Annotated in this window: 60 protein-coding genes; 34 read left to right on the top strand and 26 right to left on the bottom strand. The window is 42.3% G+C overall.

The window, feature by feature from the left end; all coding sequences use genetic code 11:
• Positions 1-64 precede the first annotated feature (64 nt).
• Complete coding sequence (gene hxpB / locus ACEYJ7_RS08145; protein WP_373778572.1) at positions 65-718, top strand: hexitol phosphatase HxpB; 654 nt, start codon at positions 65-67, stop codon at positions 716-718.
• Positions 719-1,027: 309 nt separating this feature from the next.
• On the opposite strand, the gene ttdB is transcribed toward hxpB, so the two are convergent.
• Genes ttdB through ACEYJ7_RS08130 form a run of 3 tightly spaced genes read right to left on the bottom strand, consistent with a single transcriptional unit; the run spans position 1,028 to position 3,988 of the window.
• Positions 1,028-1,642 carry a L(+)-tartrate dehydratase subunit beta gene (gene ttdB, locus ACEYJ7_RS08140; RefSeq protein WP_373778571.1) on the bottom strand — a complete coding sequence of 205 codons (615 nt, stop codon included), beginning with the start codon at positions 1,640-1,642 and terminating at the stop codon, positions 1,028-1,030.
• The gene (ttdA, locus tag ACEYJ7_RS08135) at positions 1,639-2,541 is read right to left on the bottom strand and encodes a L(+)-tartrate dehydratase subunit alpha (RefSeq protein WP_373778570.1); all 903 of its coding nucleotides are present in this window, start codon (positions 2,539-2,541) and stop codon (positions 1,639-1,641) included. Before ttdA ends, ttdB begins: the two co-directional genes overlap by 4 nt.
• A gap of 43 nt (positions 2,542-2,584) precedes the next feature.
• Complete coding sequence (locus ACEYJ7_RS08130) at positions 2,585-3,988, bottom strand: anion permease (protein WP_373778569.1); 1,404 nt, start codon at positions 3,986-3,988, stop codon at positions 2,585-2,587.
• A 129-nt stretch (positions 3,989-4,117) separates the two neighbouring features.
• Here ACEYJ7_RS08130 and ACEYJ7_RS08125 point away from each other — a divergent pair, with 129 nt between their 5' ends.
• Positions 4,118-5,047, top strand: a complete 930-nt coding sequence (locus ACEYJ7_RS08125) for a LysR family transcriptional regulator (RefSeq protein ID WP_373778568.1) — start codon at positions 4,118-4,120, stop codon at positions 5,045-5,047.
• A 114-nt stretch (positions 5,048-5,161) separates the two neighbouring features.
• On the opposite strand, the gene araD is transcribed toward ACEYJ7_RS08125, so the two are convergent.
• The 4 genes from araD to ulaG all read right to left on the bottom strand — a co-directional run bounded on the left by araD (position 5,162) and on the right by ulaG (position 8,757).
• Positions 5,162-5,878, bottom strand: a complete 717-nt coding sequence (gene araD, locus ACEYJ7_RS08120) for an L-ribulose-5-phosphate 4-epimerase (RefSeq protein WP_005820881.1) — start codon at positions 5,876-5,878, stop codon at positions 5,162-5,164.
• A complete protein-coding gene (locus ACEYJ7_RS08115) occupies positions 5,875-6,735 on the bottom strand; it encodes an L-ribulose-5-phosphate 3-epimerase (RefSeq protein WP_373778567.1) in 861 nt (286 codons plus the stop codon). The genes araD and ACEYJ7_RS08115 overlap by 4 nt, the downstream gene beginning before the upstream one ends.
• Before the next feature lie 53 nt (positions 6,736-6,788).
• Positions 6,789-7,535 (bottom strand): HTH-type transcriptional regulator UlaR, encoded by a 747-nt coding sequence (gene ulaR, locus ACEYJ7_RS08110; protein ID WP_373778566.1) that lies wholly within the window; start codon positions 7,533-7,535, stop codon positions 6,789-6,791.
• A 130-nt stretch (positions 7,536-7,665) separates the two neighbouring features.
• A complete protein-coding gene (gene ulaG, locus ACEYJ7_RS08105) occupies positions 7,666-8,757 on the bottom strand; it encodes an L-ascorbate 6-phosphate lactonase (protein WP_373778565.1) in 1,092 nt (363 codons plus the stop codon).
• Positions 8,758-9,155: 398 nt separating this feature from the next.
• Here ulaG and ACEYJ7_RS08100 point away from each other — a divergent pair, with 398 nt between their 5' ends.
• The 3 genes from ACEYJ7_RS08100 (at position 9,156) to ACEYJ7_RS08090 (ending at position 12,306) form a co-directional block, all read left to right on the top strand.
• Complete coding sequence (locus ACEYJ7_RS08100) at positions 9,156-10,952, top strand: PTS ascorbate-specific subunit IIBC (RefSeq protein ID WP_373778564.1); 1,797 nt, start codon at positions 9,156-9,158, stop codon at positions 10,950-10,952.
• A gap of 85 nt (positions 10,953-11,037) precedes the next feature.
• Entirely contained in the window at positions 11,038-11,505 is a 468-nt protein-coding gene (locus tag ACEYJ7_RS08095; RefSeq protein WP_373778563.1) for a PTS sugar transporter subunit IIA, read from the top strand.
• Positions 11,506-11,625: 120 nt separating this feature from the next.
• The gene (locus ACEYJ7_RS08090) at positions 11,626-12,306 is read left to right on the top strand and encodes a 3-keto-L-gulonate-6-phosphate decarboxylase UlaD (protein ID WP_373778562.1); all 681 of its coding nucleotides are present in this window, start codon (positions 11,626-11,628) and stop codon (positions 12,304-12,306) included.
• 68 nt (positions 12,307-12,374) lie between these two features.
• Here the strand turns inward: ACEYJ7_RS08090 and ACEYJ7_RS08085 are convergent, their stop codons facing one another.
• Positions 12,375-13,163 (bottom strand): IclR family transcriptional regulator, encoded by a 789-nt coding sequence (locus ACEYJ7_RS08085; protein WP_373778561.1) that lies wholly within the window; start codon positions 13,161-13,163, stop codon positions 12,375-12,377.
• Positions 13,164-13,413: 250 nt separating this feature from the next.
• Here ACEYJ7_RS08085 and yiaK point away from each other — a divergent pair, with 250 nt between their 5' ends.
• From yiaK to ACEYJ7_RS08035, 10 genes are all read left to right on the top strand, one after another.
• Positions 13,414-14,412 (top strand): 3-dehydro-L-gulonate 2-dehydrogenase, encoded by a 999-nt coding sequence (yiaK, locus tag ACEYJ7_RS08080; protein ID WP_373778560.1) that lies wholly within the window; start codon positions 13,414-13,416, stop codon positions 14,410-14,412.
• A 51-nt stretch (positions 14,413-14,463) separates the two neighbouring features.
• Complete coding sequence (locus tag ACEYJ7_RS08075; RefSeq protein WP_373778559.1) at positions 14,464-14,940, top strand: YhcH/YjgK/YiaL family protein; 477 nt, start codon at positions 14,464-14,466, stop codon at positions 14,938-14,940.
• Complete coding sequence (locus ACEYJ7_RS08070; RefSeq protein WP_373778558.1) at positions 14,937-15,419, top strand: TRAP transporter small permease subunit; 483 nt, start codon at positions 14,937-14,939, stop codon at positions 15,417-15,419. Before ACEYJ7_RS08075 ends, ACEYJ7_RS08070 begins: the two co-directional genes overlap by 4 nt.
• Positions 15,416-16,696: a TRAP transporter large permease subunit gene (locus tag ACEYJ7_RS08065; RefSeq protein ID WP_373778557.1), complete on the top strand. Its 1,281-nt coding sequence runs from the start codon at positions 15,416-15,418 to the stop codon at positions 16,694-16,696. The genes ACEYJ7_RS08070 and ACEYJ7_RS08065 overlap by 4 nt, the downstream gene beginning before the upstream one ends.
• 14 nt (positions 16,697-16,710) lie before the next feature.
• Positions 16,711-17,697 carry a TRAP transporter substrate-binding protein gene (locus ACEYJ7_RS08060; protein WP_373778556.1) on the top strand — a complete coding sequence of 329 codons (987 nt, stop codon included), beginning with the start codon at positions 16,711-16,713 and terminating at the stop codon, positions 17,695-17,697.
• A gap of 136 nt (positions 17,698-17,833) precedes the next feature.
• Positions 17,834-19,342 (top strand): sugar ABC transporter ATP-binding protein, encoded by a 1,509-nt coding sequence (locus tag ACEYJ7_RS08055; protein WP_373778555.1) that lies wholly within the window; start codon positions 17,834-17,836, stop codon positions 19,340-19,342.
• Between the two features lie 44 nt (positions 19,343-19,386).
• Entirely contained in the window at positions 19,387-20,433 is a 1,047-nt protein-coding gene (locus ACEYJ7_RS08050) for an ABC transporter permease (RefSeq protein WP_373778554.1), read from the top strand.
• 21 nt (positions 20,434-20,454) lie between these two features.
• Entirely contained in the window at positions 20,455-21,561 is a 1,107-nt protein-coding gene (locus ACEYJ7_RS08045) for a substrate-binding domain-containing protein (RefSeq protein WP_373778553.1), read from the top strand.
• Between the two features lie 94 nt (positions 21,562-21,655).
• Entirely contained in the window at positions 21,656-22,543 is an 888-nt protein-coding gene (locus ACEYJ7_RS08040) for an SMP-30/gluconolactonase/LRE family protein (protein ID WP_373778589.1), read from the top strand.
• A 9-nt stretch (positions 22,544-22,552) separates the two neighbouring features.
• A complete protein-coding gene (locus ACEYJ7_RS08035; protein WP_373778552.1) occupies positions 22,553-24,013 on the top strand; it encodes an FGGY-family carbohydrate kinase in 1,461 nt (486 codons plus the stop codon).
• Between the two features lie 99 nt (positions 24,014-24,112).
• On the opposite strand, the gene napF is transcribed toward ACEYJ7_RS08035, so the two are convergent.
• The 5 genes from napF to ACEYJ7_RS08010 are packed head-to-tail and all read right to left on the bottom strand — an operon-like array spanning position 24,113 to position 29,158.
• Positions 24,113-24,631: a ferredoxin-type protein NapF gene (gene napF / locus ACEYJ7_RS08030; RefSeq protein ID WP_373778551.1), complete on the bottom strand. Its 519-nt coding sequence runs from the start codon at positions 24,629-24,631 to the stop codon at positions 24,113-24,115.
• 11 nt (positions 24,632-24,642) lie between these two features.
• Positions 24,643-25,242 (bottom strand): Tat proofreading chaperone DmsD, encoded by a 600-nt coding sequence (gene dmsD, locus ACEYJ7_RS08025; RefSeq protein WP_373778550.1) that lies wholly within the window; start codon positions 25,240-25,242, stop codon positions 24,643-24,645.
• Between the two features lie 23 nt (positions 25,243-25,265).
• Entirely contained in the window at positions 25,266-26,102 is an 837-nt protein-coding gene (locus ACEYJ7_RS08020) for a dimethyl sulfoxide reductase anchor subunit family protein (RefSeq protein ID WP_373778549.1), read from the bottom strand.
• Between the two features lies 1 nt (position 26,103).
• Positions 26,104-26,721 carry a DMSO/selenate family reductase complex B subunit gene (locus tag ACEYJ7_RS08015; protein ID WP_373778548.1) on the bottom strand — a complete coding sequence of 206 codons (618 nt, stop codon included), beginning with the start codon at positions 26,719-26,721 and terminating at the stop codon, positions 26,104-26,106.
• Between the two features lie 10 nt (positions 26,722-26,731).
• The gene (locus tag ACEYJ7_RS08010; protein WP_373778547.1) at positions 26,732-29,158 is read right to left on the bottom strand and encodes a DMSO/selenate family reductase complex A subunit; all 2,427 of its coding nucleotides are present in this window, start codon (positions 29,156-29,158) and stop codon (positions 26,732-26,734) included.
• A 240-nt stretch (positions 29,159-29,398) separates the two neighbouring features.
• On the opposite strand from ACEYJ7_RS08010, the gene ACEYJ7_RS08005 reads away from it, so the two are divergent.
• Entirely contained in the window at positions 29,399-29,950 is a 552-nt protein-coding gene (locus ACEYJ7_RS08005) for an RBBP9/YdeN family alpha/beta hydrolase (RefSeq protein ID WP_373778546.1), read from the top strand.
• A 50-nt stretch (positions 29,951-30,000) separates the two neighbouring features.
• On the opposite strand, the gene prmA is transcribed toward ACEYJ7_RS08005, so the two are convergent.
• Positions 30,001-30,882 (bottom strand): 50S ribosomal protein L11 methyltransferase, encoded by an 882-nt coding sequence (gene prmA / locus ACEYJ7_RS08000; protein ID WP_373778545.1) that lies wholly within the window; start codon positions 30,880-30,882, stop codon positions 30,001-30,003.
• Between the two features lie 145 nt (positions 30,883-31,027).
• Between prmA and ACEYJ7_RS07995 the strand changes: the two genes are divergently transcribed.
• On the top strand, positions 31,028-31,318 hold the full coding sequence (locus ACEYJ7_RS07995; protein WP_373778544.1) for a TonB-dependent receptor: 291 nt from the start codon (positions 31,028-31,030) through the stop codon (positions 31,316-31,318).
• 175 nt (positions 31,319-31,493) lie between these two features.
• Here the strand turns inward: ACEYJ7_RS07995 and tldD are convergent, their stop codons facing one another.
• A complete protein-coding gene (gene tldD, locus ACEYJ7_RS07990) occupies positions 31,494-32,939 on the bottom strand; it encodes a metalloprotease TldD (protein WP_373778543.1) in 1,446 nt (481 codons plus the stop codon).
• A gap of 141 nt (positions 32,940-33,080) precedes the next feature.
• On the opposite strand from tldD, the gene ACEYJ7_RS07985 reads away from it, so the two are divergent.
• A complete protein-coding gene (locus ACEYJ7_RS07985; RefSeq protein ID WP_373778542.1) occupies positions 33,081-33,899 on the top strand; it encodes an alpha/beta hydrolase in 819 nt (272 codons plus the stop codon).
• 104 nt (positions 33,900-34,003) lie between these two features.
• Here the strand turns inward: ACEYJ7_RS07985 and ACEYJ7_RS07980 are convergent, their stop codons facing one another.
• Both ACEYJ7_RS07980 and ACEYJ7_RS07975 read right to left on the bottom strand, forming a co-directional pair.
• The gene (locus tag ACEYJ7_RS07980) at positions 34,004-34,510 is read right to left on the bottom strand and encodes an N-acetyltransferase family protein (protein ID WP_373778541.1); all 507 of its coding nucleotides are present in this window, start codon (positions 34,508-34,510) and stop codon (positions 34,004-34,006) included.
• A 39-nt stretch (positions 34,511-34,549) separates the two neighbouring features.
• Positions 34,550-35,431, bottom strand: a complete 882-nt coding sequence (locus tag ACEYJ7_RS07975) for a LysR substrate-binding domain-containing protein (protein WP_373778540.1) — start codon at positions 35,429-35,431, stop codon at positions 34,550-34,552.
• A 286-nt stretch (positions 35,432-35,717) separates the two neighbouring features.
• On the opposite strand from ACEYJ7_RS07975, the gene ACEYJ7_RS07970 reads away from it, so the two are divergent.
• Positions 35,718-36,266: a hypothetical protein gene (locus ACEYJ7_RS07970; protein ID WP_373778539.1), complete on the top strand. Its 549-nt coding sequence runs from the start codon at positions 35,718-35,720 to the stop codon at positions 36,264-36,266.
• Between the two features lie 92 nt (positions 36,267-36,358).
• Here the strand turns inward: ACEYJ7_RS07970 and ACEYJ7_RS07965 are convergent, their stop codons facing one another.
• Positions 36,359-37,246, bottom strand: coding sequence for a LysR family transcriptional regulator (locus ACEYJ7_RS07965; RefSeq protein WP_373778538.1), 888 nt, complete (start codon positions 37,244-37,246; stop codon positions 36,359-36,361).
• 108 nt (positions 37,247-37,354) lie between these two features.
• On the opposite strand from ACEYJ7_RS07965, the gene ACEYJ7_RS07960 reads away from it, so the two are divergent.
• A complete protein-coding gene (locus ACEYJ7_RS07960; RefSeq protein ID WP_373778537.1) occupies positions 37,355-38,035 on the top strand; it encodes an NAD(P)-dependent oxidoreductase in 681 nt (226 codons plus the stop codon).
• 76 nt (positions 38,036-38,111) lie between these two features.
• Here the strand turns inward: ACEYJ7_RS07960 and ACEYJ7_RS07955 are convergent, their stop codons facing one another.
• Entirely contained in the window at positions 38,112-38,804 is a 693-nt protein-coding gene (locus tag ACEYJ7_RS07955; RefSeq protein ID WP_373778536.1) for a cation diffusion facilitator family transporter, read from the bottom strand.
• A 160-nt stretch (positions 38,805-38,964) separates the two neighbouring features.
• The gene (locus ACEYJ7_RS07950) at positions 38,965-39,582 is read right to left on the bottom strand and encodes an HAD family hydrolase (RefSeq protein ID WP_373778535.1); all 618 of its coding nucleotides are present in this window, start codon (positions 39,580-39,582) and stop codon (positions 38,965-38,967) included.
• Positions 39,583-39,858: 276 nt separating this feature from the next.
• On the opposite strand from ACEYJ7_RS07950, the gene ACEYJ7_RS07945 reads away from it, so the two are divergent.
• Genes ACEYJ7_RS07945 through ACEYJ7_RS07920 form a run of 6 tightly spaced genes read left to right on the top strand, consistent with a single transcriptional unit; the run spans position 39,859 to position 46,400 of the window.
• On the top strand, positions 39,859-41,283 hold the full coding sequence (locus ACEYJ7_RS07945) for a glycoside hydrolase family 32 protein (RefSeq protein WP_373778534.1): 1,425 nt from the start codon (positions 39,859-39,861) through the stop codon (positions 41,281-41,283).
• A 22-nt stretch (positions 41,284-41,305) separates the two neighbouring features.
• On the top strand, positions 41,306-42,250 hold the full coding sequence (locus ACEYJ7_RS07940; RefSeq protein ID WP_373778533.1) for a LacI family DNA-binding transcriptional regulator: 945 nt from the start codon (positions 41,306-41,308) through the stop codon (positions 42,248-42,250).
• A 9-nt stretch (positions 42,251-42,259) separates the two neighbouring features.
• Positions 42,260-43,525: a sugar ABC transporter substrate-binding protein gene (locus ACEYJ7_RS07935; RefSeq protein ID WP_373778532.1), complete on the top strand. Its 1,266-nt coding sequence runs from the start codon at positions 42,260-42,262 to the stop codon at positions 43,523-43,525.
• 45 nt (positions 43,526-43,570) lie between these two features.
• Complete coding sequence (locus ACEYJ7_RS07930; protein WP_373778531.1) at positions 43,571-44,446, top strand: carbohydrate ABC transporter permease; 876 nt, start codon at positions 43,571-43,573, stop codon at positions 44,444-44,446.
• 12 nt (positions 44,447-44,458) lie between these two features.
• The gene (locus ACEYJ7_RS07925) at positions 44,459-45,292 is read left to right on the top strand and encodes a carbohydrate ABC transporter permease (protein WP_373778530.1); all 834 of its coding nucleotides are present in this window, start codon (positions 44,459-44,461) and stop codon (positions 45,290-45,292) included.
• A 13-nt stretch (positions 45,293-45,305) separates the two neighbouring features.
• Positions 45,306-46,400 (top strand): ABC transporter ATP-binding protein, encoded by a 1,095-nt coding sequence (locus tag ACEYJ7_RS07920; protein ID WP_373778529.1) that lies wholly within the window; start codon positions 45,306-45,308, stop codon positions 46,398-46,400.
• 57 nt (positions 46,401-46,457) lie between these two features.
• Here ACEYJ7_RS07920 and rfaD read toward each other — a convergent pair whose 3' ends face one another.
• The 3 genes from rfaD to def all read right to left on the bottom strand — a co-directional run bounded on the left by rfaD (position 46,458) and on the right by def (position 48,741).
• A complete protein-coding gene (gene rfaD / locus ACEYJ7_RS07915; RefSeq protein WP_373778528.1) occupies positions 46,458-47,384 on the bottom strand; it encodes an ADP-glyceromanno-heptose 6-epimerase in 927 nt (308 codons plus the stop codon).
• Between the two features lie 85 nt (positions 47,385-47,469).
• Complete coding sequence (locus ACEYJ7_RS07910) at positions 47,470-48,132, bottom strand: glutathione S-transferase (protein ID WP_373778527.1); 663 nt, start codon at positions 48,130-48,132, stop codon at positions 47,470-47,472.
• Between the two features lie 96 nt (positions 48,133-48,228).
• Complete coding sequence (gene def / locus ACEYJ7_RS07905) at positions 48,229-48,741, bottom strand: peptide deformylase (protein ID WP_373778526.1); 513 nt, start codon at positions 48,739-48,741, stop codon at positions 48,229-48,231.
• Between the two features lie 96 nt (positions 48,742-48,837).
• Here def and dprA point away from each other — a divergent pair, with 96 nt between their 5' ends.
• Positions 48,838-49,968, top strand: a complete 1,131-nt coding sequence (gene dprA / locus ACEYJ7_RS07900; RefSeq protein ID WP_373778588.1) for a DNA-processing protein DprA — start codon at positions 48,838-48,840, stop codon at positions 49,966-49,968.
• On the opposite strand, the gene ACEYJ7_RS07895 is transcribed toward dprA, so the two are convergent.
• The 3 genes from ACEYJ7_RS07895 to ACEYJ7_RS07885 all read right to left on the bottom strand — a co-directional run bounded on the left by ACEYJ7_RS07895 (position 49,965) and on the right by ACEYJ7_RS07885 (position 52,661).
• Complete coding sequence (locus ACEYJ7_RS07895) at positions 49,965-50,396, bottom strand: PACE efflux transporter (protein ID WP_373778525.1); 432 nt, start codon at positions 50,394-50,396, stop codon at positions 49,965-49,967. The genes dprA and ACEYJ7_RS07895 overlap by 4 nt on opposite strands.
• 82 nt (positions 50,397-50,478) lie before the next feature.
• Positions 50,479-51,873 carry a class II fumarate hydratase gene (gene fumC / locus ACEYJ7_RS07890; protein WP_373778524.1) on the bottom strand — a complete coding sequence of 465 codons (1,395 nt, stop codon included), beginning with the start codon at positions 51,871-51,873 and terminating at the stop codon, positions 50,479-50,481.
• 146 nt (positions 51,874-52,019) lie between these two features.
• Entirely contained in the window at positions 52,020-52,661 is a 642-nt protein-coding gene (locus ACEYJ7_RS07885) for a TfoX/Sxy family DNA transformation protein (protein WP_373778523.1), read from the bottom strand.
• Positions 52,662-53,161: 500 nt separating this feature from the next.
• Here ACEYJ7_RS07885 and rpsJ point away from each other — a divergent pair, with 500 nt between their 5' ends.
• From rpsJ to rplV, 7 genes are all read left to right on the top strand, one after another.
• Entirely contained in the window at positions 53,162-53,473 is a 312-nt protein-coding gene (gene rpsJ, locus ACEYJ7_RS07880) for a 30S ribosomal protein S10 (RefSeq protein ID WP_001181005.1), read from the top strand.
• A 16-nt stretch (positions 53,474-53,489) separates the two neighbouring features.
• Positions 53,490-54,116 (top strand): 50S ribosomal protein L3, encoded by a 627-nt coding sequence (gene rplC / locus ACEYJ7_RS07875; RefSeq protein ID WP_010786462.1) that lies wholly within the window; start codon positions 53,490-53,492, stop codon positions 54,114-54,116.
• Between the two features lie 15 nt (positions 54,117-54,131).
• Complete coding sequence (gene rplD, locus ACEYJ7_RS07870) at positions 54,132-54,734, top strand: 50S ribosomal protein L4 (protein ID WP_373767389.1); 603 nt, start codon at positions 54,132-54,134, stop codon at positions 54,732-54,734.
• Positions 54,731-55,036, top strand: a complete 306-nt coding sequence (rplW, locus tag ACEYJ7_RS07865; protein ID WP_005599290.1) for a 50S ribosomal protein L23 — start codon at positions 54,731-54,733, stop codon at positions 55,034-55,036. The genes rplD and rplW overlap by 4 nt, the downstream gene beginning before the upstream one ends.
• A gap of 20 nt (positions 55,037-55,056) precedes the next feature.
• Complete coding sequence (rplB, locus tag ACEYJ7_RS07860) at positions 55,057-55,878, top strand: 50S ribosomal protein L2 (protein ID WP_373778522.1); 822 nt, start codon at positions 55,057-55,059, stop codon at positions 55,876-55,878.
• Between the two features lie 28 nt (positions 55,879-55,906).
• A complete protein-coding gene (rpsS, locus tag ACEYJ7_RS07855) occupies positions 55,907-56,182 on the top strand; it encodes a 30S ribosomal protein S19 (RefSeq protein ID WP_005539416.1) in 276 nt (91 codons plus the stop codon).
• Positions 56,183-56,192: 10 nt separating this feature from the next.
• A partial coding sequence (gene rplV / locus ACEYJ7_RS07850) for a 50S ribosomal protein L22 (RefSeq protein WP_373778521.1) occupies positions 56,193-56,458 on the top strand: 266 nt, incomplete at its 3' end.

The following is a 56,458-nucleotide window of genomic DNA, read 5'->3' as shown; positions in this document are numbered from 1 at the left end:
TTTTGTTTTGATGGGGAAGCTTGTATCATAAGCCTTAAAAACCACGGATAACAAAGGAGAAACGATGAAAAAAGCATTTATTTTCGATATGGACGGGTTGTTAATAAATTCGGAACCTTATTGGCGACAAGCGGGGGTGGAAGTATTAAATCGACATGGCGTTCCAGTAACCTTAGCGGACATGTTCCGCTTGACGGGAATGCCCTCTTCGGCGGTTGTGGCGTCGGCGTGCGAGTATTATCAGTGTAATCATATCAACCAAACTCAAGTGGTCGGCGAGTTACTTGAACGCGCGATAGGTCTGATTCTTGAACAAAAACCGTTAATGACGGGCGTAAAAGAAACCTTGGAGCTTCTTTCAACGAATCAGATCAAAATGGCGATCGCTTCCGCTTCCCCGCGTAAGATGTTGGAAGATATCGTAGAAAGTTGCAATATCGCCCACTACTTCTCTTATATTTCTTCCGCCGCTGAATTGGAATACAACAAACCTCATCCGCAAGTCTATTTGCACGCAATGCAAAAATTAGGTCTAAGCCCGAATGAGTGCGTTGGTTTGGAAGATTCCAAAGTAGGAATGGTGGCGGTGAAAGCCGCATCCATGGCGTGCATTGTGGTGCCGAGCCGCGAGCAGTGGCGCGAACCTTGTTGGGATTTGGCGGATGCAAAATTAAATAGTTTGCTGAATATTGATGAGGGTTTGTTGAAACGGATTTAACCCCTGATTCTTTATCTTTTGACAAGCGGCCGGTTTCAGCCTGAAATTTGCAAAAAATGAGCTGAAACTGGCCGCTTGTTCTATATTTGAAATTAAACCGCTCGATTGTACACAAAAAGGGCAGCGATCATAAACATAAAGTTTCACGGGCTCTTCCTTATTTCATTAGGGTCACTGTGTGCTAATGATATGAATTATGTGCAGGTGAAATCAGGGCTTACGCCGTATCACAAACAAAAAATCGGATTTTGGTGCCGCAGAGAATAAATGACCCCGTAAGTCATTTGCCTATGGGGTCAATATAATAGGTTATTTGATAAAATCGACATGCTTGCAGATTTCTTCAATCGCAGCGTCTTTTCGCTTATTAAACTCGATTTTATTTTCTTCAAAGATATTGCGACCGTGCGTATCAATCGAGACAATGAGCGGACCGAATTCTTTTACTTTACACACCCAAAGGGTTTCCGGCATACCAAGATCTTTCCATTGGGCATCAACGATTTCTTCCACACATTCCGCTGCAAGCACGGCACAACCGGCAGGGAAAACACAATGCAGCGCCTTATAATCGCGGCAGCCTTCCATAGTACCGTTTCCCATGCCGCCTTTGCCCACGACTAGTTTTACACCGGTTTGGCGGATAAATTCTTTTTCAAACTTTTCCATGCGCATACTGGTTGTCGGACCGACAGAGATCATTTCATATTTGTCGTCACCGAGTGCGCGAATAATCGGACCAGCGTGTAAAATTGCGCCGTCTTTAATATCCACCGGCAACGGACGTTTTTCATTGATCAAACGGCGGTGTGCCACATCGCGGCAAGTAACGATATAACCGTTTAGATAAATGATGTCACCAATATTAATATCTTCTAAATCTTCGGCTTTGATCGGCGTAGTCAGAATTTTTTTCTCGCTCATAGTGACGCTCCTGAATGTGAAGTAATGGTGTAATTAAGTTCTTTATCAAAAATAATATGGCCTTTACGATGTGACCAACAGCCGACATTGACGCTGACACCAATCACCGATGGGTGACGTGCAGTATTTTCGATATTGACTCCCATAACGGACATTTTGCCTTTTAGCCCTTGTGGACCAAGACCGATACTATTAATGCCATCTTCCAGAAGTTGTTCCATATAAGCGGCTTTTTCATTCGTATTGCGTTCACCTAACGGACGAAATAACGCTTTTTTCGATTGTACCGCTGCAGTTTCTACCGATGTCGCAATTCCTACACCGACTAATAACGGTGGGCAGGCATTTAAACCGTAGCTGGTCATGACATCTAATACGAACTTCGTGACACCTTCATAACCTTCACCGGGCATTAATACTTTGGCCTGTCCGGGCAATGAACAACCGCCGCCTGCCATATAGGTGTCCAGCTCTAGCTGATCGCTGTTCGGTACAATTTCCCAAAATACGGAAGGTGTGCCTTTACCTACGTTTTTACCCGTGTTGTATTCATCAAAGGTTTCCACGCTGTTGTGACGTAGCGGTGCTTCTTTGGTGGCTTGTACCACAGCGTCTTTCAACAAAGCTTCAAGTTCACCGATATAAGGGAAGTTGGCTCCGCATTTGACAAAAAACTGAATGACTCCCGTGTCCTGACAGCTTGGTCGATTAAGTTTTGCTGCTAAATCCTGATTACGAAACATGGCTCCGTAGATGATTTTCGGTAACTGTTCTTGTTCCTTTTCTCGCAGCTCTTTTAACTTAGCCATGACATCATCGGGTAATACTTTGCCGGTATAGCCGACGAATTTTGCGATCGTATCGGTTAAATAACGAACGCCTTCTTCTTTCGTCATCATAAATTACTCCTCGTTGAAATAAATATTGGAAAATGGTTTCAGATCACCAAAGACCTAAAAGTTTCCACCACATAGAACCTATTCCTATCCAAATAATGAAGTTAATCACTGAACAGAAAAATCCGATATTCCACCAATCTTGTTGTTTGATATAACCTGCGCCGTAGTAAATAGGCGCCGCACCGGTGGCATAATGAGTCAGTCCCGCCATTAAATTTGACAAGGCGGCTAAGCCGAAGGCAGCTAAAAAGACAGGTGCTCCGGCACTGATTACGACCGCCAGAAAGGCTGCGTACATAGCAGTCACATGAGCGGACAAACTGGCAAAAACATAGTGGCTGTACATATAAATCAGGAATAATACGGCGAGTGTTATGAACCAGTTTGGACTATTCATAACGTTACTTGCGGTAGTAGCGAACCAAGGAATAAAACCGACTTTATTTAAAGCACCGGCTAAACCGACGATTCCACCCATCCATATCATGCCGTCCCAAGCCCCTTTTTCTTCGATAATTTCATCCCAGACCAAAACCCCGCTAATCAGCATGACACTCACACCAAGCAAAGCCACCACGGTTGCATTAATATCCGTGTATTGAGAGGTAGACCATAATAGTAATGCGCCGACAAAAACTCCGGTAATCACCCATTCATCACGGCTCATTTTGCCCATGTTGGCTAATTCTTGTTTCGCTACTTTTTGCGCCTCACGGGTATCTTTAATTTCAGGCGGATAAAATTTGTAGATAAAGAAAGGGATAATCAGCATAGATAGCAGCCCCGGAACAATCGCGGCTAAGGCCCATGTTCCCCAGCTTATTGTGATATGAGCTACATCTTGTGCGAATGCAACAATTAATAAATTCGGTGCGCAAGCAGTAACAAACATGGCGGCGATAGGTGCATCAGCTTGAAAGGACGTGGCAAGGATATAGGAACCGATTTTGCGCGGAGATTGTTTCGGTTCCGAACCGAAGGCTGAGGCAAGGCTACGTACAATCGGATACATAATCCCTCCGCTACGGGCAGTATTGGAAGGTGTTGCTGGGCTGATAATAAAATCGCTGATAACTAAGGTATAACCCAGTTTTAGCGCACTGCTGCCGAACCATTCGATTAATTTAAATGAAATTCGTCGTCCCAATCCTGTTTTTATAAAACCTTTGGCAAACAAAAATGCTGATACAATCAGCCAAATAATTGCATTACTGAAGCCAGCTAGAGCTTCGCTTGGTTTAATGACGTTGCTTAATGAAGCAAATGTAATACTGATTAAGGCAATGGCGCCTAGCGGTAACGGTTGTAAAATAAAGCCGAGAATCGTTGCACTAAAAATAGCGAATAAATGCCAAGCCTGCTCGCTTAAGCCATGTGGAACCGGACTGAACCAAATTCCCAACATTACGGCAATTACAGCAATTCCACGTATGCGTTTACTGTTCATACCCCACACTCCAACTCAATAAGAAATTTCAGAAGAAAAGGCTTACTTTTCTTATGGACTATAGTAGTTATTTTATCTAGAATAAGTCCAATACGATTTTTTATATAATAGTTATAAGTAAATACCTATATGGAGTTTCGACAGTTCAAATATGTCTTGAAAGTGGCGGAAGAGAGAAATTTTTCCGTCGCAGCTAAGAAATTATTTATTTCTCAACCTTCTTTGAGCCAATTTATTCAAAAGGTAGAAGAGCAGGTCGGCGCCCCATTATTCGACCGCTCCGTCTCGCCTTTAAAACTGACTTATATCGGGCGGTTGTATGTTGAAAATGCAAAGGCAATTATGGATTTACAATATCAATTTGAACAACAAGTAGACGATGTCCTTAATACCAAACAAGGTAAAGTCATTGTGGGGAGTTCGCCTTTTCGTAGCGCTTATTTACTGGCAAGAATGTTGCCTGTTTTTTATCAGCAATATCCTAATATTGAAGTGAGTTTAAAGGAAGATAATACGCAGAATCTGGAGGATCTCGCATTGGCAGGAGAAACCGATATTTCTTTGTCTTTATTGCCGGTAAACGAACAACTATTCGACTATGAGTTCCTCTTTGAAGAAAAAATTCTGCTTGCGTTACCTCCGGATCATTTTGTTGCCAAGCAGCTACGGCTGAAAGCGGGAGATCACTCCTATACTCCGCAAATTTCTCTGGATATCTTAAAAGACACCCCATTTATTCAAATGAATAAAAATCACAAATTACATCAACTATTGAACAAATGCTGTGAACAGGCGGGTTTTAGCCCTAATGTGGTATTTCAGACAGGCAGTATGACTACCGCACAGGCTTTATCCGGAGCTGGAATAGGTGCAACGCTACTGCCTGAAACATTGGTGATGGCAGAACATTTCGAAAAAGAGCCTTGTTATTGCCAAATTGACAATCATCCTAGCCGAACCGTCGTTGTTGTTTATCGCAAGGGGCGTTATTTATCCAGAGCCGCTAAAGCCTTTATTGAAATGCTCAAACACGTTGCAAATAACGTTTCCGTTTCTTAATTTCTTTAAAACAGGTATTTTTTCACTTTCGGTCTAAGTATTGTCGTTATTGGTAGCTTACTGACCGCTTGTATCTATAAAAAACAGGGAGCTTTTGCTCCCTGTTCTGTTTTTTTACTGCCCGTAATACGCATTCTTACCGTGTTTGCGTAAGTAATGCTTATCGAGCAACTCTTGTTGCATTGATCCGATATTCGGGCGGATTTGATGGCTGACAAAATTCATATACGCCACTTCTTCTAATACCACAGAATTATGCACCGCATCGTGTCCGTCTTTCCCCCAAGTGAAAGGCCCGTGGGAGTGAACCAGTACACCCGGTACCATAGAAGGTTCAATGCCACGTTTACGGAATGTTTCAACAATCACTTTGCCGGTTTCGAGTTCATATTCGCCTGCAATTTCTTCAGGGGTCATGCGGCGTGTACAAGGCACGGAGCCGTAGAAGTAATCGCCTTGTGTGGTACCAAGCGCCAAAATATCTTCCCCTGCTTGCGCCCAAGCGGTTGCATGGCGAGAATGTGTATGCACAATCCCTCCAATTTCAGGGAATTGGCGATAAAGCTCTAAGTGAGTCGCGGTATCTGAAGAAGGTTTTTTGCTACCATACACACGATTGCCTTGTAGATCAACAATCACAATATCTTCAACGGTCATCGCATCATATTCCACGCCTGATGGCTTGATGGCGACTAACCCCGTTTCACGGTCGATTTCACTCACGTTACCCCAAGTAAAAGTGACTAATTTATACTTTGGTAAATCTAAGTTAGCCTTTAAAACACGTTCTCTTAATGCTTGTAATGCCGGCGTTAATTCGATTTGGTTCATAGTGCAAATCCCCCTTCTTTCATTTTTTGTTCAATCCAACGGCGAGCATTGATGATCTCAGCAATTGGCTCTTCCGCTTTTTCTGTCCACATTTCAATTAAAAACGCACCACGATAGTTCAATTCTGCAAGGGTTTTGAAGCAACTTACAAAATCCACACAACCATCGCCAAACGGTACATCACGGAATTGACCTTTGCAGGTTTCAGTGACTTTGTAGGTATCTTTTAAGTGAATAGCCGAGATTTTGTCGATACCGAGTTTAAGCTCTTCCGCAACATTGTCGTTCCACGCAGAGAGATTGCCTAAATCCGGGTAAACGGTAAACCACGGCGATTTGATGATCTCGTCCCATTTTTTCCAACGAGAAATCGAACTCATAAATTTGGTATCCATAATTTCAACCGCAATCGTCACTTGATTGCTTGCCGCTAATTCAACCGCCCACTCTAGCCCTTCTTGGAAACGTTGGATTGTGCCTTCGTCTTGCTCTTCGTAATAGACATCATAGCCGGCAAGTTGAATGGTGCGAATACCGAGATCGACCGCTAATTGAATTGCCTTTTCCATAATTTCGTAGGCTTTTTGGCGAGTAGCTTCATCACGGCTACCAAACGGGAAGCGGCGATGTCCTGATAAGCACATTGATGGAATCGTTACGCCGGTGTTGATAATCGCTTTGACCAGTTCGATACGCTCTTCTTTCGTCCAATCAAGACGTGCTAAACGCTCATCGGTTTCGTCCACAGAAATTTCGACAAAGTCAAAACCACAGCTTTTTACAATCGAAAGTCTGTCTTGCCAGCTGATATTTTTGGGCAAGGCTTTTTCATAGATACCTAATTTATGTTTTCTCACGGGTTGCTCCTATGTTAGTTAAATCCGCTTATCGGAAGGTAACCGGTACATTATCAGGCTAAGATAACGGTTAGCCCTTTTTGGCGTAGCTGTCGAATAATTTCAGGATCCGCTTCTTTACCGGTGATTAATATATCAATCTCTTTTAATTCGGTGAACAACATACCGACACGTTGCCCGAGCTTACTGCTATCGAGCAATGCGACATATTTCCCTGCTTTTGCCGACATCTGTTTCTCTGAATGAGCAATAATCATATCGGTTTTATATAATCCTTCTTCAGTAAACCCTCTGCCGCTGGTAAACATAATATTGGCGGCATAAGCCGGTTCATTCTGAGTGGCTAACGACAATGTTATTTGCTTATTCTTATTATATTGCCCGCCCATAATCACCACATCATCGTGACCATGTTCAATCAGGTAATTTGCAAGTGGTAGGAAATTGGTGATAATTTGCAAATTACGTCCGCAAAGGCTATTACCAAGCATCAACATGGTTGAACCACAAGTCAGCACGACGCTTTCTCCGTCTTGACATAATTTTCCGGCAGCTCGGGCAATCCGCTGCTTTTCATCCACGTTATTAATTTGATCTTTTTTATTTGCGGTAAAATCTACACTGATCGCTTCTGCGCCGTTGCGCACTTTTTTGAGTCGACCTTGTTGGTGCAGCTTACTGATATCGCGACGAGCCGTCGCCGGAGAGATATCTAACAAATCAATAATTTCTTGCGTTGATAATACTTTTTTGTCATCCAACACATTCAATAATTGCCTATGTCGATAATGTTCGTTCATTACTATTTTCCTTATTTTTAAACATAAATTTAAATCAATAATGAACTCTATCCCTCCTTTTTGATTATCGTTAAGTAAGAGGGGAAAGAAACAACAGAAGCCACGCTGAATCAGCGTGGCCGACTGTCAATTAAAGCATTGATTTAAATTGGATATTTGGTTCTTGCTCAAAGCAATCGTCAAATCCGCGCGGATGGTGATACTCAATCAGATCTTTATCTTGCGGATAAACATATTTGCCACCCACTTCCCAAATGAACGGATGGAATTTATATTGTAAACGATCTTTGCGCATACGCCATAATTCAATAATTTCTTGTGTGCTTGCCATAAAGTTTGTCCAGATATCATGATGAACCGGAATAATCACTTTTGCACGTAAACATTCTGCCATACGAAGCAGATCGATTGAAGTCATTTTATCTGCAATACCGACCGGATTTTCACCGTAGTTGTTTAATGCCACATCGATGTCAAATTGTTTACCGTGTTTGGCAAATTGAATAGAGAAGTGAGAGTCTGCACCGTGATAGATGTTACCGCCCGGGGTTTTGAACACGTAGTTTACCGCTTTGCGACCCATTTCTTCATCGGATGGGCAAAGTCCGGCTAATTCTCCGCCTTGCGCTTCCGCACCTTCGACCGGTAATGTCACTAAACAGGTCCGGTCGAACGAATCTAATGCGTGAATTTCAACGTCTTTTAATTTGACCACATCGCCCGGTTTGACAATGATAATACGCTCTTCCGGAACGCCCCATTTTTTCCAAAGTTCGGCACAGTGCCACGGACCGACGAATTTCACATGATCTAATTTCGGATTGTTGACAATTGCCGCCGCCACATTCACATCAATATGGTCACTGTGGTAGTGCGAAGCAAGGATGAAGTCCACTTCATTGATTGCAAACGGATCTAATACCATCGGTTGCGCGCGTAAGTTAGGTTGTAATTTACGTACACCTGCCATATTTGCCATTTGGTGGCCGCGCACCATATCTTTGACTTTCTTCGTGCTTTTACCGCGACCGCACCATAAGTCCATGCAGATGTTTGCACCTGCCGGAGTTTTAATCCATACGCCTACACAGCCTAACCACCACATGGCGAAGTTGCCTTCCGGCACCACTTCATTTTCGATTTCTTCATTTAACCATGTTCCCCACTCTGGGAATGTTGAAAGAATCCAACTTTCACGGGTAATTTCTTGAATTTTGCTCATTGTTGACTCCTGATTTGAGTAATGAAGGAAGAAAATAATCACAAATAATCATATATAATCACGCGCATTTATGAAAGTTTTTTTTTCATTTTTTGTGATCAACTTCTCTTTTTTTCTCTAAAAAGCGATAAAACCTCGATTTTTTAATGAGTTTTCTCATCGTCTACAACGACCTCTCTTTTTCCTCAACAAAAAACCAAGAAACTAAAATCAATAATTGCTCATTAAATTTTGTGATGTTGCTCACAAATTATCAAAAATAATCTTTTATAATCTTTGTTACCTGTTATCATTTTATCTGATAAATTCCTACCTATGCGGAATAACATCCTCAACTGCAATTTAGCTTGAGTTTCTGTTTCTATTCAAAATCACACAAACAAATAAGAGGTACTCTTATGGAAATGCTAACCGATATTTTAGTCTTTCTGAAAGATCAGGTGCTGAATAAAGCCCCGTTCTTACTCGGTATCGTAGCCTGTTTCGGCTATATTCTTTTGAAAAAAGATACTACTACGGTTGTTAAAGGTACAATCAAAACTATTGTTGGTTTCATGATCGTACAAGCAGGTTCCGGATTCTTAGTTACTAACTTCAAACCGGTTATCGACGGCTTAGCAAAATACCACAACCTAACCGGTGCGGTGATTGACCCCTACACCAGTATGCAAGCGACCATTCAAACTATGGCAGATAACTATGCGTGGGTAGGGTATGCGGTAATTGGTGCTCTCTTCTTAAATATTTTACTTGTAGTATTTAGAAAACTAACCGGTATCCGTACCATTATGCTGACGGGACACATTATGTTCCAACAAGCCGGTCTTGTAGCGGTGTTCTATATGATCATCGGCGCATCCATGTGGGAAACCATTATCTACACTTCCGTGTTAATGGCGCTCTACTGGGGTATTTCTTCTAACATTATGTATAAGCCGACCCAAGCGGTAACGGGCGGTGCAGGTTTCTCCATCGGTCACCAACAACAAATCGCGTCTTGGATTGCAGTAAAACTTGCACCGAAACTCGGGGATAAAAACGATTCGGTCGATCACATGAACTTACCGAAATGGTTACACATTTTCCACGACAGTATCTCTGCCACCGCGTTAGTGATGACCATCTTCTTCGGGATCATCTTACTTTCCTTTGGTTTGGATAATTTGCAACAAATGGCGGGCAAAACCCACTGGATTATGTATATCCTTGAAATGGGCTTGAAATTTGCCGTTGCGATTCAAATTATCGTCACCGGCGTACGTATGTTCGTCGCTGAACTTTCAGAAGCCTTCAAAGGGATTTCCGAACGCTTAATTCCGAACTCCGTACTTGCCATCGACTGTGCGGCAATCTATGCCTTTTCACCGAACGCCATGGTATTCGGTTTTATGTGGGGTGCTATCGGTCAGTTCGTTGCGGTCGGTATCTTATTAGGTTTTAACTCTCCGATTTTAATCATCCCGGGCTTTATCCCAATGTTCTTCTCTAACGCCACTATCGGCGTATTCGCCAACCAATTCGGTGGCTGGAAAGCGGTGATGAAGATCTGTTTCGTGATGGGTATCATCGAAGTATTAGGTTCCGCTTGGGTAATTCAAATGCTCGCAAGCCAAGGTACCACCTTCAACGGTTGGATGGGTATGGCGGACTGGGCGTTATTCTTCCCGCCAATCTTACAAGGTATTATCAGTGTACCGGGCTTCTTCTTCATCATTGTTGCGCTAGCGATGGTCTATATGTTCTTTGCCTCCCGTATCTTACGTGCCGAAGAAGCGGAAGCGGCGGCAAAAGGTTTAACTCTTGAACAATTAGACGGCTACGGTTTGGATGAAGTTGAAACCAATGAAGAAACAAAAGTAGAAGAAAAAGCAGAAGCAACGGTTGCTCAAAGCGGCGCTAAACCAGTACGCATCTTAGCGGTGTGTGGTTCTGGTCAAGGCTCATCAATGATGATGAAAATGAAAATTAAAGGTTACTTAGACAAGCGCGGAATTCCAAATATTATGGATTCTTGTGCAGTTACCGATTACAAAGGTAAGTTGAATGAAGTCGATATCATCGTTTCATCACAACATTTGGCCGGTGAAATCCAAGTTCCTGAAGGCAAAGCATTCCTTGGCGTAAAAAATATGTTAAACCCTAACTCATTCGGCGATGAATTAGTGGACTTAATCAACAAACATAACGCAAAATAGTTTCTTTAATGCTGGCGCGAGCATTTACTCGCGCCATTTTCACTGACGAGCTACATATACTCGTACTAGATATGAGAGGAAATTTATGTTCAAACAATCCTTAATCGACAATAAATCTATTCGCTTAAACCAATCTGCAGATAACTGGCAAGCAGCCATCAAAATTGCAATCGATCCATTGATTGAATCCGGAGCGGTAGAACCACGCTATTATGATACGATTATCAAGTGTATCAACGATATGGGACCTTACATCATTCTCGCACCGGGTTTGGCTATGCCGCATGCTCGTCCGGAAGACGGTGTAAAACGCACGGCATTTGCTCTAGTTACCCTAGAAAAACCGGTGATTTTTGATGGTGAAGATGAACCGGTTGACGTATTAGTCGCCCTTGCCGGTAGCGATTCTGATCAACATATGCAAGGCTTGATGGAAATCACTCAAGTGCTAGATGATCCGGACAGCGATACCGGCGTAAATTTAGACAAAATCCGCAATTGCAAAACGGCAGAAGATGTTTATGCCGTGATTGACGCGGCGTTGAATGGTTAAATTGTGTGTCCCTCTTTTTCAAAAAAGAGGGAAAATTTTCAAGCGGTTGTTTTTGCAAAATTTTATCCAAATCTCACCGCTTGTTTTACTCTATTTTTCATTTTCAAAAGGAATATATTTATGTCAAAACCATTACTCCAAATTGCACTCGACTCTTTAAGTCTTGAAAAAGCCGTTTCTGACGCAAAACAAGCAGAAAACCTCGTAGAAATTATCGAATGCGGTACGATTCTTGCTTTCGCAGAAGGCATGAAAGCCGTCTCAACGCTACGAGCCTTACACCCAAATCATATTATTGTATGTGATTTAAAAACTACTGACGGTGGCGCAATCTTAGCCAAAATGGCATTTGAAGCAGGGGCAGACTGGTTAACCGTTTCCGCCGCGGCTCACCCTGCCACCAAAGCTGCGTGCAAAAAAGTAGCGGATGACTTTAACGCCGCTCACCCGGAATTAAAAGTGAAAAAAGAGATTCAAATTGAAATCTACGGTAACTGGTCTGTTGAAAAAGACGCTAAAGAATGGGTAGATTTAGGCGTTAAACAAGCGATTTACCACCGCTCACGCGATGCCGAATTAGCCGGCAAAGGATGGACAAGTGAAGATGTAGAGTTAATGAAACAACTTTCTGCATTAGGTATCGAACTCTCGATTACCGGCGGTATCGTACCTGAAGATATTCATTTATTCAAAGAAATCCAAAATGCCAAAGCCTTTATCGCAGGTCGCGCATTAGTCGGCGAAAAAGGTAAAGCGACCGCTGAAGCCATCCGCGCAGAAATCAACAAATATTGGGCATAACCGCCACTATCCTCAATGATCAAGCGGTCACTTTCTGCAAATTTTTTGCAAAAAGTGACCGCTTGTTGTTACACGGCTTCCCAGCCTAATTCACGTGAGATAGCGTCTGCAGCAGAGCGGATTTCGGTCAAAATGGTTTGTTTTCCGATTTGTGCCAATTTGTGAGTCGATGCGGAAACTGAGATCGCATATTTCACTCTACCGTGATGATCGAACACTGGACAGGCAATACACATTACACCCAATTCATTTTCTTCTCTATCCATCGCAAATTGATCACGACGAATTTCCGCCAATTCCGTTTCCATTAAACCGATTTGTGTGACGGTATTGCACGTCAGCGGTTGAATCACTGCTTGATGAGATTGCCAATATTCCGCTAAATAAGAGAGGTTTTGCTCATAAGCCAGAAAAATTTTCCCCATTGCCGAGCAATAGAGGTGGAGGTGTTGACCGATATAAGCGCGGGTTCTCATCATTCCCGTGGTCGGTTCAAGCTTATAAATCATAATGGCGTGATCGTTTTCGCGTCTGGAAAAGTTCACCGTTTCGCCCAAAGTAAGATTTAAACGTTCTAAATGTGGCGCAGCAATGTTAATGATGTTCATTGAAGCAAGCGTTTTCTGCCCTAAGCTAAGGCATTTTGTCGTTAAGCGGTAGCTTCCCGAGGTGGTTGCTCCTTGAACGAAACCTTCGCTGTGCAACCCTTGTAGTAAACGATGTACGGTACTTTTATTCAACCCGGTAATTTCCGTTAACTTTGCCAATGGACAACCATTTGGGAAGTTACTTAATACATCCAGCAAGCGCAGCCCTCTGATTAAACTTTGATTGCCGCTGCTTTTTTCTTCCGCCATTGCGATTCTCCCTGCTCTATTACTTTTTAGTCTCAACAGTATAGCGAGTTCCGTACCATATTTCTAATTTCATATTATGAAATATTATTCCAACAAAATGAGATCTTGTTCACAAATCTAACAATTTACAAATAACATTTTGATTTTAAAGTGTTTTTATTTTTTGCCTTTTGTTGACATTAATTGCGCTTAGGCGTAATTTTGTGAAATATCATTTTACTATTTGAAACGCAAAACTAAGAGGTATCCGATGAAAGTTTCTTATGATGAATTAAAAGCCGAATTTAAACGAGTGCTACTTTCCCGTAATGTTCGTGAAGATATTGCCGAAGAGTGTGCAACAATGTTTGCCGATACGACTCAAGCAGGAGTTTACTCACATGGTGTAAACCGTTTCCCTCGTTTTATTCAACAATTAGAAAAGGGCGATATTGTGCCGGAAGCGGAACCAACCAAAGTGCTTTCATTAGGTGCAATCGAGCAATGGGATGCACACCAAGCTATCGGTAATTTAACCGCAAAAAAAATGATGGATCGAGCAATGGAAATTGCTGATCAATTCGGTATCGGTGTCGTCGCACTTAAAAATGCAAACCACTGGATGCGCGGTGGTGGTTACGGTTGGCAAGCTGCTGAAAAAGGTTATATCGGTATCTGTTGGACCAATGCGTTAGCCGTAATGCCGCCTTGGGGGGCAAAAGAGTGCCGTATCGGCACTAATCCATTGATTATTGCCGTGCCGAGTAACCCGATCACTATGGTTGATATGTCTTGCTCAATGTATTCCTATGGCATGTTGGAAGTTCATCGTTTGGCGGGTAAACAAACTTTTGTGGATGCCGGTTTTGACGATGACGGTAATCTTACTCGCGATCCGGGAACAGTCGAGCGCAATCGCCGCCTATTGCCGGCAGGATTTTGGAAAGGCTCCGGCTTATCTATCGTATTAGATATGATTGCCACTCTACTTTCTAATGGTTTATCGACTGCAGCCGTTACCGAAGATAAAGACGATGAATATTGTGTGTCACAAATTTTTATCGCCATTGAAGTCGATCGCTTAATTGATGGTAAAACGAAAGATGAAAAACTCAATCGTATTATGGACTACGTAAGAACTGCCGAACGTTCGGATCCGAATGTTGCAGTGCGTTTGCCGGGGCATGAATTTACTACAATTCTTGCTGATAACAAAGCAAACGGTATTCCGGTCGATGACACGGTTTGGACAAAATTGAAGTCATTATAACCAATCTACTTCCCTCTTAGTTTAAAGAGGGAAAACTTGATGAGGTGCTATATGTTTTTCGGACATATCAATAATTTCAATCCAAATGAATATCCAAAAGCTATTCAATTTGCTTTGGATTATTTAAAAAATACTGATTTCGATACATTGCAAACCGGGCGTTATCCATTAAAAGGCGATCTGATTTATGTGCAAGTATTAGACCTTGAAACTAAGCCGAAATCAGACATTTTACCTGAAGTACACCGCCGTTACTTAGATGTGCAGTACCTTCATTCCGGTTTGGAACGTATGGGCGTTGAACCTGATTTGGGGCAGAACCCGATTGCCAAAGAGTACGATCCTGAGCGTGATATTCAACACTATGCCATGATGCAAAATGAAGTCGAGCTCATTTTCAGACCGGGTAATTTTGCCGTGTTCTTCCCTGAAGATATTCACCGTCCGGCTTGTCAGGACGGCAGTAGATCTAGCCCGATTCGTAAAGTTGTAGTGAAAATAGCGATAAGTGAATTGGAGGAAAAATGAAATCTTTAGCAAAATTTGCAAGTAAGACATTAGAGGCTTTGGTCGTTGTTATCTTGGCCACAATGTCTTGCCTTGTGTTTTTAAACGTAGTGCTACGTTATGGATTCCATAGCAGCATTAATGTGACTGAAGAGGTTTCTCGGTATCTATTTGTTTGGCTCACCTTTCTAGGTGCGATCTTAGCCTTTGGCGATAATCAGCACGTCAGTGTATCAATGTTCACATCCCGCTTGTCTCCGAGCAAACGCAATATATTACAAATAGTGACTGACTCTCTCATGCTATTCTGCTGTTATTTAATCGTCAAAGGTGGCTGGATTCAGTTTCAACTCAATATCAATAACCTTGCACCGATTTCCGAAATTCCGACGGGCATTACTTTCCTTGCCAGTGTTGTTGCCGGCATAGCGATTGCAGGGCTTATTGTAGTACGCATGGTTTCTACCATTGGTATTATTGCGAAAGGAGAAAGCAAATGACAGTGATAATCTTCCTTTCCGCTCTGCTTGGTTCAATTATTCTAGGCATTCCGGTTGCATTTTCTCTACTGTTGTGCGGCATAGCGCTAATGCTGCATCTTGATCTGTTTGATGCACAGATTCTTGCACAACAAATCGTCAGTGGTGCGGACAGTTTCTCATTAATGGCGATTCCGTTCTTTATCCTCGCCGGTGAAATTATGAATGAAGGTGGGTTGTCTAAACGTATTATCGATTTACCGATGAAGTTAGTCGGACATAAACGCGGCGGTTTAGGTTTTGTTGCCATTATTGCCGCCATGATTATGGCAAGCCTGTCCGGCTCTGCTGTCGCAGATACCGCCGCCGTTGCAGCGATGCTGCTACCGATGATGAAAACCACCGGATATCCGGTAGATAAATCTGCGGGGTTGATCGGCACTGCCGGAATTATTGCACCGATTATTCCACCGTCTATTCCGTTTATTATTTTTGGTGTAGCGAGCGGTGTTTCGATTACCAAGCTTTTCTTAGCCGGTATTTTTCCCGGTATTATGATGGGGATTTGTTTAGCGGTACTCTGGTGGTGGCAAGCCAAACGTTTGGATTTGATCACATTCTCCAAAGCAACTAAAGAAGAACTCTGTATTTCATTTAAAAACAGTATCTGGGCTTTAATGTTGCCGGTGATCATTATTGGTGGTTTCCGTACTGGTATTTTTACACCTACTGAGGCCGGTGCGGTAGCGGCATTTTATGCGTTATTTGTTTCGCTGTTTATTTATCGTGAGCTAAAACTCAAACAGCTTTACAACGTGATTTTGGCCGCAGGTAAAACGACTGCTGTAGTGATGTTTTTAGTTGCGGCTGCAAACGTAACCGGTTGGTTAATTACCGTTGCCGAATTACCGCAAATGATGACTGAACTGCTTGAGCCGTTAATCGATTCGCCGACCATGTTATTAATTGTCATTATGATCGCTGTCTTTATCATCGGTATGGTCATGGACTTAACCCCAACGGTATTAATTCTTACCCCAGTATTAATGCCGTTAGTTGAAGAAGCGGGTATCGACCCGGTTTATTTCGGTGTATTGTTTATTCTTAATACGTCAATCGGCTTAATTACTCCGCCGGTCGGTAATGTTCTGAATGTTATTACCGGAATATCCAAACTACCGTTCGACCAAGCGGCCAAAGGTGTATTCCCTTATATGTTAATGATGGTGGCGTTACTCTTCGCCTTCGTCTTCTTCCCTCAACTGATTTTAGCCCCACTTTCGTGGATGCAACCTTAATCAAAGGAGATCTTATGAAACTTTTCAACCTTAAAACTTTAGCAGTATTAGTCGCAGGTATGGCTGTATTTACCGGTAATGCCAATGCGGAAACAACATTACGTTTCGGTTATGAAGCTCCACGCAGTGATACTCAACACGCTGCAGCAAAAAAATTTAATGACTTACTAAAAGATAAAACCAAAGGCGAAATTAAATTAAGCCTGTTCCCGGATAGCACTCTTGGCAACGCACAAACGATGATCAGTGCTGTGCGTGGTGGAACTATCGATCTCGAAATGTCCGGTTCTCCAAACTTTACCGGTTTGGAGCCGAAATTAAACGTCATTGATATTCCGTTCATCTTCAAAGATCGTGAACACGCTTATGCAGTACTAGACGGTGAAATCGGACAAAGTTTATTGAAAGACTTAGAAGCGCAAGGCTTAAAAGGTTTAGCATTCTGGGAAGTCGGTTTCCGTGCATTCTCAAACTCTAAACATCCGGTAAACGGTCCGAATGATATCAAAGGGTTAAAAGTACGTACTAACCAAAACCCGATGTATATCCAAGCGTTCACATTATTAGGCGCAAACCCTGTACCAATGCCGTTATCCGAACTCTATACCGCACTTGAAACCAGAGCGGTAGACGCACAAGAGCATCCGATTGGTATCTTCTGGTCTGCGAAATTATTTGAAGTACAAAAACACCTTAGCTTAACGAATCATGGTTATACCCCGTTAATCGTAGTCATGAATAAAGCAAAATTCGACAGTTTAACGCCGGAATTACAACAAGCGGTTTTAGAATCTGCCAAAGAAGCAGGGGCTTACCAACGCCAGCTTAACGTAGAAACCGAAAAAGACATTTTGGAAAAACTACAAAAAGCAGGCGTTCAAGTGATAGAAAAAGTGGATAACCAACCGTTTAAAGCCATTATCGAAAAAGATGTTCGTAAATCATTTATCGATAAAAACGGCAGTGAACTTGTGGATAAAATTGACGCATTATCGAAATAATGTGATTTACAAGCGGTTAGATTCGCACATTTTTTTGCAAATTTAACCGCTTAAATTATATTTAGAATCTGTTTATTTTTTGTTAACCAAACAAAGATAAACAGATTCTACTATTCTCACCCAAAAAGGAGGAGAAATGGAAAGCAAACAGCCGATTTTAAGTTTACAGCACATCATTAAACGCTTTGGCGGAAATATCGCCGTAAATGATGTGAGCCTAGATATTTACTCCGGTGAAATTGTGGCACTGCTTGGTGAAAACGGTGCCGGTAAATCGACACTCATTAAAATTTTGGCAGGTATTTACAATCGAGATGCCGGCGAAATTTTTTTTCACCAACAACCTATTCAATCCGCCATTTCATTAGAAAAGGGCAGTAAAAAGCCGATTGCATTTATCCACCAAGATCTTGGATTAATCGAATGGATGACGATTGCCGAAAACATGGCATTTGTAATGGGATTTCCCCGCCGCTTCGGTTTAATTGATTGGAAAAAAATCAATGAACAAGCCCAAAAAGCCCTCGATTTTGTCGGCATTCAACTTTCCGCCGAAACACGGGTTTTCGATTTAAGCCGTACTGAAAAAGCGTTGTTAGCGATTGCTCGCGCCATTGCTATCAATGCAGAAATTTTAGTACTGGACGAACCCACCGCCTCACTACCGGCAAGTGATGTCGAACATTTATTTACCGTACTCAACCGCTTGCGTGATCAGGGTGTCGGAATGATTTATGTCACCCACCGTTTAGATGAAGTTATTGCCATTTCAGACCGTATTTTGGTTATGCGCGATGGATTCCCTGTTGCGGAAGGAGCAACCAAAGAGTATGACGTTAAAGGATTGGTCAAAGCGATTGTCGGTGAAGAGAGTCGTGGCAGGCAGCGTGTTGCCTTACCGCAAGGTAGCGATGAAATACTCAAATTGGACAATGTTGTCGTCGGTGATACCGGTCCGGTTTCCTTTACTTTACACAAAGGCGAAATGCTCGCTTTAGCAGGTCTACGCGGTGCAGGGCAGGAAGAAATCGGTAGATTACTGTTCGGTTTGAGAACCTTAGATAACGGGCAGATTGAATTAGAACAAAAACCGTATCTTGCCGATTCACCGCAAGAAGCAATTCACAAAGGCATTGCATTAGTCGCCGGCGATCGTACGCGTGAAAGCCTTGTGATGACGATGACCACCAGTGAGAATTTGTTTATCAATCCGGTGCTAAGCGGTCACTCACCACTTAAAAATTACAGCAAACGTAGCGAATGGGCAGAAAGCTGGTTTAAGTTTCAATTATTCGATATCCGACCGAAAAATCTATTTATCGATGTCAGCGCATTATCCGGCGGAAACCAACAAAAAATTGTGGTAGCGCGTTGGATGCACCTAAATACCCCGATTCTGATTTTAGAAGATCCAACCGCCGGGGTGGATGTCGGTGCCAGAGCGGAAATTTACGACTTATTAAACAAAGCCCTCGGTGAAGGTGTGGCAATTATCGTCATTTCCACCGATTTTGAAGAAATCGCTCATCTATGTAATCGAGCCTTAGTATTTAACCGCGGAGATATCGCAGGGGAACTACGCAATGAAGAGGTGTCATTCGCCAATTTATTAGCCCTTGCGTCAGACAGTCAATCCAAACAATAAATTTAGCCTTACGCTCAGAGCAAATTCAAACACAGGAGTAATTTATGGCTCAAACAAATATTAAATCGACTGCCTTGGAACAACCGGTTTCCATTGCGCGCGATGGTTTTATGGCGTGGTTTTCGCAGATGTTGACCCGCTACGGCTTATTATGGCTTTGTGTGTTATTGGTGATTGTATTTTCACTCACTACAGACTCCTTTGCCTCCATGCTGACGCTTAATGCAATCTTGGAGAGCAAGTCCAAAATCGCACTGCTCGCATTAGCTGCGACCACGACAATGATTGTCGGTAAAATCGACTTAAATGTAGGCTTCGGTATTGTACTTTGGCACATTCTTGTCATTACGTTACAGGTACAATACGGCTTTTCGTGGCAGATGGCGATCCTCATCGTATTAGTGATTGCCGCACTTTACGGTTTATTGAACGGAATTTTAGTGGCATTAGCCGATATCGATAGCTTTGTAGCAACCTTAGGTTCCGGTACTGTGTTATATGCGGTGGCATTATGGCACTCCGGCGGTCGACAAATCGTCGGTGATTTACCTGACGGTTTTATCGCGCTGAACAGCACTGAAATCTTTGGTATTCCGATCTCTGCTTTTTATGTATTAGGTGTAGCGATTGTCATGTGGCTCATTACCGAACATACACCTACTGGACGCTGTATGTATGCCGTAGGCGGCAACCCGACAGCTGCACGCCTAAACGGAATTAACATCAAAAAATATACTATCGTGCCGTTTGTGGTGTCCAGTGTGATTACAGCCTTCACCGGCGTGCTTATCTCCGCTCAACAAGGCGTTGGTCAAGCAAGCGTCGGAATGGACTACTTATTACCAGCCTTAGTCGGAGCCTTCTTAGGCAGTACAACCATCCGTCCGGGACGCATTAACGTATGGGGAACCGTCGTCGGTATCGCTATTCTGGCTATCGGAATTTCAGGTATTCAACAATTTGGTGGAGCGTTCTGGGTTGAACCTTTATTTAATGGTGCAACACTCTTACTCTCAATCACTATCGCAGGCTATGCTCAACGTAAACGCCTGTTAAATCAAAAAGCTGTACAGAAAAAAGCAACCCACTAACCTTTTCAAGAGGAACACATTATGAAACGTTATTTTCGCCGCACCTTAACCGCAATCGCTACTTTAGTCGCAGTTTCTCTGTCTGCCAATGCGTTTGCTAACGATCCGTTTGTGGCTGAAGCAAAGCAACAAGTTGCTGCGGCAACAGCAAAACACAATAAGTGGGACGGTCCGACAACAGGTCCGCAACTGCAGCAGAACAAAACAGTCATATTCATTGCGTCTGATATGAAAAACGGTGGTGTATTGGGCGTTATCGATGGTATGAAGGAAGCGGTACAAGTAACCGGTTGGAAATTGGACGTATTAGATGGTGCCGGCACGGTCAACAATCAACTTGCTGCGCTAAACCAAGCGATTGCTCGTAAACCGGATGCGATCGTTATCGGTGGTTGGAATCCGAACGTTGCCCGTATTCCGTTACAAAAAGCCGTGCAAAACAACATTGCTTTGCTTGCTTGGCACGCCACACCTGAACCGGGTCCAATCGACAAATACAAGATTTTCTACAACGTGACTTCCGACTCAGACGAAATCGCTAAACTTTCCGCAATGTTAGCGATTGCAGAATCCGACGGTAAAGCGAAAGTGGTGATCTTAACCGACTCACTCTATGAAATCGCATTACGTAAAGCAAATGTGATGAAAGAGACCATCGAAAAATGTAAAGAATGCGAAGTCCTTGAATTTATCGACACTCCGCTTGCAGACACCTCAAGCCGTATGCCGAATCTCACCTTCAGCTTATTACAAAAATATGGTGACAACTTACAATATGCGTTAGCGATCAACGACTTGTATTTCGACTTTATGGCGCCTTCATTACGTTCGGCAAATAAAGATCGTCCATACAACATCTCAGCGGGCGACGGATCGGTTACCGCTTACCAACGTATCCGCAACGGAGACAAACAGTTTGCCACCGTGCCTGAACCGCTTAATTTACACGGCTGGCAGTTAGTGGACGAATTAAACCGCGCCTTTGCTAACGAAAAACCGTCCGGCTATGTGACTCCGGCACACCTTGTCACCAAAGAAAATATCGCTTTTGACGGAGGTGAAAGCAATCTTTATGACCCTCAAAACGGTTATAAAGAGGCTTATAAAGCAATCTGGGGCATAAAATAACCCCTTAACAAGCGGTCTGTTTTCGCTAATTTTTTGCAAAAACGGACCGCTTGTACTCGTTGCAAACACTCTTTTAATGATGAGATCTTATTATATGGATAATATTAAAATCGAAATCTATGATGAACGTTTCCATCAACTTGTCGGAACACAATTTACTTTAGAAGAACTATTCGGCGACGCTATTTGGGCGGAAGGACCGGCTTGGGTCGCTCAACAACAAGCGCTTTTTTTCAGCGACGTAAAAGGTAACACCATGTATCGCTGGACGGAAGCAAACGGAACCCATTTTTACCGTGCGCCGTCATTTTTTTCAAACGGCAACAGTGTTGATACGAACGGTAATCTCATTACGTGTGAACACGGCAGCCGCGGAATAAGCTTAACTGATGCACAAGGAAACCGCCGTCTGTTGATCGACCGAATCGACGGAAAACGTCTCAACTCACCGAACGATGTAGTGGTGAAATCCGACGGAACAATTTGGTTTACCGACCCGCCATACGGCATTTTAAGCGATGCGGAAGGAAGCAAAGCACCGAGTGAAGTCATCGGCTGTTATGTCTATCGCTTCGACCCGAAAAGCGGAAAAATCAACATCGCTACATTTAACACCATGCGTCCGAACGGGCTTGCTTTTTCACCCGACGAATCACAACTGTTCGTTGCCGATATGTCGGTAGTGGAATTTGATGAAGACGGCTTACACCATTTAGTTGTGTTTGATGTGGACGGTAAATATCTGAAAAACCGCCGAACCGTCGCGGCAATCAACCCCGGCATTCCTGATGGTTTTCGTATTGATCCGCAAGGCGTGATCTACTGTAGCTGCGGAAATGGTATCATGATTCTGCTCGCTGACGGCACTCAACTCGGTCGCTTCGTCCTAGGCAAAAAAACCTCAAACTGTACTTTTGGTAACGATAATAAAACCCTGTTTATTACCGCCACTAACAGTTTATATCGGTTAACTATCAAATAAGGAAACAACGTGAATTACTACCTCGGCATTGATTGCGGCGGTACTTTTATCAAAGCCGCACTATTTGATGAAAAAGGCAATATAAACGCTGTCGTGCGTGAAAATGTGTCGGTAATCAGCGAACAAGCCGGTTACGCTGAACGGGATATGGCACAACTTTGGCAAGTCTGTGCTTCAGTAATTAAACAAACTCTCAATAAAAGCGGCGTAAACCCGACAGCTGTAAAAGCGGTCGGTATTTCCGCTCAAGGCAAAGGCGTATTTTTACTCGACAAAAAAAACAAGCCGTTAGGCAGAGCCATTCTCTCTTCCGACCAACGTTCCCTTGACATTGTTAAACGGTGGCAAGCGCAAGGAATTCCGGAAAAACTCTACCCGATTACCCGCCAAACGTTATGGACAGGGCATCCGGTTTCTATTTTACGTTGGATAAAAGAAAATGAACCGGAACGCTATGCCCAAATCGGTGCAGTGCTGATGTCTCACGACTATTTACGCTTCTGTTTGACCGGGCAACTGCATTGTGAAGAAACCAACATTTCCGAATCAAACCTCTACAATATGGCACAAGGGAAATATGATCCTGCGCTTGCCGAATTACTTGATTTGCAAGAAATCCTCGAAAAGTTACCGCTTGTTATTCAACCCAATCAAGTCGCAGGCTATGTTACCGAACACGCAGAGGCGTTGAGTGGCTTGGTCGCCGGAACGCCTGTTGTCGGCGGGTTGTTCGATGTAGTTTCTACAGCACTCTGTGCCGGTTTAGACGATGAAACCAAGCTGAACGCCGTACTTGGTACTTGGTCTGTCGTCAGCGGTATCACAAATTATCTCGACCCGAACCAAAAACTACCGTTCGTTTACGGAAAATATGCTGAAGCGGGGAAATATATCGTACACGAGGCAAGCCCGACTTCCGCCGGTAATTTGGAATGGTTCGTTAAGCAGTGGAGTCATCTCAGTTATGACGATATCAATCAAGGCATTGCCCAGCTCCCGCCTGCCGCAAGTTCGGTATTGTTTGTTCCATTCCTCTACGGTTCTAACGCCGGTTTAGGAATGCAGGCAGGTTTCTACGGAATGCAGGCACACCACACTCAAATGCACTTATTACAGGCGATTTATGAAGGAGTGTTGTTCAGCTTAATGCACCATTTAAACCGTATGCTACAACGCTTTCCGCACACCAAAGTACTACGTATTACCGGCGGACCGGCAAAATCGGCGGTATGGATGCAGATGCTGGCGGATTTAACCGCGATGGAATTAGAAATCCCCGCGGTGGAAGAAACCGGCTGCCTAGGTGCAGCATTAATGGCAATGCAAGGTGTCGGAGCGGATACATCCAAGGTAGAAAGCCTAAACGGTAGAATGCAATGTTTTAAGCCGAATCCGACAAATTTCGCCGCATACCAACAAAAATATCAGCGTTATCAGCAATTGGTTGAGGCGTTAAAAGTCTTCATTTAGCAGGATTTTCACTGCAACAGCGGTTGATTTTAACGCTTTTCGGTATAGTAGAAAGATTAAGTCTGCTATACCGAATTTTATATAAAAAATCGTTGTATATTAAAGAATAAGTGCGATCCCATCAACAAAACAACTAATCTTGCATGCTCCGCAACCATTACATTTTTCATTATCAATGTCTAATTCCGGCGAAATGGCTTGTTGCGAACAACTTTGTTGGCAAACATCACAGTACTGTCCCTTATTTTGTAAGCAGTTTTGGTTAAACTGAGGTCGCATTTCAGTATCCGCCTTAAACGCATCATTGAGTGCATTTATAGAGCAACTTTCGGCACACTTAGCACAAAAATTACAAGCGGAAAAATCAATCTGTAATGTTGCAAGGCCTTGTTGTAACTGGATTAATCCGTATGGACAAGCATTAACACAATTTCCGCACCCATTGCAGATACTCACAAAAAGATGTTCAGCACAAGCAAAAGGAGGGCGGGCAACTCGACGAATATCCGTTACAGAGATACTTTTATGTGAGCCACCTAACAATCCGCGAAACAATCCTCTTCTTGAAATAGTGTTCATTGATAAATAGGCTTGATAATACTGCTCATTTTTTACCATATATCACACCATTAACGATAAAATTGGACTCGGGGAATTTCTAATAACAGCCACTCTTGCCATTTTTGCAAAATTTGTTGTGTGAGTTCACTCAGTGCTTGGTAAAACGGCTGTTCCGTTTGTTCCGAAAGTAGTTGTAAATAACGAGAAGACCAAATCAAAAAATGTTGGCTTAGATACTCATTTAGTAGCTCGGGTTTATTTTCTGCAAGATATGCAGACAACATGAGCATCAAACCGAAATGATCTTCGGCTTCACGTTTCTCAGCCAACGAAAATTCAATACGATGTTTCCGTAAGAAAGATCTTAATTCCAAATAAGAACACCCAAAAATAACAGATTCCGGATCAAGATAAACCGATCCCCAAGGTGGGGCAAACAATGTATTTGGTCCAATAAACAACGTTTGATATTGCTCGGATAAATCTTTCTGCTCAGTAAGTCGTGTTGCTACTATAGGAGACATCACTACATCAAGTTGCTCATACCAATCCTGTTGTTTAAACAAAGCTAAAACAGCTTTTACCTGTGGAGTTGTCGGTTCGTAATAAAATAATGTACCAAGCAAACGCCCTGTGATGGAAATCCACTGTTGTACTTCAGTCTGCATAATACTCCTATTTTAACAATAATTTATCCAGCAACCGTCATTCCTGCTGTCATATGTAGCCCATAGAAAAGAGTACGACCGATGAGTTCTGCTCCTATAACAAAAATTACCGCTATACTTAATAATGCAATCTTTTGGCTACGGAGCAGAATCACTGCGGCAATACCTAATGCCGATAAGCGTAGTGCCATTAAAGGGGCATAATCCGGAACTAAAGCCGAAGCTTGTTGTACTGATGAAGATATCAGTACCAAGCTGCTACCTTGATAAGTAATGACAACTGCAATCAAAATAACTCCGACAAGATAGACGTAAGGTACCCACTTCAGGCAATACTCTTTGTAAGTATTTGGTTGTAATAGGATATAACCTAGTACTGTTCCTCCAACGACAACAGTTAAATAAAATGCCCAGGAGGTTAAAGAGGTATACCACGTTGGTACAGTGCTGATTTGATAGACATTTGCCATCATATACATAAAGACTAAGCCAACAAGGGATGTAACCACCAACCAAAATTTGCCTAAGGCTTGTGGCATTTTGTTTAAAATGGCAAGTAGCCAGTAACAACCAGCTAGAGCAAAGAACAATGCACCACTGGCAATTTCATTACTTAGCATTGAGCTACCAACACGATTAAGTGAATTAAAGGCTCTTAGCGGTGATCCTAAGTGCATAATGGAAGCAATAAAACCGATACCGAGCAACGCTAATACCACAAACATTGCTTTATGCACATATTGACGGCTTTTGCCACTTTCAGCCTGACATAGTACGAAGGTAAAAAGTAGAAATGCACCAACAACACTTTGTGCGAACACGGTAAATAGAATCAGTGGAAGTTCGTGTAGTCCGTTCATCTTACACCTCTCTTGGATTAGCTAAGAAACCGCTGGTATCGCCACTTGGTTTCGCATTTTTGTTTGGTTTAACCACTAAATTCGGTTGGGTTAAATCTGCGGATGGTAGTGGTGCGATAGAAGCTTGATTGCCATATTTTTGACGTAATTCGTCAATCGGAGCGAAGTCTAAGGCACGTAACGGGCAAGCATCGACACAAATCGGTTTATCGTTTCCTTTCACTCGTGAATAACAACCGTCGCATTTGGTCATATGCCCTTTCTGTGCATCATATTGTGGTGCATCGTAAGGACACGCCATACTACAATAACGGCAACCGATACAGGTTTTTTCATCAACCACGACAAAGCCATCGGCATTTTTATGCATTGCACCTGTCGGGCAAACCTTAACACACGCAGGATCATCACAGTGATTGCAAGAGATGGACATATAGTAACTAAATACATTTTGTTCCCAGCAACCGCCCGCTTGAGCAGTCCAAGTACCACCGGTATATTCATAAATACGGCGGAAATTCACGTCAGTCCCGAGATCTTTGTAATCTTTACAGGCAAGTTCACAGGTTTTACAACCAGTGCAACGGTCTGAGTCAAAATAAAAGCCAAATTGTTTCATTATTCACTCCTTACATTCTCTCGATCTGAACTAAATTAGAATGTTGCGGGTTGCCTTTTGCCAAAGGTGATGGGCGTTGTGTTGTTAAAACGTTGATACAACCTGCGTGATCTACTTTGTTATTATCAGGGGCATGCCAAGCGCCTTCTCCTAACGCAACGACTCCCGGTATAATACGTGGGGTCACTTTCGCATGAATACGCACTTCACCGCGCTCATTAAAGATACGAATCATGTCACCGTTTTTAATACCTCGTGGATCGGCATCAATCGGGTTGATCCAGACTTCTTGTGGATTTGCTGCTTTTAAGACATCAACATTACCGTAAGTTGAGTGAGTACGTGCTTTGTAGTGGAAACCGGTGAGCTGTAATGGGAATTTTTCCATTAACGGATCGCCGAAGTGCTCAAAGCTGTCCACGTGAATTGGAAGCGGGTGGATTACTTCATCTTTTTGCAATGTCCATTCTTTTGCAATATCTGCAAGACGTGAAGAGTAAATTTCAATTTTGCCCGATGGAGTGCTTAGTGGATTTTTCTCTGGGTCTTCACGGAAATCTTTATAAGCGACATAGAAGCCATCCGGGTCTAATTTTTTGAAAATACCTTGTTTTCTGAATTCCTCAAATGTCGGTAATTCCGGGATATTTTGGCGAGATTGTTCATAGAGATGACGTAACCACTCTTCCTGTGTGCGACCTTCGGTAAATTGGGCTTTTACACCTAATTTATCTGCCAAATCAGACATCATCGTATAAATGTTGCGACATTCAAATGAAGGCTCAATCACCTGATCAGCAAAAATCACATAGTCCATATTGGCAATATATGCATCAAGGGCAAAATCCATTTGTTCGGAAGCGGTACAGTCTGGCAATAAAATATCGCTATATTTTGCTGTTGAAGTCATGTGGTTGTCGATGGTGACAATCAGTTCACATTGCTCTTCATTTTGTAGAATATCGTGAGTGCGATTAATATCGGCATGTTGGTTAATTAAACAGTTACCGGCATAGTTCCAAATCACTTTAATCGGCGCAGTGAGTTTTTCCACACCTCGAATACCGTCTGTTTTAGCGGTCATTTCATGAGCACGGAAAATAGCGTCAGTCCATAAGAACATCGGAATACTTGCTTTAACTGGATTTTCAAGGGTTGGCATACGTACAAACGGCATACCGTAAGCACTTTCTCGTGCGCCTGTATTACCACCATGGATACCTACATTACCGGTTAAAATCGGTAACATTGCAATGGCACGGGAAATCAATTCACCGTTACTGCGACGTTGAGGTCCCCAACCTTGAGAAATAAAGGCCGGTTTGGTTCCTCCGATTTCACGAGCCAGTTTTATAATTCTAGCTTCCGGAATTCCAGTAATTTTGGCTGCCCAAGCAGGTGTTTTAGCGATGCCATCATCTCCTTGGCCTAAAATATACGCCTTATAATGACCATTACTTGGTGCACCTTCAGGTAACGTTTTTTCATCATAGCCGACACAATATTTATCTAAAAATGGTTGATCGACTAAATTCTCTGTAATCATCACATAAGCAAGTGCCGAACAGAGTGCGGCATCGGTTCCCGGACGAATTGGAATCCATTCGTCTTCACGACCAACACCTGTATCGGTATAACGTGGATCAATAATAATCAGTTTTGCATTCGATTTTTCTCTCGCTTGCTCGATACAATAGGTTAAACCGCCGCCGCTCATACGGGTTTCTGCAGGATTATTACCGAATAGCACCACTAATTTACTGTTCTCAATATCTGCCATACCGTTACCCAGAGCCCAGCCTCCGCCATAGGTATAATCCAAACCGACTGCAATTTGGGCAGTACTGTAGTCGCCATAGTGATTGAGATAGCCACCTATACAATTCATTAGACGAGCAACTAATGTTGCCCCAGGAGGCCAAGAACGTGTCATTGTGCCACCAAGCGTACCTGTACCATAATTGAGATAAATGCTTTCGTTACCGTATGTTGTAATATTCTTTTGTAACGATTCAGCTATTTCTGTTAATGCTTCATCCCAAGTAATACGTTTAAATTTACCTTCACCTCGTTTACCAACGCGTTTCATCGGATATTTCAATCGATCCGGATTATAAACCCGACGGCGCATGGAACGACCTCGTAAACAGGCACGTACCTGATGATCTAAGTTATACACATCTGTACCGGTATTATCCGTTTCAACATACGTGATTTTGTTATCTTTAACATGCATTCTTAACGGACAGCGGCTACCACAGTTAACCGTGCAAGCACTCCATACGATTTTTTCATCATCTACGGTATGAGTTTGGGCAGGACTTGCCATTGCATTAAACGGCAAGGAAAGATCTGCGGCAATTGCCGCAGCACCTACAGAAGCACCTTTTAAAAAAGTTCTTCTATTGACGGTAGGATTAAAACTTGGCTTATCCATATATTTCCCCCACATCGGATTAACATAAAACAATTGTTAAAAGTTAATCATTTACCTGCTTATAAAATAATGAAATAGATCAAATTTATATAGATCAATTAATATAAAACAACAAAATATGATTAATATCAATGAGTTGAGCAATTAAGAATCATTCTTGGTCGACTATAAATTTTTTAGATTTTTGCAAATTTATGGCAAAATCTCACCGCTTGTATTTTGATAAAGAAAGGGGATTTTATGGCTCAAGTTTATATTGTTCACGGTTATGGTGCGGCTCCGGAGAAACATTGGTTTCCGTGGTTAGAAAACGAATTGGCAAAAATCGGTATTGTTTGTCAGCGCTTAGCCATGCCGGAATCAGGCAATCCCAGTGTAGAAAAATGGCTGCAACATTTAGAGAAACACCTGATTGTTAACGAGCAGACAGTGATTGTTGCACATAGCCTCGGTTGTATTGCAACACTTAACTTTCTCGCCAAAAATTTTGAAAAACCGGCGGGAGCCGTTTTTGTCTCGGGGTTTTATCAGCCGTTAGAAACACTTCCCGAGTTAAGTACATTTTCTAACCTTTATGCCGTTCAACCACCGTTAATGCCGTTTAAATCTTATGTTGTAGCCTCATTGGACGATAGTGTTGTGCCACATAAATATAGTGACGCTTTAGCGCAACATTTAAAATCGGACTATATTCGTTTACCGCAAGGCGGACATTTTCTTGATATTGAAGGGATGACGGAATTTCCGTTGGTGTTAGAATTAGTGAAAAAACTATTACATAAACCGTACTGATATCAATATCTCAAAAAGAAAGGGGAAACCGTCGTTTCCCCCCTTGTCGCTTAGTATTTCACGCCGGTGATACGACACCATTCTTCTTTTTCCTTGACCGGTTCAAGCTGAAATGCGCTTTCGTAGGCTTCACATACGGATGCGGCTTGTGTAGCAAGAATCCCCGATAAGCCCAGATCTCCTTGCGGCTTCACCAGTGTAATAATTTGCGAAGCCAATTCTTTAAGCGGACCGGCAAGAATATTTGCAACAACGATATCGGCAGTCAAATCTTTTGGTTGATCTTTTGCTAAAAACAGTTGTAAACGATCCGACACGCCATTCGCTTCCGCATTATTTTTGCTAGCTAAAATTGCCTGTGGATCAATATCAATACCGATAGCTTGTTTGGCACCCAATTTTAGTGCGGCAATCGCCAAAATCCCCGACCCGCAGCCGAAGTCGATCACAGTTTTCCCTTCTAAATTTAAACCGTCCAGCCATTCGAGGCAGAGTGCCGTTGTCGGATGCGTACCGGTACCGAATGCCAAACCCGGATCTAACATCACGTTTACGGCGTTAGGATCCGGCACTTCGCGCCAACTCGGGCAAATCCATAAACGTTTACCGAATCGCATCGGATGGAAATTATCCATCCATTCCCGTTCCCAATCTTTATCTTCAATCTGCTCGATTTTATGTGCAAAATCTTCCGCCACTAATTTACTGGTTACGAGTGCTTCCACAATGATTTTCATGTCCGTTTCCGCATCGAACAGCGCCACCACATCGGTATTTCCCCAAAGACGGGTTTCACCCGGAAGCGGTTCAAAAATCGGGGTGTCTTGGCTGTCCATAAACGTGACCGATACCGCTCCGATCTCTTCTAAAAAATCACTGATTGATTCTGCTTGTCTATCCGTACTATTTAAACGAATTTGTACCCATGCCATAATATTTCCTCAATAACAATTACTTACATTACATTTAATTATTTTGCATTATATGAGTTGTTTTATTTATCTTTTTAATTTAAATTCATTTCGCCTGCTTAAAAGCAGGTTTATTTATTCATTGATTTATTAGGAGATTCAAATAATGAAAAAATTATTATTAGCCGTATCTGTGTCCTCTTTATTCGCAACTTCTGCAATGGCCGCTGATTTACATAAAAATTGTACTGACTACTTCGCATATCTTGAATCATCAAGCGATCTTACCGCAGATGCTAAAAAACAACTTATCGACACAGTAAAACCGCAATTTAGCGCACTACCGGCTGATACTCAAGCAGAAGCTTGTAAACAAGCATTAAATGATGCTAAATCTAGCGATAAAGATGATGAAAAAGCAGAAGCAGAAGCAGAAGAAGACGCAGAAAGCAAATAACCATCTAATCAAATTATTTTCAAAATAATTTTAACGTTTCAATATTATTTACAAGCGGTAAGATTCCGATAAAAATTTACTAAAATCGGGCTTGCCGTTTTTATTTTTCTTAAATATTTCTATGTGATTTCGTTATTCTCTGCTAGCTTACGTGAAAGCAGAGAATATATAGAAACTAGCCTCGTCCTCCAACGGTAATCTTATCCAATTTCACTGTTGGTTGCCCGACGCCGACGGGTACACTTTGCCCTTCTTTGCCACAAGTTCCGATGCCCGGATCCAGCTCCATTTTTTTGCCTACCATTGAAACTTGTTGCATCGCTTCTATACCGCTACCAATCAAGGTCGCTCCTGTTACCGGCTTGGTGATTTTACCTTTCTCGATTAAATAGGCTTCTGCGGTAGAAAATACAAACTTACCGGAGGTAATATCAACCTGACCGCCACTGAAATGCGGGGCGTATAAACCATATTTAACCGATTCAATCATCTCATCAAATTCATGCTCGCCTTCCGTTAAGTAAGTGTTAGTCATACGCGGCATCGGCAAATGCGCATAAGATTCGCGGCGACCGTTCCCAGTCGGTGCAACCCCCATTAAACGAGCATTGAGTTTATCTTGAATGTAGCCTTTCAAAATCCCTTTTTCGATCAATATATTACGTTGCGACGGCACACCTTCATCATCCACAGTAATAGAACCGCGGACATCGGCAACCGTACCGTCATCAATAATGGTACAAAGCGGTGACGTCACCAGCTCACCGATTCGTCCGGTAAAAAGAGATGATTCTTTGCGATTAAAATCACCTTCCAAACCGTGTCCGACCGCTTCATGCAGTAAGATCCCCGGCCATCCTGCACCCAATACAATCGGCATTGCTCCGGCGGGTGCGGCAATCGCGCCTAAATTTACAATCGCTTGACGAACCGCTTCTTTTGCCAAATAAACGGCACGGCTATCGCCCGTATGGTTCGGCTCAAAGAACCATTGTAAGCCAAAACGCCCGCCGGCACCGGCACTGCCTCGTTCACGCTTTCCGTTCTGTTCTACCAACACGGATATTGACAACCGTACCAGCGGACGAATATCTGCCGCCAGAGTACCGTCCGTGGCGGAAACTAACATCTCTTCATATACCGCCGACAAATTCGCATTCACTTGAATTACACGCGGATCTTCCGCTCTCGCGACTTTATCGACCAAATGGAGCAATTCCACTTTCTGCTCACGGCTTAACATGTCGAGCGGATTAATGGAGGCATAACGCTTGATCGCGCGGGTTGCTTTAAAAGGCTTTATCGGCAGTAGGCCGTTTTCCTGTACAATACTGCGAGCCGCCATGGCACACTGCTCAAGCTGAGTCAGCGAAATCTGATCTGCATAGGCAAACCCTGTTTTTTCGCCCGATACCGCACGCACACCGACACCGCGATCAATATAAAAACCGCCTTCTTTGATAATACTGTCTTCCAACGACCAACTTTCGTCTTGGCTAAATTGAAAATAGAGATCCGCATAATCGATTTGGCGAGCGGAGAAATGATCTAACACACGACTTAGATCGGCTAATTGCAACCCGCTTGCACCAAGCAGGCTGTCTGAAACTTTATTTAACATTTATTTATCTCTAACAATGGCAGGAACAAAAACCGCCTACGATGACAAGCGGTAAGATTTTAAGCTAAATTTGCAAATTGACGAAATAAAATTCGCCCTGTTTATGCTATCCTTACGCGCTTTTTATACAAAGGAATCGCAATGCACAATTATTATTACTTGAGAATGGAAGAACATTTCCTTTACGTACCCTATTTTGATCATCATCGCCGTATTCGCGTGTTATTACCCAAAGATTACTATCACGAAACTTGGGCGAACTATCCTGTTGTTTATATGCATGACGGACAAAACGTCTTTTACAGCAAAGAATCTTATTCAGGGCATTCGTGGAAAATTATTCCAACCATCAAAAATCATCAGGAATTGCCGAAAGTGATCGTCGTCGGAATCGACAACGCAGGCATTCAACGATTGGATGAATATGGTCCGTGGCAAACGAATACCGGTTCAACTCCGGATGTGGAAAATGCCGGCGGAAAGGGCATGGATTACGGTCGCTGGGTGGTAGAAACGGTGAAACCGTTTATCGACCACCACTACCGCACCAAGCCGCAGCGCGAACATACGTTACTTGCGGGCAGCTCGATGGGCGGCATTATCACCGCTTATATGGGCGCAGCTTACCCTGAAGTGTTCGGGCATTTGGGCGTGTTTTCATTAGCCTCGTGGTTTAACGAAAGTGACTTTTTGCATTTTATGCACCATCACCCGCTCCACCGTGACAGTAAAGTGTTCATTCAAGTCGGCACCAACGAAGGCGACGATATTGATTCGATGTTCATCTCCAATATGAACCAAGCTTATATCGACTGTACTTTGCGCTACTATCAATCACTCATACGTACAGGGCATCCGTTGGATCATATCCGCTTGAAAATTATGGCAAATGAAATCCATCATGAAATGCATTGGGCGGATCACTTTGTCGAATTTTTACGCTTTACCTTAATGCGTTAAAGTTTTGTCAGAATGTAGGGGCGAGCGCCCGTTCGCTTTCAAACAAGCGATCGGTTTCAGCGGATAATTTGCAAAATTTCCGATGAAATCGACCGCTTGTTGGCTTAGGCTTCACTCAGTTTCTTACCTAAAATCACCACATCCGCTAAATAACCGCCTAAATCGCAGACTTCAGGCAAGGTTCCCCAATGGCGGAAGCCCAGTTTTCCGAACAACTTGATGCTGGGTTCGTTATGGGCAAAAATCAGCGCGATGACATTTTGAATTCCCAAAGAAGGCGCTTTTTCCAACATATAACTCACGAGGACATTTCCTATACCCATTCCACGATAACCGTTTTTGATATAAACGCTGATTTCGGCTGAAATCCGATAAGCATCTCGACTGTAATAGTCGCTGAAACTTCCCCAAGCAATCACTTCATTTTGGCTGTTTTTCAACACATAAATCGGGCGGTTCTCTTTATGCGCATCAAACCACGCCTGACGTGATTCCACGGTTACCGGCGCTAAATCGGCGGTAATCCGACGGCTGGCAACAGTGCTGTTGTAGATGGCAACGATTTCGGCTAAATCGTCTTGAACTGCCGGTTGAAGATAAAAATCGGACATAATGCACTCTCAGAATTTTGGCAAAAAAGTACAAAAATCTTACCGCTTATTCGCCAACTGTTCCAATTTTTCTTTCAAAAATGCGATAAAAACTTGGATTTTTGCCGGGAGCAATTTGGTCGGCGTAATAGCATAAACGGAAATCGCTTTACTTTGCCATTCCGGCAGAATGCGTTTCAACATCTCTTTGCCGGTCAGTTTCGCCGCCAAATCCGGTAATAATGCTAAGCCCAGTCCTTCACTGGCTAAACGTTGGGTCACCGTTAAACTGTTGGAACCTAAATGCCCATGTACAGGGATAATTTTCTCTTGCTCCTGGTTAATTAAATGCCATTCATGTTGCCGGCACGGTAAACAGCGGTGTTTTTTCAACTCGTTGATATTTTTGGGCGAGCCGAATTGTTGGAGATAATCGTCTGAGGCATAAATTCCGCCTTGGATATTTGCCAACGGGCAGACGGATAAATCCGAGCTTGCAGGTTTATCCAAGTCAATGGCTAAATCGAAAGAGTGATGGTAGAGATCGGTACTGCGCCATGCGATATCTAAATCGAGTTCAATTTTAGGATATTTATCGCAGAATTCACGTAGCACAGGCGCTACAAACAGGTTTGCCAAATCCGCCGGTAAGGTGACTTTTAACAAGCCCGTAGGCTCTTGATAGACATCGTTTAACTGTTGATGAATAAGCTTTGCCTCATCCACAATACGAACCGCACGCTCGTAATAACGCGCGCCGGCTTCCGTTAAATCGATTTTACGCGTAGTTCGGTTAAGTAAACGTAAACCAAGCAGTTTTTCTAACTTACTGATACGAACCGATAACGTAGATTTCGGTATGTCCAAAAATGCAGAAGCACGCGTGAAACTCTGTGCTTTTACGACCTCAACAAATAATGCCATATCATCTAGCAATTTCATTAGTTTTCCTTATTTTTCATTCCCTTGAAATAACATCATATTAACAGTGAATGCTGTTTTTTGTTACATAAAAGATTTATATGAACACTTTTCGTTCACTTTTTAACAAGCTTAACGTGAAATTTATCATTAATAAAGGGCGCGCTCATCCAACCTCACAAATAGTCAACTATTATGGTTCGGTTAAGTTTTTCTTAAGATCTATAAGATGTAATACCTTCAACGAAAAGGACACTTTTCGTTATTCAACAAAATCATTTTGATGAAACAACTAAGAAGGAAAACAATGATGGAAAAACAACAAATCATGCAAAATATCGAAGCCCGAGTGGAAGAACTCACGCAAACGGCACAGCTGAAGACCCAACAACTGAAAGCGGAGTTCACTCAAAAAATAGCGGAAGCGCAGCTGTTCTCCGCTCAACTGAATAATGCGAAGGCGACAATAGACAACCGACTCAACAACCATCAAACATTGTTGGACAGCCTCGATCAACCGATCGATTTACGTCATGAAGTGGCGGACTTTGAGCAAATGATCGAACAAGACGGTGAAGATATTGAAAAACGCAGTGAAACGTTCCAACACAGGCTGCAGGAAACTGTCAATGTACAGTTAAATGCATTAAAAACGAAAGTGCTGACGGCGCAGCAAGAAACGCAAGACGCATTACTGGAAGCCAAAACGATGCTGACAGGCAAAAGCTGCAAAACGGCAAAATACCGCCAAAAATGGGTTGATGCGTTCAATGCAAAATTCGGCGATAAATTACAAAAAGCGAAGTTAATACTGGCAAATCAATTGGAAAATTGCGCAGTGAAACTCAAAACTTAATCGAAAAAATCTCGTCGATAATTACGATCAAGCGGTCGGTTTTGGTGGGAATTTTGCAAATTTTTCGCTCAAACCGACCGCTTGTATCGTGTTTACAACGTCTGTTTTTCCGCCAAAAAATCCAACAGCAGCTGTACTTTTTTCGGCTTGTGTTGCATCGGCGGATAATAAATATAGCTTTCAGGAAACGTGAGCCAATGTTGCGCTAAAACAGGAACGAAACCTTGTTTCGGTACGAGCGGCTCAAAGATTCTACCAATCCCCATGCCTTGTGAAACGGCATCAATGAGCATTGACGTATCATTAAAAATCAAGGTGTTATCAAAAGGAATGAGCTGATTTTCGCCGTTGACCCTTAAAAATAGCGGCTCGATTTTACCGCTACTGATAAAACGCAAACTAATCAGCCGATGTTGTGCCAATTCCTTAATCGAGTGCGGAATACCATGCTGTTCGGCATATTGTTGCGACACATATAAGCCTTGCCGCATCGGTGGATAAATCCGCTTCGCCACGACGTTTTCACTTAAACTATGTCCCAAACGCACACCGAGATCAAAGTTTTCCGCAAGCAGATCAACCTTTGCATTGTTAATGGAAAACTCCAACACAATTTCAGGATAACGGCGACAAAATTCTGCATAAACCGGTTTGAAAATCAGATCAAAGTGGACTTGAGACAGCGTAATTCGCACCGTCCCGTTCGGCTCGTGATACTGTTCGTCCAGCGTTTGCCAAATCTGTTTCAGCTGTTCCATCGGCAATTGGGTCTCTTGCCATAATTTCAAACCGGTTTCGGTTAATTGTATCCGACGCGTACTACGCAAAAACAGCGGTACCCCGATCTTTTTCTCCAAATTTTTTAATGATTTACTCACGGAAGGCACGGCAATATTAAGCTTTTTCGCCGCGCCGCTAATCGAATTTTCCTGCGCGATACTATGGAAAATCAGCAGCTGTCCAAAGTCCGATGAATTCATAATTTGAGATTGTTTCCTTTTAGCTAATAATGATTTAGTTGATTGTGCACTAATTTTTCATTAAAAATCCAGTTATACTTTCCGCATCTTCAACAAACAGAGAATGAAATGATGACAACCCTCAACCAAACACAAAAAATCGCAGTAATCGGTGCAACAGGTTATGTTGGTCAAGCCGTGGTCGCAGAATTAGCCAATCGCGGGCATCAAGTCACCGCTTTTGCACGTAACATCGATAAAGTCGTTAAATCAGACAAGGTGCAAGCGGTCTCTTTTGACGTAAATTCTACAAATTTTGCCGAACAATTAACCGGCTTTGATGCGGTTATCAGCGCATTTAATGCCGGCTGGACAAATCCAAACCTTGCTCAAGATAACAAAACCGGTTTAGCCAATATCGTCGAGGCGGCAAAAACCGCGAAGGTACCTTATTTGTTAGTCGTCGGCGGAGCAGGGAGTTTATATGTCGCGGAAGGCGTACAGTTAATCGACACTCCGAATTTCCCGTCGGAGATTTTTGACGGAGCAAATGCAGTACGTAACTTATTAGCGGACTTAAAAGCACGTAATGATGTGAATTGGTCGTTTATTTCGCCTCCGGCATTATTGGGTGCGGATGCAGGTTATAGCGAACAGCGTACAGGGAAATATCGTTTAGGTAACAACTACTTACTGATGAACGGTGATATTCCGGCGGGCATTAGCGTTACGGATTTAGCCATTGCGATTGTCGATGATGCAGAGAAGAAAGCACATTTACATCAACATTTTACTGTTGCGGCGGAATAAGACGGATATCCTCCGACACCTCTGTGGATAGTTAAAAAACGACCGTTTATACGGTCGTTTTATGATGTTCGTCCGCTCAATGATTATGCACTGTCGAGTTCAATTGATCACTATTATTACGTAATGCCACAACCGCTTGCTTGACGATGGATAAGCCGCTACGTAATACCAACAAACTTAACATCACGCTTGCCACGATATCTATCCATTGCCAGTCGAATAACAACACGCCGAAACCGGCAATAATCGCTACCACGGAACCGAATAAATCAGCCATCACGTGAAGATATGCTGCTTTGATATTGAGGTTATCCTGATCACTTTTAAGCATAATCCGCGCGACTAATATATTCACCAATAAGCCGATAGTTGCCACGATAATCATTGGCACCGCGACGATTTCCGAAGGTTCCCGCCAACGTTCAAAAGCCTCAATTACAATCATTCCCGCCACAATCACAAGCGAGGCGCCGTTAAGTAATGCAAATCGCTTTTGTGCTTTACTGCTGAGAAACAATGCAACTAATGCAAGAAGGAGCGATAAGCTGTCATTTGCCATATGACCCGCATCCGCCATTAACGTTAAGCTGTTAAACAAGTATCCGCCAATAAACTCTATCACCATATAACTGCTGATAATCGCAAGACTAATACCCAAAATTGTTTTATTTTTCGGCATGTGCGAATGGCTATGCTCCGTATGGGAGTGTTCTGAATGAGTATGCTCCTGTTCGCTTACCTGCTTGGCTTTCACTTCTTGAATCTCCATAAATCTCCTTATTCGACGCAAAATGAATCTTATCGACGATTGTGAATTGATGGTGGACACTATAAACCCTGTAGTAATTACAGGCTCAAGCATTTTTGCAAAAAACGGACCGCTTGTTAATACCGATTACCTAAGAAATCCCAATATTTCCCCGATTTGATCACCGCACACCTAATGCCGCCAGATCCTTTTCCAACTGACGCGCACCGGTAAAGTGCAGCCCGTGAATGCCCATGTTAATAGCGGCTTCAACATTACGCAGGCTGTCGTCTACAAATACGGTGCGTTGCGGATTAAGATTGTAGCGTTCGATTAGCAGGGTGAAAATGCGAGGGTCGGGCTTCATCAAATTTTCGTTACCGGAAACCAAAATACCTTCAAATAAGTGTAAGAACGGAAATTTTTCCTCCGCAAAATGAAAGGTTTCACCAGACCAATTAGTCAACGCCAATAGGCGGATACCGTGTTGATGTAAGTCTTCCAGCACTTTGACGGTTTCTTCAATCGCACCGTTGAGCATTTCCTGCCAACGCTCGTAATACGCCCGAATTGGCGTTTCATAATCGGGATGTTGTGCGCAAAGCAAAGCGATACCTTCTGCCCACGGTCGACCGCGATCTTGATGTTCGTTCCATTCCTGCGTACAGATATGGGTTAGAAAATATTCCATTTCCGCTTCGTCAGTAAAAATTTTGCGGTATAAGTGGCGCGGATTCCAATCTACCAACACACCGCCTAAATCAAACACCACTGTCTCTATATTCTGTTCGTTGCTCATATAAACACCTTTTGAACGTGAAGGCTTGCACAATTCTCACTATTTTACGCCGATTTTCCGAACGAATACTCAAAAATTGCAAAATTTGAGTAAAAACAGACCGCTTGTATCTCCATGTTATGTAACAATGAAACAAATTTTGATTGTTACATCACATTTTCACCACAAATTACTCGATTTGGAGCAAATTCCTTCAGGAATCTCTCTTCACCTATAGCCACCTATTTTCTTTTTGCCATGATATTTTCCATTCAGGATGATTGAAGAGGCAATGATATGAGTAATTTTCCTTACGTAGAACAATACCGTCCGACACTCCATTTTTCACCGCTGTTCGGCTGGATGAACGATCCAAATGGATTGGTTTACAGTAACGGGGTTTGGCATTTGTTTTATCAGCATTATCCGATGGATACGGTGTGGGGACCAATGCATTGGGGGCATGCGGTTTCTACCGATTTGGTAACGTGGCAACATCTCCCGATTGCCCTTGCGCCTGATGTACTCGGTTATATCTTTTCAGGCAGTGCGGTAATTGATCAACAGAATACAAGCGGTCTGTTTAAAGAGAAATCTTGCAATAATTTAGTGGCGTTTTACACCGCAAGCCTGAATTTGCCGCAACATAAAATGATAGATATCCAAAGCCAATGCGTAGCCTATAGCACGGATGGCGGTATGCATTGGCAGAAATATCACGGTAATCCGGTTGTCAGCAATCCGTTTATCGGTTGTTTTCGTGATCCGAAAGTAATTTGGCACGAAGCGAGCCAACATTGGATTATGGTGGTGACTTGTGGTCAATCTATCGGTTTTTATCGTTCCAAAAATTTAATTGATTGGCAGAAAACCAGCGAATTCGGGCAACAGGACGGCTTCCATAGTCAAGGTCCGTGGGAATGCCCTGATTTATTTGAAATGCCGTTAACAAACGGTAAAACCAAATGGGTACTAATTGTCGGCATTGGTAGTGGGTGCTTTGAAGATAGCTCCGGTACGCAATATTTTGTCGGTGATTTTGACGGTGAAACCTTCCGTAACAATGCTCCAGCCTCTGAAGTAAAATGGTTGGATATCGGTCGCGATTATTACGCTACTCAAACGTGGTTTAATGCACCTAATCAACGCCATGTCGGCATTTCTTGGTTCAGTAATTGGCAATATGCACGTAATACCGACACCGAATGTTTCCGAAGTTCAATGACTGCTGTGAAAGAATTTCGCCTTGTACAGAACGAAAACGGAGACCACCTACATCAAACTTTCGCTTCTGAGATGTTACAAGGCGTCCTCCTCCAAAAAACGGATTCTGTCTTAAACGGGTTACACGCTCATGTATTTTACTTAAAAGGATTCGTAAATTTTGCCGAGAAACAGACCGCTTGTATTACGCTGTTTGACGGTGAATTGTCGATCTGTTTGCATAAAACCGATGACGCGGTGATCTTCGAACTATTCCGTTGCTATCAAGGTAAAGATGATGTGATGCGACAAAAATTCCCGCACCATTATCAAGTCAACCAAGCTTTCAGTGGTAAATGTTTTGATTTTGAATTGTTAGTGGATCACGGATTAACGGAATTCCATTTTGGCAACGGGAAAGTCAGTATCAGCCAATTAGCATTCCCTGCGCAAACAAAAACCACGCCGCAATTGAGCGGTGATTGGCAAACATTGGAATTCGCTATTATTGAAGAGTAGAAAATATTATTGAGGCACAGTTATGGCAACGGTAAGAGAGGTAGCAGCTTTTGCAGGCGTCTCGATTGCAACGGTTTCCCGGGCATTAAATTCACCTGAGACGTTATCTCCGGAAAGCTTGCGTAATGTGATGCAAGCCATTAACGCATTAGATTATCAGGTAAAAATCAAACCGAAAAAAATGACTAACTTATTCGGCGTCATTTTTCCGAATATTTCTAATCCTTTTTTTGCAGATTTACTGGAAGTGTTGGAACAAGAATCTTACTTGCATGGACGCTGTATTCTGTTTTTTAACAGCAAAAATAATGCCAGACAAGAGTTGATCGCCTTGCACGAATGTGAGGCTCATGAAGTTGACGGTGTTTTTTTAGTGCCTGTAGGAGATATGTCCGAAGGTTATCAAGATCGCTTAAATCAATTCAAATATCAAACGGTTATCTTAACCCGCAGCGCCACCAAATTGCCATCCGTGTCAACCGATCACCAAAACGGTGGCAGACAAATTGCTGCGCATTTGCTTTCAGCAGGACATTCGGTAATCGGTTATATCGGTATTATGGATCCCTTTGATGATAAATATCACGGTTTCGCCCAATATTTGTCGGAACAAGGTTACCTGCTTAAAACGGAACATTGTTTAAACACGCATGAAAAAACGTCGTTAGCCGATTTTTTGAAAAGTGCGATATTTCAATATAAGGTAACGGCTTTTGGCTGTAGTAATGATGTATTGATTCAGCAAGTATTGGAAACTTGCCAAGCCTTTGAGCAGCCACTGCCTGAAATTTCGATTGTCGGTTTTGACAATACGATCATTTCCCGCTTAATGAAATTTAGCACGATTTCTCAACCTATGAGAGAAATTGCACATACCGGTTTTGAGCTGATGATTGAGGCTTTGAAAAACGCCAAGTCTGACGCTTTCCAACCTCAGCTGTTACTTCCTAAATTAATCATTCGTTAAGGAGTTTATATGAAAAAGTCTAACAAACTTGCGCTATTTACCGCTTTATCCTTATCAAACGTTGCTTTTGCCGACCAAATCACGGCATGGGTGATTGACGCCAAAATCGAAGCGCCGTTTTTCCAGCAACTCGAACAGAAGTTTAACGAAAAATATAAAGCTGAAAATATCAGTGTACAGCTCAAAGCCATTCCAAGCCTCAACGATGCCGTTCAAGCTGCGTGGATGGCAAAAGATATGCCGGATATATTATTTGTAGATGGTCCGAATATGGCGAACTATACGTGGTCAGGCATGTTAAAACCAATCGATGAAATGCTGGATAAAGAGATACTGGAACAAACTATTCCGGGGTTGATATCCCAAGGGACCTATCCGCCGGATAACAAACTTTATATGTTAGGCATGGGGGATTCCTCGGTTTTATTATGGGGTAATAAAAAATACTTGGAGGCGGCGGGAATCAGTCTTCCAACTTCCGTTGAGGATGCATGGACTTATGAACAATTCAGTGATGTGCTGGAAAAATTATCAAAAGTAGACGGTGTGAAATGGCCATTGGACTTCAACGTCGGCATGGCTGGTGAATGGATGACTTACGGCTATTTTCCTTTGGTGGTATCGAACGGCGGTAATATCTTAAATGCCGAAACCAAACGTGCTGAGGGATCTATCAACTCCAATGCAACCATTGATGCCGCAGAAAAAATGCAAACTTGGGTGAAAAAAGGATATACCGTACCAAAAACTGCCGGAGCAAACCGTTTCTTTAGTGATAAAACTGCCGCTCTAGCTTGGATTGGTAACTGGATGTGGCCGACATTCAATGAATCTTTAGGGGAGGATTTAGTGTTGATTCCAACACCAAAACTAGGTGCAAAAGCATTTTCACCAAATGGCGGCTGGGGTTGGGCGGTATCCAGCACGTCAAAAAAAGATAATGAAGTAGCTAAATTCCTGAACTTTGCATTATCCAAAGATCAAGTAAAAGAATGGGCGAAATACACCGGCTACATTCCGGGGCGTAAAGATGCCATTGCCGAAACCCCTTTATTTGCTAAAGGTGGTAAGTTGAATATGCTGGCTCAACAGGCAGAGCAGATTGCATTAGTTCGCCCGATTCACCCTGCTTATCCGGTATTAACCAAAGAATTCGGTAAAGCAATGGAAAATATTTTGAACGGAGCATCACCGAAGACAGAATTACAAAAAGCGGCGAAAAATATCGATCGTGATATTGAAGATAACGACGGCTACCCTCCGTTTGATAAATAGCCATCGGGTGGGCTTTGCCCACCTGTTTAGCATTTGAGGTGAAATATGCAAAAAGTCAAAAAATATCTGCCGGAGATGGGAATGTTGCTTCCTGCATTTCTATTTCTCACGGTCTTCATTTTTATTCCGTTTTTACTATCCGTTTATTTTTCCTTTACCAATGAACGGTTAATTCCACGTCCGATTCCGACCAAATTTGTCGGACTGGATAATTACGAGCGTATTCTAACCGATCCAGAATTTTGGCAAGCGGTCAAAAACACGGTCTATTTTGCAATTTGGGTAATTCCGTTGCAATTAAGTGTGTCATTGGGTTCAGCCATGTTATTAAACAGCAAAATAAAAGGCTTGGCAGTATTTCGCTCTATTGCATTATTACCTTTATTAATGCCGATGACCGTCATCACCGCAATTTGGTCAGCGCTATTTATTTATCCCGATGGTTTGCTTAACGGTGCATTACAAACCGTTATTCCGTTTATCGATCCGATAGATTGGCTTGGAGACAAAGGCAAAGCAATGTTTTCGATAGTGTTGTTATCGATGTGGGCAACCTTCCCATTCCAAATGTTGATTTACTTAGCTGGTTTGCAGGAAATTCCGATGGATCGCTATGAAGCAGCCTCCATCGACGGCTTCAATGCATGGCATAAATTTCGTTATATCACCTTACCGGGGTTACGCAACACCAATATTTTTGTGATCATCATTACTACTATTGGTGCATTAAGTCTGTTTACACAAGTCAATATTTTGACCGGCGGCGGACCGGAAGGTGCAACCCTGACGATTATTCAATATATGTTTGACAACGGTTATTCATCCCAGCGAATCGGTTTTGCATCTGCAGTATCGGTCATTTTCTTTATCTCCGTTGCAACCCTTGGCATAGTGCAACGCTTATTGATGAAAAATGAATAACAGGAGCGCAGGATGAGAATTTCAACATATCTCAATTACGTTTTCGCCATTATTTTATCACTTTATGTACTGATTCCATTAATGATGGCAATCACCTTAAGTCTTAACCCTGACAATACTGAAATTCAGCAAATTATGGGGACGTGGCGTGCTTTTATCCCAACCCGCTTTTCACTGGATAACTTCCATGAAATTTGGAACAACCCACAACATCCGTTCTTCAAATACTTATGGAATACAGTGGTGATAACCCTTTCTACCTTATTTATCTCGATTGTAATCAGCTCAATGGCAGCATTTGCATTAGCGTGGGGGGAAAGTCGAATCCGTCGGTATTTATTGTTATTAGTTATCGGCGTATTAGCAATCCCGGGGGAATCTTTGGTCATCCCTCAGCTGCTTATGGTCAGCCGTGCTGGTATTATCGATACTTATTTGGTGCAAATTCTGCCTGTGGCAGTCAATGCGTTCTATATATTCCTGTTTTATCAATTTTTTAGCCGAATTCCAAAAGATTTAATTGATGCAGCGAAAGTGGACGGATTCAACCTATTCCAAATTTATCGTCATATCGGTATGCCGTCGTCCAAACCGGTTACCGTTACTGTTGCAATTCTTCATTTCCTTGCAATTTGGAACGCCTATCTTTGGCCGATTATGGTTACACGCGGACCTGAAGTTCGACCGCTTTCTGTCGCAATGGCAAGTTTCTTTGGTTCAAACCAAACCTTTATGGGGAATGTCATGGCATTTGCCGTTTGTATGATTGTACCGGTGATTCTATTTTTCTTAATGGTACAAAAACAATTCGTCACAAGTATTACCGGCGCATCAGTAAAAGGATAATCAGGAGTTTAATATGGCAAATTTAAAACTAAGTAACGTGAATAAAATATTCGGCAAAGTACAGACTATTTTTGATGTTGATTTAGAGATTCAAGACGGTGAATTTGTGGTATTTGTCGGACCATCAGGCTGCGGAAAATCCACTTTACTGCGTTTAATCGCAGGGTTGGAAACAATTTCCAGCGGGGAAATCCGTATTGGTGATAAAGTGGTAAATAAACTCGACCCATCACAACGCGGTATTGCAATGGTATTTCAGTCTTACGCGCTTTATCCGCATATGAATGTATTGGAAAATATGAGTATCGGACTAAAAGTTTCCGGAATGGACAAAGAAACGGCTAACCAAAAAGCTCGTGATGCTGCGAAAACTTTACAATTGGAACATCTGCTAAATCGCAAGCCCTCGCAACTCTCCGGCGGACAACGTCAGCGTGTCGCAATCGGTCGTGCGATTGTACGCAATCCTGATGTGTTTTTATTTGATGAACCGCTTTCCAACCTAGATGCTGAATTACGGGTGCAGATGCGCTTGGAAATTGCAAACTTACATGAATCCCTTAGAAGCACCATGATTTATGTCACCCACGACCAAACGGAAGCAATGACGTTAGCGGATAAAATCGTGGTATTACGCTCGGGTAAAATAGAGCAAGTCGGCTCACCGATGGAGCTATATCATCACCCAGTGAATCAATTTGTGGCGGGGTTTATCGGTTCGCCGAAAATGAATTTTGTGCCGGTTACTTTGGTTGCTCAACAAGGTCGAGAAGTCACTTTAAGCGGTTTAGAAAATGAACCGATTACACTCACTTTAAAAGACGATCAAAAGCTGGTTGATCTGCCGATGTCCCTTGGTATTCGTCCGGAACATATCCATTTAGGCAATGAACGTGATATTACTATTAATATGACCGTCGATGCCGTCGAACAGCTCGGCAATACTAGCTATATTCATGCTAAACAAGGCGAGTCCAAACCGCTTGTGGTGGAAGTCAGTGGCGAGCATCACCTTCACCGCCACGATACAGTTCAATTTTCCTTCGATATTGAACGCTGCTATTTATTTGACCACACGGGGCTAACAATTCCATTGGCAAGGAGCTAACAATACAAGCGGTTGACATTATCTATCATCACACGAGTAAACCAACCGCTTGTCTTATTATCGATTCAACCACGCCATATATGCCTTTGTTCCTTCCGCGACGGTTTTGAACGGTTTGTCGTAGCCGGCAGCCCGCAGTTTGGTTAGGTCTGCTTGAGTAAAAGCTTGATAGCGGGATTTTAAATGCTCAGGGAACGGAATCGTTTCGATTTCGCCTTTTTTATGGAAATCCAGTACCGCCTCGGCAACGGCTTTGAAGGATTCCGCATTGCCCGTGCCTAAGTTAAAAATACCTGAAATTTTATTTTGCCATGCCCAAATGTTGACTTGAGCGACATCTTCAACATACACGAAATCACGCAGGAAGTTTTCAGAGCCGGCGAACAGTTTCGGGTTTTCGCCTTTCAGAATTTGATTGTTTAAATGGAACGCCACGCTCGCCATTGAGCCTTTATGTTGCTCGCGCGGACCGTAGACGTTGAAATATTTGAAACCGCAAACCGGTGAGTAAGCACTCGGTAGAATACGGCGGACATATTCGTCAAACAGAAATTTTGAGTAACCGTAAACATTTAACGGACTTTCAAATTGACGTTCTTCAATAAAATTGTTTGTTCGTCCGCCGTAAGTCGCAGCACTTGAGGCATAGAAGAACGGAATATTACGGTCTAAACAATAATGCAGTAATTCTTTAGAATACTCGTAGTTATTCTGCATCATATATTTACCGTCCCATTCAGTGGTGGCTGAACACGCCCCTTCATGGAACACCGCATCGACATAACCAAAATCATCTCCGGCAATAACGGAAGCAATGAAATCTTCTTTGTCGAGGTAATCGGAAATATCCAAATCGACCAAGTTGATGAATTTTTCCCCGTTTTTGAGATTGTCCACGACTAAAATGTCTTTTTTGCCAATTGCGTTGAGCGCTTTGACAATATTACTGCCGATAAAACCGGCGCCGCCTGTTACGATAATCATAAAAATGTTCCTTTCAATTTAACTAAAGGGAAAGCGATGGGTTTGCGTTGCATTTTGCAAAAAATACGGCAAAAACGACCGCTTGTTAAAGTTCAAATTTACCCAATTTTTGCTCGGTCAGCTGAAAATGGGGTTCTTGTTCCAAACGTTCTACATACGCGCGGATATTCGGCAAATCAAGCGGTGAGTTGCGTGCAATGGCTTGCAGAGGGAAGCTCATCATAATATCCGCGCCGCTGAGCTGTTCGCCAAGTAACCATGTTTTATTGGCTAAAGATTGTTCCACATATTTCAGATGTGTGCGTAATTGCGGAATAATCAAATTGGTCATGACCGTTGCTGTCAATTTATGCACGATAGGGCGGGCAATAAACGACATTTTGCGTGCGTTAATCCGTTTAAAAATGACAGACATAATCAACCACGGCATCAGAGAACCTTCGGCATAATGAATCCAGAACAGGTAATTCGGGTATTCCGTACTTTCTACGTGCGGTCTGAAACGGTGTTGTGAATCGTAGTGTGTCAGTAAATACTCAACAATGGCTCCACTTTCGGTTAACACTAATTCTCCGTCTTTCAAAATCGGCGATTTACCTAAAGGGTGAATTTCACTTAACGCTTTAGGAGCAAGAAAAGTTTGGTTATCTCGTTCAAATAACTCAAGTTTGTACTCTAATTCCAGTAATTCTAACAACCAAGCGATGCGATAGGCTCGTGACTGTTTGAGTGCATAGAGGGTAATCATTTTCTCTCCTTAAATAATGTGTTCGCTTCGCTTACCTTTTGAGAGTCGGTTTATCTTTTTGCAAAAAATCGGCGCAAACCGACCGCTTGTAACAACCTATTTCGCTCGTTTCAGCTGTTTTTTCAGTTTTAACATTTTTTCGCGAATGCGTTGGCGTTTCAGTTGTGAAATGTGATCAACAAACAACACGCCGTTTAGGTGGTCGATTTCGTGCTGAATACAGATAGACAATAAGCCGTCCGCTTCGAAAGTGAACGCTTCACCTTGGCGATTTAATGCTTTGACCGTGACTTTTTCTTTACGGGGCACTAGGGCGCGGCAACCGGGAATAGACAAACAGCCTTCTTCAATTCCGGCTTCACCGCTGCTTTCGATAATTTCAGGGTTAATCAACACGATTTGGTTGGTTTTATCGCCTTCAATGTCGATGGTCACCACACGCTTTAGCACATTCACTTGCGGTGCCGCTAAGCCGATACCTTCGTGATCATACATGGTATCAAACATATCGTCGATAAACGCGCGTAATTCATCATCTATTTTTTCTACGGGTTGGCAAACCTTTGCCAAATTATCTTCCGGGTAAATTAAAACCTCTAATACAGCCATTTTTTGTGATCTCTGTCGAAAACTTTAAAAGAAATAATTGGCTATTTTAGTCTTTTTCTTACTATTAGGGAAATGAAGAATCGGGAACAGGGGGCGATGTTGAGGTTTGAATTATTGAAATTATTACAGGTGCCGCAATTCGGTGCTCAGCGGATAGGAAAATTACTTGAAAACGTCGATTTTGCCGAATTTTGCCGATACGATAAAAGCCAATTACGCCAAATCGGCTGGAATGAACGGCAAATTCAGCGTTGGTTTAATCCGGATATGCGTTGGATAGAAACCGCATTAAATTGGGCGGAGAAGCCGAACAATCAAATTTTGACACTGTTTGATGCAGCATATCCGTTTTTATTAAAACAGATCAACAGTGCGCCGCCGCTGCTGTTTATTAAAGGCGAAAGCAGTGCGTTATCGGCTTCACAGATTGCGATGGTCGGTAGTCGGGATTACTCCAATTACGGTAAATATTGGGCGGAACATTTTAGCGAGGCGCTAGTAGAAAACGGTTTGGCAATTACAAGCGGTTTGGCGATAGGGATTGATGGCTTTTGCCACCAAAAAGCGCTTGAACGCGGAGGCGTTACGTTGGCAGTATTAGGTAGCGGTTTAGAGCATATTTACCCGGCTCGGCATCAAAAATTGGCGGAGGCGATCATTGAAAGCGGTGGTACGTTGATTTCCGAATTTTCACCCAATCAGCCACCGTTGGCGGAAAATTTCCCTCGTCGTAATCGGATTATCAGCGGGCTTTCTCTCGGTACATTGGTGGTGGAAGCAACTCTCAACAGTGGCTCGCTGATCACTGCCCGTTATGCGTTGGAGCAGGGCAGGGAAGTGTTTGCATTGCCGAATGCGCTGCAAAGCCCTTATAGTCAAGGTTGTCATAAGCTGATTAAAGAAGGAGCATTACTGGTGGAGTCTGTTGAAGATATTTTGGACGCTATTGTATTTCAACATCAACCGATGTCACTGGCACAGAGGACGTTGGTTCCGCCGTCGGTGCCGTTACAAGCGGTCGTTTTTCCGCAAAAATTTGCAAAAAATCTGCCCGAACTGACCGCTTGTCAGCAAGCGCTGTTTGCACAGATCAACCTTGAGCCAATCAGCATTGACGATTTGGCAAAAGCCACTGATTTAGCGGTGGAAACAGTGTTGATTGAGTTACTGAATTTGGAATTGTTAGGCGTGGTGAAACAGGTGAGTGGGGGATATGTGATTCATTAGCCGCGAAAGTATTCTTTTTGATAAGCAAAATATTTTGCCCTTGTAATATCATAAATCCAATTAAAAACGAGTGTGTAAAGCATAATAATCAATGTCAAGCCGACATCAGCAAGAAAAGCAAGCCATAAACTGAGATCCAGTAAGTAGGCAACCACAGGAATAGTAAATAACAATAATCCGCCTTCAAAACTTATTGTGTGGAAAACACGAAGAGAGAAACTTCTTTCTTCTCGCTTCCCCGTAAAAAATTGGTCAAATACTAGATTAAAAACTAAATTCCATAACATGGTGATAATAGATATAGAAACGCCTGTCTCTATGGCGGATGTTGTATCAAAACTTCCGGTAAGTCGTATTGCAATAGCGCTGATTGTCATCGCTCCTATTTCAAAGAGTATAGAATGAAAAACGCGTTCCCCAAATTTCATACTTCGTCTAAATGGTATTTACTCATAGATGTAAAAATGGCACGTTAAAGCGTGCCATTTATTTACGCTGAATATCGTGAAGTTATTTCAAACTTCCCACCATATCTTCAGGGCGAACCCACTCATCAAATTGTTCAGCTGTCACTAAACCTAAGTTGATTGCTTCTTCTTTGAGTGTTGTGCCATTTTTGTGAGCAGTTTTTGCAATTTTCGCTGCATTTTCATACCCAATATGCGTATTTAACGCCGTAACAAGCATGAGAGATTGATCTAATTGTTGTTTAATGCGTGGATAATTCGGTTCAATACCGATTGCACAGTGTTCATCGAATGATACGCATGCATCACCTAATAATTGTGCAGATTGTAAGAAGTTGTACGCCATTACTGGTTTATACACGTTTAATTGGAAGTGACCTTGTGTACCAGCAAATGAAATTGTTACATCGTTACCTAACACTTGTGCACAAACCATTGTCATCGCTTCACATTGGGTTGGGTTTACTTTACCTGGCATAATTGATGAACCTGGTTCATTTTCAGGGATTAAGATTTCTCCGATACCTGAACGTGGACCAGAAGCCAATAAACGCACATCGTTAGCGATTTTGTAAAGTGAAACCGCTAGCTGTTTCAATGCACCGTGAGTTTCTACGATCGCATCGTGTGTTGCGAGGGCTTCAAATTTGTTTTGTGCGGTAACAAACGGTAAAGCGGTGAATTTCGCAATGTAGTCTGCGACTTTCACATCGTAGCCTTTCGGTGTATTTAAACCTGTACCAACCGCTGTACCGCCTAACGCTAATTCCGCTAAGTGCGGTAACGTATTTTCTAACGCTTTAATACCGAAAGCTAATTGTGCAGCATAAGCAGAGAATTCTTGACCTAATGTTAATGGGGTTGCGTCCATTAAGTGAGTACGACCGATTTTAACCACATCTTGGAATGCTGCTGCTTTGTCCGCTAAGGTTTTTTGTAAGCGTTTTACACAAGGAAGGGTATGTTCAACCACTTTTTTGTATGCCGCAATGTGCATCGCTGTTGGGTAAGTATCGTTTGAAGATTGTGATTTGTTCACATCATCATTTGGGTGAATAATCGATTTCTCGCCAAGTTTACCACCGTTTAAAACGTGCGCACGGTTTGAAACCACTTCATTCACGTTCATATTGGATTGTGTACCTGAACCTGTTTGCCAAATCACAAGCGGGAATTGATCATCTAATTTATTTGCTAAAATTTCATCGCAAGCTTGTGCGATTAAATCCCGTTTTTCAGCAGAAAGTACGCCTAAATCGTGGTTTGCGTAAGCGGCTGCTTTTTTCAAATAACCGAACGCTTCAATGATTTCTTTCGGCATTGACGCTTCTGGTCCAATTTTGAAGTTATTGCGTGAACGCTCAGTTTGTGCAGCCCAATATTTGTCTGCTGGTACTTGCACTTCGCCCATCGTGTCTTTTTCGATACGGAATTCCATTGTTGTTTTCTCCTAACTATATGACAGAATTGGTTAAACAGAGAAAAATATTAGCATTCAGAGGATAAGAAAGGAATGGAAAAAGCAGTATCCTTCCTTACTTTTTCCTGGTTTTGTGATATGGATCATAAATTTATGTAAAAGACTCAGTTTACTTCAAAACGCTTTCTTAATCCGGCTTCGTATAACGCATTGTTGACCTCTTTAAGTAGTAACTGCTTTTCCTCAGAACTAAGCGTATAAACATATTGATTATTAATTGCTCCATACAATTTAAATAACATAATATGACTAACATCTATCCCTTTTTTTATTAAATCAATGAAAATATTTATTTCTCCTCGTTCAATAAGATCCTCAATCGAATAAATCCCTAATTTTTTTAATGTTCTTTCTAAGTTTATGTTCATGTTAGGTAGAGAGCGGATTAATGACTTCCTTATTTTATTCTTTTTATATTTTTGATTAGTAGTTTCTTGAATTGTACTTATTATCCAATGTGAATACAGATGTAAATTATTGAGCATTTCCTCTGGTAGGAGATAAAAATTTTTAGCATGAATGCCCATTTTAGGGTCGTGTAATCGTTTGATTTCACTATAAGAAAGTAACTCAGACATAAAGGTGTGAGAAATTCTCAGATAGAGGCAGTTTTCCTTATATAAGGCAAATAAGATATTGTCCTTAAATATACCATAATAAGAAAAAGTGGTTTTGGCTTTCGTTTCTCCAATTATAGGAAAAAATAAAGATCTAATTTCTTTTGTTTGAGTATCAATGTAACTCATAGCATTTCTCCTCTTATTTAATTTTTTATACAATCAAATTTTGTAAGGAAAGGAAACTTTCCAAAAGTAATAATTACCTTGCTAAAAAAATGATTGCAATCCGTAATATTGTTTATTTTTGTGATGTTTGTCGAAAAAATAGAAAAAACTTGCAAATTTGGTTAATTTTTAGTCGATAAAATTGGATTTAAATCAATAAGTACTAAGAAAATTTTGCCGGACTAGTTGGGGTAGTCCAGAAAATAACGCCAAAATTAGCTTGCGTCGATGAATATTTTTATGTAGAATCCGCGCACTTTACTGAACGTGCAAATTGATTTGTTGTTTTGTATTGTCGCTTGGTGTAATCATTTACTGGGCGGTATCACCAATAAGGTGATACGTAAAATGTTTCCGATTTGGGAACTACATAAAAGGTATGACTGTGCCCCCTTAACTTAAATTTGTTAAGCGGTGGTTCGGTTTTTTTATTAGCTAAAATTTAATGGAGCTCTGGTCTAATGCAGAACCAAAGAATCCGTATCCGCTTAAAAGCTTTTGATCATCGTTTGATCGATCAATCTACTGCGGAGATCGTAGAAACAGCTAAACGTACTGGTGCACAAGTTCGTGGTCCGATTCCTTTACCAACCCGTAAAGAACGTTTCACCGTGTTGATTTCTCCACACGTTAATAAAGACGCGCGTGACCAATACGAAATTCGTACACACAAACGTTTAGTAGATATCGTAGAGCCAACAGAAAAAACTGTTGATGCATTAATGCGTTTAGATTTGGCTGCCGGCGTTGACGTGCAGATCAGCCTAGGTTAATTAAGAGGTTATTACAATGATTGGTTTAGTCGGTCGTAAAGTTGGTATGACCCGTATCTTCAATGAAGATGGCGTGTCAATTCCAGTTACCGTTATCGAAATCGAAGCCAACCGTGTGACTCAAGTTAAAACTCTTGAAAACGATGGCTATACTGCAGTTCAAGTTACTACTGGCTCTAAAAAAGCAAGTCGTGTAACTAAGCCTGAAGCAGGTCATTTCGTTAAAGCAGGTGTTGAAGCTGGTCGCGGTTTATGGGAATTTCGTACTGAAGGTGAAGAATTCACTTTAGGTCAAGAAATCAACGTAGACATCTTCACAGATGTTAAAAAAGTCGATGTTACTGGTACATCAAAAGGTAAAGGTTTCCAAGGTGGTGTTAAACGTTGGAACTTCCGTACTCAAGATGCTACTCACGGTAACTCTTTATCACACCGTGTACTTGGTTCTATTGGTCAAAACCAAACTCCAGGTCGTGTGTTTAAAGGTAAAAAAATGGCTGGACACTTAGGTGCTGAGCGTGTAACCGTTCAATCACTTGAAGTTGTTCGTGTAGATGCTGAGCGTAAATTATTATTAGTTAAAGGTTCTGTACCTGGTGCAACTAATAGTGATGTTATTGTTAAACCAGCAGTTAAAGCATAAGTCTAGGAGATAGAGATGGAATTACAAGTTGTAGGTGCTAACGCACTAGCTGTTTCTGAAACTACCTTCGGACGTGAGTTTAACGAAGCGTTAATCCACCAAGTAGTTGTTGCATATGCAGCAGGTGCTCGTCAAGGTACGCGCGCGCAAAAAACTCGTGCTGAAGTGTCTGGTTCAGGCAAAAAACCTTGGCGTCAAAAAGGTACAGGTCGCGCTCGTTCAGGTGATATCAAATCACCAATCTGGCGTTCAGGTGGTGTAACTTTCGCAGCAAAACCACAAGATCACAGCCAAAAAGTGAACAAGAAAATGTACCGTGGTGCAATCAAAAGCATTCTTTCTGAATTAGTTCGCCAAGACCGTTTAGTGGTTGTTGAGAAATTCGAAATTGATTCACCAAAAACTAAAGTTTTAGTACAAAAATTAAAAGATATGGCGTTAACTGACGCTCTTATCATCACTGCAAGCTTAGATGAAAACCTATTCTTAGCAGCACGTAACTTATACAAAGTTGATGTACGTGATGTACAAGGTATCGATCCAGTAAGCTTAATCGCTTTTGATAAAGTGGTTATCACTGTTGATGCAGTAAAACAAATTGAGGAGATGTTAGCATGATTCAACAAGAACGTTTGCTAAAAGTGCTTAAAGCACCACATATCTCTGAGAAAGCGACAAATAACGCAGAAAAAGGCAACACAATCGTATTCAAAGTCGCATTAGACGCTAATAAAGTGGAAATTGCGAATGCGGTTGAGCAACTTTTCGAAGTTAAAGTAGATTCTGTTCGTACAGTGGTTGTTAAAGGTAAAACTAAACGTCACGGTGCTAAATCAGGTCGTCGTAGTGACTGGAAAAAAGCTTATGTAACTCTTCAAGAAGGTCAATCACTTGACTTCGTTGAAGGTGCGGCAGAGTAATTTCGGAGGAATAGAAAACTATGGCTATCGTTAAATGTAAGCCGACCTCCGCTGGTCGTCGTCATGTAGTTAAAATTGTTAACACTGAGCTTCATAAAGGTAAACCTTTTGCAGCACTTTTAGATACTAAATCTAAAACTGGTGGTCGTAACAACTTAGGTCGTATCACTACTCGTCACATCGGTGGCGGACACAAACAACACTACCGTTTAATTGACTTCAAACGTAACAAATTAGACATTCCGGCAGTTGTTGAGCGTTTAGAATACGATCCAAACCGTTCTGCGAATATCGCATTAGTACTTTATAAAGATGGTGAACGCCGTTACATCTTAGCACCAAAAGGCTTAGCTGCAGGTGATACGATCCAAGCGGGTGCTTCAGCGCCAATTAAAGTCGGTAACTCATTACCAATGCGTAATATCCCAGTAGGTTCTACTGTTCATAACGTAGAATTAAAACCAGGTAAAGGCGGTCAAATCGCTCGTTCTGCTGGTGCATATGTGCAAATTATCGCACGTGAAGGTAATTATGTAACTTTACGTCTTCGTTCAGGCGAGATGCGTAAAGTATTAGCTGAGTGTTCTGCAACCATCGGTGAAGTAGGTAACTCAGAGCATATGCTTCGCGTACTTGGTAAAGCAGGTGCAAACCGTTGGAGAGGTATTCGTCCAACCGTTCGTGGTACTGCAATGAACCCGGTAGACCACCCACACGGTGGTGGTGAAGGTCGTAACTTCGGTAAACACCCTGTTACACCTTGGGGCGTTCAAACCAAAGGTAAGAAAACTCGTCACAACAAACGTACTGATAAATTCATCGTACGTCGTCGTGGCAAATAATTTTTTAATTAATTAAAGAGGATAAGCCATGCCACGTTCTCTCAAGAAGGGTCCTTTCCTTGACCTACACTTGTTGAAGAAGGTAGAGAAGGCGGTGGAAAGCGGGGATAAAAAACCAATCAAAACTTGGTCCCGTCGTTCAATGATCATTCCATCAATGATCGGATTGACCATCGCAGTCCATAATGGTCGTCAGCATGTTCCAGTTTATGTTTCTGATGAAATGATCGGTCATAAATTAGGTGAATTTGCACCGACTCGTACATACCGCGGTCACGCCGCAGATAAGAAAGCTAAGAAATAAGAGGTAAAAGATGGAAACTATTGCAAAACATCGTTACGCTCGTACTTCTGCACAAAAAGCTCGCTTAGTTGCTGATTTAATCCGTGGTAAGAAAGTTGCGCAAGCACTAGAAATCTTAACTTTCACCAACAAAAAAGCAGCGGCTTTAGTGAAGAAAGTTTTAGAGTCAGCTATCGCAAACGCAGAGCACAATGACGGTGCAGATGTCGATGATCTTAAAGTTGCGAAGATTTTCGTTGATGAAGGTCCAAGCATGAAACGTGTTATGCCACGTGC

The organism is Glaesserella sp. (assembly GCF_041814905.1).
In the GTDB taxonomy this organism is placed as follows: Bacteria; Pseudomonadota; Gammaproteobacteria; order Enterobacterales; family Pasteurellaceae; genus Glaesserella.
Note: the sequence above shows the minus strand (reverse complement) of the source record. Positions and strands in the feature narration are given on the sequence as shown.

What these genes read in the sequence shown, in the direction of transcription:
- napF (WP_373778551.1), bottom strand. Translation starts at nt 24,631, where the DNA reads ATGGTAAAAAATGAGCAGTATTATCAAGCCTATTTATCAATGAACACT.
- ulaG (WP_373778565.1), bottom strand. Translation starts at nt 8,757, where the DNA reads ATGAGCAAAATTCAAGAAATTACCCGTGAAAGTTGGATTCTTTCAACA.
- ACEYJ7_RS08090 (WP_373778562.1), top strand. Translation starts at nt 11,626, where the DNA reads ATGTCAAAACCATTACTCCAAATTGCACTCGACTCTTTAAGTCTTGAA.
- ACEYJ7_RS07920 (WP_373778529.1), top strand. Translation starts at nt 45,306, where the DNA reads ATGGCAAATTTAAAACTAAGTAACGTGAATAAAATATTCGGCAAAGTA.
- rplB (WP_373778522.1), top strand. Translation starts at nt 55,057, where the DNA reads ATGGCTATCGTTAAATGTAAGCCGACCTCCGCTGGTCGTCGTCATGTA.
- ACEYJ7_RS07945 (WP_373778534.1), top strand. Translation starts at nt 39,859, where the DNA reads ATGAGTAATTTTCCTTACGTAGAACAATACCGTCCGACACTCCATTTT.
- ACEYJ7_RS07940 (WP_373778533.1), top strand. Translation starts at nt 41,306, where the DNA reads ATGGCAACGGTAAGAGAGGTAGCAGCTTTTGCAGGCGTCTCGATTGCA.
- rpsS (WP_005539416.1), top strand. Translation starts at nt 55,907, where the DNA reads ATGCCACGTTCTCTCAAGAAGGGTCCTTTCCTTGACCTACACTTGTTG.
- prmA (WP_373778545.1), bottom strand. Translation starts at nt 30,882, where the DNA reads ATGGCATGGGTACAAATTCGTTTAAATAGTACGGATAGACAAGCAGAA.
- ACEYJ7_RS08005 (WP_373778546.1), top strand. Translation starts at nt 29,399, where the DNA reads ATGGCTCAAGTTTATATTGTTCACGGTTATGGTGCGGCTCCGGAGAAA.
- ACEYJ7_RS08125 (WP_373778568.1), top strand. Translation starts at nt 4,118, where the DNA reads ATGGAGTTTCGACAGTTCAAATATGTCTTGAAAGTGGCGGAAGAGAGA.
- rplC (WP_010786462.1), top strand. Translation starts at nt 53,490, where the DNA reads ATGATTGGTTTAGTCGGTCGTAAAGTTGGTATGACCCGTATCTTCAAT.
- ulaR (WP_373778566.1), bottom strand. Translation starts at nt 7,535, where the DNA reads ATGAACGAACATTATCGACATAGGCAATTATTGAATGTGTTGGATGAC.
- ttdB (WP_373778571.1), bottom strand. Translation starts at nt 1,642, where the DNA reads ATGAGCGAGAAAAAAATTCTGACTACGCCGATCAAAGCCGAAGATTTA.
- ACEYJ7_RS08095 (WP_373778563.1), top strand. Translation starts at nt 11,038, where the DNA reads ATGTTCAAACAATCCTTAATCGACAATAAATCTATTCGCTTAAACCAA.
- dmsD (WP_373778550.1), bottom strand. Translation starts at nt 25,242, where the DNA reads ATGCAGACTGAAGTACAACAGTGGATTTCCATCACAGGGCGTTTGCTT.
- ACEYJ7_RS08020 (WP_373778549.1), bottom strand. Translation starts at nt 26,102, where the DNA reads ATGAACGGACTACACGAACTTCCACTGATTCTATTTACCGTGTTCGCA.
- ACEYJ7_RS08070 (WP_373778558.1), top strand. Translation starts at nt 14,937, where the DNA reads ATGAAATCTTTAGCAAAATTTGCAAGTAAGACATTAGAGGCTTTGGTC.
- ACEYJ7_RS08010 (WP_373778547.1), bottom strand. Translation starts at nt 29,158, where the DNA reads ATGGATAAGCCAAGTTTTAATCCTACCGTCAATAGAAGAACTTTTTTA.
- hxpB (WP_373778572.1), top strand. Translation starts at nt 65, where the DNA reads ATGAAAAAAGCATTTATTTTCGATATGGACGGGTTGTTAATAAATTCG.
- ttdA (WP_373778570.1), bottom strand. Translation starts at nt 2,541, where the DNA reads ATGATGACGAAAGAAGAAGGCGTTCGTTATTTAACCGATACGATCGCA.
- ACEYJ7_RS07935 (WP_373778532.1), top strand. Translation starts at nt 42,260, where the DNA reads ATGAAAAAGTCTAACAAACTTGCGCTATTTACCGCTTTATCCTTATCA.
- ACEYJ7_RS07925 (WP_373778530.1), top strand. Translation starts at nt 44,459, where the DNA reads ATGAGAATTTCAACATATCTCAATTACGTTTTCGCCATTATTTTATCA.
- ACEYJ7_RS08075 (WP_373778559.1), top strand. Translation starts at nt 14,464, where the DNA reads ATGTTTTTCGGACATATCAATAATTTCAATCCAAATGAATATCCAAAA.
- rpsJ (WP_001181005.1), top strand. Translation starts at nt 53,162, where the DNA reads ATGCAGAACCAAAGAATCCGTATCCGCTTAAAAGCTTTTGATCATCGT.
- def (WP_373778526.1), bottom strand. Translation starts at nt 48,741, where the DNA reads ATGGCTGTATTAGAGGTTTTAATTTACCCGGAAGATAATTTGGCAAAG.
- ACEYJ7_RS07965 (WP_373778538.1), bottom strand. Translation starts at nt 37,246, where the DNA reads ATGAATTCATCGGACTTTGGACAGCTGCTGATTTTCCATAGTATCGCG.
- fumC (WP_373778524.1), bottom strand. Translation starts at nt 51,873, where the DNA reads ATGGAATTCCGTATCGAAAAAGACACGATGGGCGAAGTGCAAGTACCA.
- dprA (WP_373778588.1), top strand. Translation starts at nt 48,838, where the DNA reads ATGTTGAGGTTTGAATTATTGAAATTATTACAGGTGCCGCAATTCGGT.
- ACEYJ7_RS08065 (WP_373778557.1), top strand. Translation starts at nt 15,416, where the DNA reads ATGACAGTGATAATCTTCCTTTCCGCTCTGCTTGGTTCAATTATTCTA.
- ACEYJ7_RS07910 (WP_373778527.1), bottom strand. Translation starts at nt 48,132, where the DNA reads ATGATTACCCTCTATGCACTCAAACAGTCACGAGCCTATCGCATCGCT.
- araD (WP_005820881.1), bottom strand. Translation starts at nt 5,878, where the DNA reads ATGAACCAAATCGAATTAACGCCGGCATTACAAGCATTAAGAGAACGT.
- ACEYJ7_RS08130 (WP_373778569.1), bottom strand. Translation starts at nt 3,988, where the DNA reads ATGAACAGTAAACGCATACGTGGAATTGCTGTAATTGCCGTAATGTTG.
- ACEYJ7_RS07985 (WP_373778542.1), top strand. Translation starts at nt 33,081, where the DNA reads ATGCACAATTATTATTACTTGAGAATGGAAGAACATTTCCTTTACGTA.
- ACEYJ7_RS08060 (WP_373778556.1), top strand. Translation starts at nt 16,711, where the DNA reads ATGAAACTTTTCAACCTTAAAACTTTAGCAGTATTAGTCGCAGGTATG.
- ACEYJ7_RS08100 (WP_373778564.1), top strand. Translation starts at nt 9,156, where the DNA reads ATGGAAATGCTAACCGATATTTTAGTCTTTCTGAAAGATCAGGTGCTG.
- ACEYJ7_RS07995 (WP_373778544.1), top strand. Translation starts at nt 31,028, where the DNA reads ATGAAAAAATTATTATTAGCCGTATCTGTGTCCTCTTTATTCGCAACT.
- ACEYJ7_RS08085 (WP_373778561.1), bottom strand. Translation starts at nt 13,163, where the DNA reads ATGGCGGAAGAAAAAAGCAGCGGCAATCAAAGTTTAATCAGAGGGCTG.
- ACEYJ7_RS08055 (WP_373778555.1), top strand. Translation starts at nt 17,834, where the DNA reads ATGGAAAGCAAACAGCCGATTTTAAGTTTACAGCACATCATTAAACGC.
- ACEYJ7_RS08015 (WP_373778548.1), bottom strand. Translation starts at nt 26,721, where the DNA reads ATGAAACAATTTGGCTTTTATTTTGACTCAGACCGTTGCACTGGTTGT.
- ACEYJ7_RS08045 (WP_373778553.1), top strand. Translation starts at nt 20,455, where the DNA reads ATGAAACGTTATTTTCGCCGCACCTTAACCGCAATCGCTACTTTAGTC.
- ACEYJ7_RS07955 (WP_373778536.1), bottom strand. Translation starts at nt 38,804, where the DNA reads ATGGAGATTCAAGAAGTGAAAGCCAAGCAGGTAAGCGAACAGGAGCAT.
- ACEYJ7_RS07930 (WP_373778531.1), top strand. Translation starts at nt 43,571, where the DNA reads ATGCAAAAAGTCAAAAAATATCTGCCGGAGATGGGAATGTTGCTTCCT.
- rplW (WP_005599290.1), top strand. Translation starts at nt 54,731, where the DNA reads ATGATTCAACAAGAACGTTTGCTAAAAGTGCTTAAAGCACCACATATC.
- ACEYJ7_RS07950 (WP_373778535.1), bottom strand. Translation starts at nt 39,582, where the DNA reads ATGAGCAACGAACAGAATATAGAGACAGTGGTGTTTGATTTAGGCGGT.
- ACEYJ7_RS07980 (WP_373778541.1), bottom strand. Translation starts at nt 34,510, where the DNA reads ATGTCCGATTTTTATCTTCAACCGGCAGTTCAAGACGATTTAGCCGAA.
- ACEYJ7_RS08050 (WP_373778554.1), top strand. Translation starts at nt 19,387, where the DNA reads ATGGCTCAAACAAATATTAAATCGACTGCCTTGGAACAACCGGTTTCC.
- ACEYJ7_RS07975 (WP_373778540.1), bottom strand. Translation starts at nt 35,431, where the DNA reads ATGAAATTGCTAGATGATATGGCATTATTTGTTGAGGTCGTAAAAGCA.
- yiaK (WP_373778560.1), top strand. Translation starts at nt 13,414, where the DNA reads ATGAAAGTTTCTTATGATGAATTAAAAGCCGAATTTAAACGAGTGCTA.
- rfaD (WP_373778528.1), bottom strand. Translation starts at nt 47,384, where the DNA reads ATGATTATCGTAACAGGCGGCGCCGGTTTTATCGGCAGTAATATTGTC.
- tldD (WP_373778543.1), bottom strand. Translation starts at nt 32,939, where the DNA reads ATGTTAAATAAAGTTTCAGACAGCCTGCTTGGTGCAAGCGGGTTGCAA.
- rplD (WP_373767389.1), top strand. Translation starts at nt 54,132, where the DNA reads ATGGAATTACAAGTTGTAGGTGCTAACGCACTAGCTGTTTCTGAAACT.
- ACEYJ7_RS07885 (WP_373778523.1), bottom strand. Translation starts at nt 52,661, where the DNA reads ATGAGTTACATTGATACTCAAACAAAAGAAATTAGATCTTTATTTTTT.
- ACEYJ7_RS07960 (WP_373778537.1), top strand. Translation starts at nt 37,355, where the DNA reads ATGATGACAACCCTCAACCAAACACAAAAAATCGCAGTAATCGGTGCA.
- ACEYJ7_RS07895 (WP_373778525.1), bottom strand. Translation starts at nt 50,396, where the DNA reads ATGAAATTTGGGGAACGCGTTTTTCATTCTATACTCTTTGAAATAGGA.
- ACEYJ7_RS07970 (WP_373778539.1), top strand. Translation starts at nt 35,718, where the DNA reads ATGATGGAAAAACAACAAATCATGCAAAATATCGAAGCCCGAGTGGAA.
- ACEYJ7_RS08040 (WP_373778589.1), top strand. Translation starts at nt 21,656, where the DNA reads ATGGATAATATTAAAATCGAAATCTATGATGAACGTTTCCATCAACTT.